Origin of the sequence: Micromonospora sp. NPDC048843, assembly GCF_040649965.1 — a bacterium.
GTDB lineage: Bacteria > Actinomycetota > Actinomycetes > Mycobacteriales > Micromonosporaceae > Micromonospora > Micromonospora hortensis.
In genome coordinates this window covers 1-53,502 of the sequence record NZ_JBEZGJ010000029.1, presented here as the reverse complement: position 1 = coordinate 53,502, position 53,502 = coordinate 1, and the positions used below count along the sequence as shown (strand labels likewise).

The window sequence follows — 53,502 nt, the reverse complement described above, 5'->3', positions numbered from 1 at the left end:
ATCGGCAGCGCCCGGATGCGGGCGAAGGCAGCCGAGTTGATCGCGGCGAGGGCGTCCGTACGGCCCCGTTCGCGGAGCTGGCCGATGTCGGCGCCGCACCTGGCCACTAGCCTGCACTGATGCGACACACCCTCACCCCCGGGGACGACAGCCTGCACGGCCACTTCTCCCCCGACTTCCCGCCGGTACTCACCATCGACCCCGGCGACACCGTCACCTATCGCACCCTGGACTGCTGGTGGTCGGCCGGCCCGTACCCCGGCGGGCCGAACCGGGACCGGCCCCGGGTCGCGCAGCACCGGCCCGACCACGGGCATGCGTTGATCGGTCCGGTCGCGGTCCGCGGTGCGCGCGCTGACCAGACCCTCGCGGTACGCATCGACGCGGTCGTCCCGGGCCGTTGGGGAACCACTGTGGCCGGCGGCTGGCCGAGTGGGTTCAACCAGCGCTACGGCGTACAGGACCAACAGGTGGTGCACGCCTGGGCGCTGGACCCGGTGACGATGACCGGCCGCAACCAGCACGGCCACACGATCGCGCTGCGGCCCTTCATGGGAGTGCTCGGCATGCCACCCGCGGAGCCGGGGCTTCACTCGACGATCCCACCGCGCCCCTGGGGCGGCAATCTGGACTGCCGGGACCTCACCGCCGGCAGCACCCTCCTGCTGCCGATCCCGGTGGACGGCGCGCTGTTCTCCGTCGGGGACGGGCACGCCGCACAGGGTGACGGCGAGGTCGGCGGCACCGCGATCGAGTGCCCGATGGACGAGGTGACGTTGACCTTCGACGTACGCGACGACTTTCCGGTCACCGGCCCGGTGGCCCGTACCCCCGACGCATGGCTGACCCTGGGTGTCGGCGCCTCCCTCGACGACGCCACGTTCACCGCCCTGGACTCGATGCTGACCCTCATGCAGCGGCTGCACGGCCTCAGCCGCGCGGACGCGGTGGCGCTGGCCAGCATCGCTGTCGACGTGCGGGTGACGCAGATCGTCAACCAGAGCGTCGGCGCGCACGCGGTGCTCCGCGACGACGCGCTGCGCTGGCCAGGTCAGTGACCAGAATCGCGACGCCGAAGCCACCGGGGCGGGCCAGTTCCACCGCCAAAGGCGAGCGTGTCGGCTAACGGTCAATGTGGACCGCTCTCACGTTGTGGCCTCTAATCTGACTCCGGTTTTCCACAACCAACAGGAGGCACAGTGCCGGTCACGATCGAGTCAAAGGATGATGCCGGGGCCGCGCTGGAGCGGGTGGGATTCCTTCAGCAGCAGGTGGATGCCGGACAGATCGACCCCGCAACGGCCGGGCCGGAAATCGTCGAGACCCTCAACGCCGTCGTCAGCTTCTTCGTCCTCATCGGAGCTACTGGCAATCTCTACACGGCGCTCGTCGAGCCACTGATGCAGTGGAACATCTATTCTGTGTCGCTGAAATTCCTCCGGGGGCCGGAAAGTCCCGAGACGCAGAGCGCTCGGGAGCTGTCCGAGATGATTTCCGCCTTCTACCACAAGTGGGAGGTCCTCAAAACAGAGTAACGGCCGCCCAACACCTCAACCCTCGGCGACAACCGTCCGGGTCAGGTCGACCACCTCATCGACTCGATGGTGCGGCGGCATCGAGGACCTCTCGTCGAAAAGTGTCCGCAACAGTGGCACCTCCGACAGTGGCCACTTGCAGGCCATCAACAGGTCGTGATCACCTGGATGGCGGTCCAGATGGTTCGTGACCTCGATGAAGCCGCCAAGGTAGATGTGGTCCTTGATGTAGCCGCCAGGCGCGGACGTATCGAGCAGGCCCCGCTTCACACGGAGCGCGAGGTCGAAGGCCTCGTCGGCAGTGGTATGCGGAAGGACAGCGTCGAAAACGGCTCGAAAGCCTGCCCGCAGCGCCGTATCGCAGGCAATTACCCGTAGCGCGTACCGTCGCATGACATCGGGATCGATCATCCCCGCCTGCTGCTCGTGCCAGACCGCGAGACCCTCCTCGGTCCCCAGGTAGCCGGGGATTCCGTGCGCCAGCAGATGCAGTGGCTGCCGCATCCCGTTGGCCGTGCGCAGCACGTGGGTACCGACCTCGTGCACGATCAGTCGCCGTACCGTCGCGCCGGTGAAAGTGACGCCACGCTTGACTCGCACCTGACGCCGCCGGCCGACCACACTCATCCGCGCTGCCATGCGGTCACTGTGATCGATGGTCCACTCGTCCAGGCCCAGCTCGGCCAGGACCCGACCCATGGCGGCTGCCACCCGATCGGAGCTCCACGTCGCCTCGGTGTCAGCGGTCGGCGCCTGCTCTCCCAGGCGCCGGTGCGCGCCCGCCACCGCAGCGGTGGCAACCTCGCCGAACTGGCTCCGCGAGTAGCTCGTCATCGCCTCCGGGTCACGAGAATGCAGTGCCGCGAGCCCTGCCCGCGCGTATGCCAGCTCTCGGTCAAGGGCCTCTCGCCACGGCCCCGCCCCCGTCGACGCGGCCCGCGCCGCGTCGAGCGCGGCCGCGAGCTCGCCGGGAATCGGCGGGTATTCGAATCGTGGGTCCATGGCACGGCCGGCGTTGTGCGCGTCCAGAAACTCCATGCGCACCCGCGTCAGGTTGGTGGGCGTGATGTAGTGGGCGTAGCGAACAGGGTGAACGGCGTCGAGCACCACCCGGGTGGCGTGGTTGACAGCATCCAGGTCGACGCCCATTGTCTGATCCCTTCGCGGCATGACGGCTGCATGAGATGCTCTCACAGAGTCGAGCCGGACGGACGTTCGGCGACAGCAACCGGACGATCAGCCACGGTTGAGACATTGATGGGTCATTGCCGTCTCATGTCGCCGTCACAAGAATGCTGGGAATGGATGTGCCACAGCCACGTTCCACAAGTGACGGACCGGACGCCGACGTTTTTCCAATGGAGCGGCTGATACTGGCCGTCTGCACGAGCCGAACGCCCGCCGACGCGAGGTCGATCGCCGATAAAAGGGTCCGCGCGGATTTTCTGGAGCGGCTCGTCACCGGTCAGGTCAAGGGATTGGCCGGCGAGATCCGTACGATCCACCTCATCGGAGCGTCCATCGTCGGTGAGTTGGTCCTGACCGGCCGCGACATCGGCTATCCACTGACTTTCGACGGGTGCGATTTCGACCAGGCTCCCCGGCTCTGCGATGCCAACCTGCTGAGCCTGTCCCTCACTGAATCGACGATCCCCGGGCTCGACGCCACCGGCATGAGGGTCCGAGGCTCGGTCAGCATGCTTCGGGTCATCAGCACCGAGACCATCGATCTGCGCTACGCCCAGATCGACGGCGTGCTCCACTTCCGAGAGTGCGATCTCCGTAGCTCCTCACACGCGGTCCGCGCGAGCCAGATGGCCGTCGGAAGTAACGTGTCCTTCGCCAAGACGGTCGTCACCGGTCAGATTCGCATGATCGGCGCCCAGATCGGCGGGGCCGCCATCTTTCGCGGTGCGGAGCTGCACAATCCAGACAATGTGTGTCTGCAGGCCGAGCGTACGGAAATTGATGAGGGGCTCTGGTTTGACGCGGACGCCACACGACAGGCCGCCACCGTCGAGGGACGGATCATTCTCGACAACGCAAAGGTCGGTGGGTCCATCCTGTTGAGTGGCGTCGCACTGACCCGACCGCATCGGGGGTCGACGCGCAAGCGGCTGAAGGGCCGCCCCACCAGCCTGCAGGCGTACGGGCTCAAGGTGACCAGGGACATCAGGTGTGACCAGGCGTTTCGTTCGGACGGGGCGATCGGTCTGTGTTACGCCAGCGTCGAGGGGACGGTCTCGTTCGACACGGCGACGTTCGCTCCCGGTGCGGCTGACTCAGCGGCAGACCCGAGCCTTGTCGACCTGTCCGGGACGTCTGCCGGGATGGTCGACCTCGACTTCGCACAACCCCCGGCGACGCTCGACATGACGAACGTGTCTGCCCGGGTGGTGACGGACAACCCGAGCACCTGGCCCGCGGTCATCGTGCTCGACGGCTTCGCGTACGACCGGTTGAGCTCGCCCCAACCGGTCACCGTCCACGAGAGGATCAGGTGGCTCACCAGGGGCGACACCAGTTACCGCCCGCAGCCGTACGAACAACTGATCGCGGCGTACCGGCAAGCCGGCCAGGAGCACGAGGCACGCGTCGTCGGTTACCGGAAGCAACACGCCCGCGCGAAGGAGATCAGAGGGATCTCAAGGATATGGTCGGGGATCCTGTGGGCCACCGTGGGCTACGGCTATCGCACATGGCTCGCTTCGATCTGGCTGATCGGGCTGACGGCTCTGGGGTGGTCCATCTTCACGCCGATCGGTGACAGCGCCATCGCCGCCGTGGAGAAGCCGCCGCAGTTCCACTCACTCGTCTACTCGGTGGACCTCCTGATTCCGGTGGTGAGCCTCGGGCAGGACTCGACCTGGCGCTTCGACAGCGGCGCCCGATGGGTGGCCTGGGGCCTGATCCTGTCGGGATGGGTATTGACCACAGCCGTCGCGACCGCCATCGCGCGCGTCCTACGCCAGGGCTGACCCGGGGCGGGCTGGGCCCGCCGTTGACGGGCACGGCAGGGGTCGCGGACCGGACCGACGCGTCACACCGGGTCCAGCCGTCAGCGGCAGCCGATTCTGTCGGGGGGCACCGATAGCGTGTGGTCACTGTCGCCGCGCCGGCCGGATCGCGCCGCTCGCTGACCCTCGGAGGCCCCCCATGTCCCAGGAGACGACCTACCTCGAACTGTCCGAAGTGGACGGTGCGCACAAGTTCTACGAGGTCATCGTCGACAACGCCACGCTGACGGTGCGCTACGGCCGGATCGGCGACCAGGGGCAGGTGAAGGCCAGCGCCTATCCGGACAACGTCCGGGCCCGCGCCGCCGCGGCGAAGAAGATCGGGGAGAAGGTCCGCAAGGGCTACGCGCCGGCGGTCCCCGGCGTCCGCCAGAAGCGCACCGTGTCGCGGCGGCAGATCGTGAGCACCCGCTCCACCGCCCACACTGCCCCGGTGCTCTGGCGCTACGACTCCGGCGCCCCCGCCTTCGGCATCTTCGTCGACGGGCAGCACTGCATGGTCGGCAACGAGCACGGGGTCATCACCACGCTCGACCACGACGCTCAGGTGCGCAGCCAGGTCCGCCTGCCCGACGGGGTGAAGTGCATAGTCGCCGACGACGCCTGGATCTACGCCGGCTGCGACGACGGCAACGTCTACGACCTGTCCGGCAAGGTGCCCCGCGTGGCGTACGCGATCGCCCCGGAGATCGACATCTACTGGCTGGACATCCACGACGGCGTCCTCGGTGTCTCCGACGCCGACGGCGGGATCACCGCCGTCGACCACGAGGACGAGTTCCTGTGGCGTCGCCCCGGGCGGGGGCGTTCGGCCTGGATGGTGCGGTGCGACGACGACGCCATCTACCACGGCCACTCGCGGGGGGTGACCGGCTACGAGTGGCGGACCGGCAGCGAACTGTGGCACACCACTACCGGTTCAGTGCTCTTCGGCTGGCAGGAGCACGGCAGTGTGTTCGCCGGCACCAGCAACCGCGAGGTGGTCCGGCTGTCCAAGGAGGGTCGCCACGAACGCACCTACCTGTGCGACGCCCCGGTCTTCTCCTGTGCCACCGCCGAGGGCGGCGAGTACGTCTTCGCCGGTGACAGCCAGTCCTCGATCTACTGCTTCGACGCGGCGGGCACCCGGCTGTGGAAGCTCGGCACCGGCTGCGGCTCGGCGTACTCGATGCAGTACCACGACGACCGGCTCTACGTCGTCACCACCGGCGGCCACCTGGCCTGCATCGACGCGAGCGAGCCGGCGATCCGCGCGGCGCAGGCCGGGAACGTCCCTCAGGTACGCGACATCAAGGCCCCCCGCCAGGCACCCCAGCCGGTGCAGCCGACGATCGTCGAGGTGACCAGCGACTCGGGCGCGGGCGTGGTCGTGCAGTGCCTGGACGATCGGGGGCGGCTGCGGGTTCAGGTGCTCTCCGGCGGTTACCGGCGCGACTGGTCGGTGCAGTTCCCCAAGGGGATCCGCGAGCCGGGCGCCCGCTACCTGGTGACCGAGGTGCGCGAGTCCAGCCGCGGCGGTTACTACCGCGCGTACGGCGACATCCGCCGGCTGCGCTGAGCGGCGAGCGCTCCGCCCCCCTACCAAGGGGTCCCCGGTCGCGCCCGTCCGTGTCGTAGGGTGCCGCCATGGCGCACCCCGTCCGGGCCAACGGCGACGCCAGCAGGGCCTGGTGGGCTGCCCCGCCGGCACTGCGAGTCAGTCACCTGCCGGGCATCGACCCGGAGCTGCTACGGGTGGCACTCGACCCGCTGCCACCGGCAGCACCAGCGATCGTGCACTACCGGCCCACCGTGACGCGTCCTCTCGGTGACCTCGTGGACACAGTGCTCGACCAACTGGACACCGCTGCCCTCGCGATGTTCCCCCGCTGGCTGACGGGGGCCGACCAGTTCGACAGCCAGGGCACGCTCGGCGTGGCGGCGGTGCGGGCACTCGCGGCCCGTACCGCCGCCCGCTCCCGGCACTTCGGTCCGTTCCTGGCCGACCTCGCCGAGCGAGGGCTGCGCGACCCGCACCGCCCCGGCGGCCGGTCCCGCTTCGCTCCTGGAGTACGCGCCGCCGGGCTCGCCCGGGTGATCGCCGACGCCTACGACCGGGAGAACTGCGTACTCGTCGTGGCCCTGCCCGACCTGGACGCCGAAGCCGAGCGGACGCTGGTGGCCGCCGCCGAGTGGCTCGTGCGGTACGGCGGCTTCACCGTGTGGTTGGCCGGCGGCCCGCTGCGCCACGCCGACCGGGTGCGCTCGGTGTCACTGCCGGTGCCGGGTCGATTCGCCGAGCTGGCCAGCATGACCGAACGGATTCCGGCCCTCGCCGCCGAGCCGGAGCCGACGGTGCTGGCCTGGCCGCCGATCGCGGGCGTGCCCCGCTGTGACAGCGCCGCCGAACAGGCGTTGGAACGCGCGCTCGCGCCGCACGACTGGGCGCGGGGCCGGCGGTGGAACCAGACCTACGAGTGGCACGTCCTGGCCGCGGCGTACCGTCTGGATTTGTTTTGGCCCACGGAGGGTCTTGCGGTCGAGGTGGACGGCCCGGAGCATCGTGGGCGAATCGCTTTCGCCAACGATCGGCGGAGAGACGTACAGCTGCAACTCCTCGGGCTGGACGTGCTCCGCTTCACCAACGAGCAGGTGCTCACCGACGCGCCGGCGGTGGTCGACGGGATCCGTCGGCTGCTGGCCCGGCGACGCGCGGGCGGCACGCACCCCCACGGAGATGAGACATCATGACGAGCCCGGCGGACGTCCCGCGCCTGACGCCGAACCAGATCAACGCCCTCGTGGTGCTGATGGTCGAGGCACGCCGACTCACCAACGTCGAGCTGAAAGAGCTCGCCGGTTTCACGCTGACCGGCAAGGACAACACGAAGCTCGTCGACCTGGGCCTGGTGGACACCGATCGGACGCACCGGCCCTTCGCCCACGAGCTGACCGAGGAGGGTTGGCGGGTGGCGCGTCAGCTGCACACCGCCGCGCCGCCGAAGCAGGGTGGCTCGACGACCCGGTCCCTGTTCGTCGTCCTGTCCAACCTGCACCGTTCGCTGGACCGGCTCCGGGTCAGCCACGGCGATTTCTTCAAGCAGACCGAGGCAACGGCCGCCCCGGCGACCGGCGAGCCGCGACACGAAGCACCGGCACCCACTGTGACAGCGACGACGGCGCCGCCGGCATCGGCGGCATCGGCGGCATCGGTGTCCGCGGCGGACGTGGAGGCACTGGTTCGCTCGGCGTACCGGGATCTGGCCACCGCGCCGGGCGCCTGGGTCGGCCTCGCCGACGTCCGCGACCGGCTCGCCGACACCGACCGGGCCGCCCTCGACGCGGCGTTGCGGGCGATGGTCGGCCGGGAGGACGTCCGCATCATCCCGGTGGCGAACACCAAGTCACTGACCACACGGGACCGGGCCGCTGCCGTGCGCATCGGGAACGAGGACAACCACGCCCTGGCGATCGGCCCGGCATGATCTCGGACGACCAGCGGGCCGCGCTGGAAGCGGTCAGCCTCAACCCGGCGGTCACCCCGGACGACGTCTGGCGACCCAGCCCGCACAACGTGCCGGAGCTGCACGAGAAGGTGGCCGCGGAGATCCTGCGCGGGGTGGCACGGGCCCGTACCGACGACACGAGCATGCCGCTCGGCGTGGCCATGCAGGGCCGCGCGGGCGCCGGCAAGACGCACCTGCTCGGGGCGGTCCGCGAACGGATCCAGGGCGACGGCGGCTACTTCTTCCTTGTCGACATGGTCAGTGGCAAGACGTTCTGGGAGAGCGTGGCCCTGGCCCTGGTGGAGGGGATGGGCCGCCCCCACGTCGGCTGGGGCACTCAGTTGAAGACCTTCCTGCGTCGACTCACCCCCCAGCTCGGCCTGCCGGTGGAGGTCCGCGACGCGGTCGCCGGCGCCCGACCGGTGACCCGTGCGCAGCTCGACACCTTCATCTGGGCGCTGCGCGAGCGCGATCGGGAGGTCGGGCGGGACGCCCAGGACACCGCTCGGGCGCTCGTCCTGCACGGCGCCATCGATTTCGAGGCACAGGACGTCGGTTACGCCCACCTGATCTCCGAACCGGGCGACCCGGCCGCGCGGGCGGCGTGGGGTTTGAGCACCGCGATCCGCACCCCCCAGCAGGTCGTGCAGGACATCTCCCGGCTGATGGCCCTGACCCTGGATCCCACCGTCATCGCCGTGGACCAGCTCGACACGCTGTTCGCCCAGACCAGCACCTCATTGCTCAACCAGCATCAGGGTCTGGAGGACGGCCAGGCCAAGGTGCTCGGCCCGATCGCCGACGGCCTGCTCAAGCTCCGCGACATCACCCGCCGCACGCTGGTCGTCGTCTCGTGCCTGCCGGACACCTGGGTGCTGCTGACCCGCACCGCGCCCACCCCGGTCGCTGACCGCTTCCGTACAGCCGCCCTGCCGGACCGGATCCCCACTCCGGAGATCGGGCAGGCGATCGTGGCGAAGCGCCTCTCCGCCGCGTTCGCGGGGATGTTCTTCGGGCCACCGCACCCCACCTGGCCGATCGCCCCCGCCGCCTTCGCCGACGCGCCCACCCTGACGCCACGCGCCCTGCTCCGCCGGGTGGACCGCCACATCGCCTGGTGCCGTGATCGCGACGACGTGGTGGAGCTGGACCGGCTCATCGACGGCGCCGACTCGACGCCGCCGGTCAGCGCCGCCCGTGCCGCTGCCGCCGATCCGACGACCGACGAGCGCCGCCTGCACGAGTTGGACGTGCGGTTCGCCGAACTGGTCGAGGCCGCGGACGTGTCGGCCGCCGTCCACCCGACGGGCGAGGACGAGCACATGCCGCCGCTGCTCGCCGCCGGCCTGGCCGCCTGGATCGCCGAGCAGGCGCCGACCGGGGCCACCTACAAGTACGATCCGCCGCCCGGGCGCAAGCCCGCGCTGCACGGGCGGCTCATCGAGGTGCTCGACGAGGCCACCGAGAACGAGGCGCACTGGTGCTTCCGGGCCGTCGCGCACCCCAATGCCATCGCCGTCACCGCCCGGGTGAAGGCCGCCTGCACCCTCGCCGGGTTGGACCGGGACCTGCCACAGCGGCGGCTGATCCTGCTGCGCAACGGTCCGTGGCCGACCGGGAAGCGTACGACCGAGGTGTTGACCGGCTTCGACGCGGCCGGCGGCCTGCGGTGTGCCGTGCCGGAGGCGGACCTGCGGGTCTTCGCGGCGCTGCGGGTGATGGCGGCCGAACCGTCCACGGCCCTACAGGAGTGGCTGGTGGCCCGCCGTCCGGCCAGCGGCACCGAGCTGTTCCGCACGGTCCTGCCCGGGCCCGACGGGACGCGCGGCGGTGCCCAGCCGCCGACGCCCGACGACGACGAGCCACCGTCGGGTGGCCCCGAATCCGACCCGACGGACGCGCCGGCCGCCGACGTCCCCGCCGACGTGTCGACCGGTGCGGCGGCCGGGCCCGTGCCCGCTGACCAGGCCGACCCCGTGGTCGGCGGAGGCGGTCGGGCCGTCGGGCTGGGGCGGACCGTCGACGGCGGTCACCCGTTCACCGTTCCCCTGGAGTCGCTGCGCCGCCACGCGGTCGTGTTCGCCGGGTCCGGCTCGGGCAAGACCGTGCTGATCCGCCGGCTGGTCGAGGAGTGCGCCCGCGAGGGGGTCTCCGCGATCGTGCTCGACCCCAACAACGACCTGGCCCGGCTCGGCGACCCGTGGCCCGACCCGCCGGACGGCTGGGGCCCCGGCGACGCCGAACGCGCCGCCGACTACCTCGCACACACCGAGGTGGTGGTGTGGACGCCCCGGGTCACCGCCGGTCGGCCGCTGAGCTTCCAGCCGCTGCCCGACTTCACCTCCCTGCGGGACTGGCCCGACGAGTTCGACCAGGCCGTCCGCTCCGCCGTGGAGGCGCTCGCGCCACGGGCGGGGGTGGACCGCTCCAGCCGGCTCGCCCAGCAGGGCAAGGCCGTCCTCACCGAGGCCCTTCAGGCGTACGCGCGCAGCGGGATGGTGGGCCTGCCCGGCTTCACCGAGTTCCTCAGCGATCTGCCCGAGGGCGTCAGCCGGCTGGCCCGCGCCGGGAAGCTCGCCGAGGAGTTGGCCGAGGCGCTCAAGGCGGCGATGGTCACCGATCCGCTCTTCGGCGGGGTCGGCGCACCGGCCGACCCGGGGCTGCTGCTGACGCCGTCGGCGGGGCGACGGGCCCGGGTGTCGGTGATCAGCTTCGTCGGCCTCACCTCCGATCAGGAGCGGCAGAGCTTCGTCAACCAGTTGCAGATGGCGCTCTTCGCCTGGATCAAGCGGCACCCCGCCGGTGACCGACCGCTGGGCGGGCTGTTCGTGATGGACGAGGCGCAGACGCTCGCGCCGTCGACCGGCACCACTGCCTGCACCGCCAGCTCGATCGCGCTGGCCTCACAGGCCCGCAAGTACGGCCTCGGGCTGGTCTTCGCCACCCAGGCGCCCAAGGGCCTGCACAACCAGATCTCCGGCAACGCGACGACGCAGTTCTTCGGGCTGCTCAACGCGCCGGCGCAGATCGACGCGGCCCGGCAGCTCGCCGAGGCCAAGGGCGGGCGGCTGCCCGACATCGGCCTGCTCAACAGCGGTGAGTTCTACGCGGCCGGAGAGGGGTTCTCGTTCGTGAAGGTCCGTACCCCGCTGTGCCTGACGCACCACCCGAAAGCGCCGCTGACCCCTGAGGAGGTCGTCGCCCGCGCCAGACCGGCTGGGTAGCCTGGGGCCATGATCTTCATTACCGCCAAGTTCCGGGTCCTGGCCGAGCACGCCGACCGGTGGCCGCAGATCACCGCCGACTTCACCGAGGCAACCCGGGCGGAGCCGGGCTGCCTGTGGTTCGACTGGTCCCGCAGCATCGACGATCCCACCGAGTACGTGCTGGTCGAGGCGTTCCGCGACGACCAGGCCGGCGGGGCCCACGTCCAGTCAACGCATTTCCGCACGGCCCAGGAGACCCTGCCGCCGTACCTGGCCCAGACGCCGCGGATCGTGAACGCCACGGTGCCGCAGGAGGACTGGTCGCTGCTCGGCGAGATGGCCGTGCCCGAGGGGCGCTGACCGCCACCGGCCCGCGGTACGCGACCGTCGTCAGCGCAGCCGGTCCGCGACCCGCCGTCAGCGCAGCTGGCGGGCGGTGAATCGGGCCGGCGGGTCGGCGATCACGTCCTGCGCCGCGATCAGCTGGATCTCCCGGGTGCCCGCCGCGAGAGTGGCCTCGAGCACGGCGTAGACGGAGGCGATGGTGCGCTCCAGCGCGGTCGCGGGTGAGCCAGTCGTCCACAGGTGGGCGAGGTACAGCGCCGCCGTGACGTCGCCCCCACCGTTCGGGTTGATCGGCAGCAGCGGCGTGGTCACCGCCCAGGCGCCCTCGTCGGAGACCGCCACCACCTCCAGCGAGTCCGCCGGCAGGTCACCGTGGAGCACGCTGGTCACCAGGACGTGCCGTGGCCCTGTCGCGCGCACCACGTCGACAGCGTCGAGCACCTCGGCCAGCGAATTCGTTGTGCGACCGGCGAGGAAGTCCAACTCGAAGTGGTTCGGCGTGATGATGTCCGCACGGGGAACGACGGTGTCCCGTAGGTATTCCGGAATCCCCGGCCGGACGAACATGCCTCGCCCGGCGTCGCCCATCACCGGGTCGCAGCAGTACACAGCGGCCGGGTTTGTCGCCTTCACCGTCGCTACGGCGTCCAGGATCACCGCGCCCATGGCCGGGTCACCCTGGTAGCCGGAGAGCACCGCGTCGGCGCTGCCAAGGACCCCGCGATCCTCGATGCCCGCGATCACCTCCGCCACGTCCGCCGCCGGGAGCATCGGTCCCCGCCATGCGCCGTACCCGGTGTGGTTGGAGAAGTGCACGGTCACTACCGGCCAGACCTCGTGCCCGAGGCGTTGCAGCGGAAAGGCCGCCGCCGAGTTGCCGACGTGACCGTAGGCGACCGACGACTGGATGGACAGGATCTTCACCGGCCCATCATCGCCGCTGCGGCCGGAGGCGCACTGACGGCCCGCCGTTTCTGTCGGGTGGCCCACTCGCCGCTCACTCGACGGGACGGCACGAACGGGCGACCCGGACCGTGTCGTCCGGGCCGCCCGAGCGGTGGCAGGGCGACCAACACGCTGACTGGCCGTCCCGTCGTACGGTCAGCCGCCGAGGCTCGCCGCGGCCGAGGCGATCGACGAGGCGAAGTAGCTCACCTGGGTGTAGACACCCGGGTAGTTGGGCCGGGCGCAGCCGTTTCCCCAGCTGACGATGCCGACCTGGATCCAGGCGTTGGAGGCGTCGCGGCGGAACATCGGGCCGCCCGAGTCACCCTGGCAGGTGTCGGTGCCGCCGCTGGCGTAGCCGGCGCAGATCTCCTGGGCGGGGATGAGATCCCCGCCGTAGTTGGCGTTGCAGGTGGAGTCGCTGACGAACGGCACTGTCGCCTTGAGCAGGTACCGCTGCTGGCCGCCGCCCTCGCGTGCGGCGCCCCAACCGGCCACGGTGAAGGTGCCGCTGTCGTACGCGGTGGTGCTCGCGATCGGCAGCGTGCTCAGCCCGGTGACGGGACTGGCCAGCCGGATCAGCGCCCAGTCGCGGCCGGCGCCGTTGTAGCCGGGGGCGCGGTAGACGTAGTTGGACCGGACGGTGATCCGGCTGGACGACTGGAGGTCGACAGTTCCGAGCGTGGCGGTGATGCTGGTGTTGGTGCCGGTCGCGCCCACGCAGTGCGCCGCGGTGAGCACCAGCCGGGCGCTGTACAGCGCCCCGCCGCAGCCCATCGAGAGACGGACCATGAACGGGAACTCGCCCTGAGCGGCGCGGGTGCCGCCGACGACGTTCGGCGTCACGGGGCTGTCGGCCGCGGCGGCCGGCGCGGTGAGGGTGAGGCTGGCCGCGGTCACCGCAGCCAACGCGGTGGCCAACAGGCCAGTGAGGGTACGCCAGCGAACCATGCATTCCTCCGCATCAGGATGGCACGCCTCGTGAGCGCACCGCAGTCGAGATAGCGGTCATCATATTGAGCATTACGAATATCGCGGGTCATCCTCTCTGGGTCGTACCACCGGCGGTATGGATCACGCGGCGCGGGGCTTGTCGGCGACCGATGGTCAGGCGTCCGCCGTGCCGGTGCTCTCCCGGCGGAGAAGCCGGAACGGCGTCTGCACGGTCAGCGGCCACGCGACCTCCGCGCCCTCGATGCGGGCGACGAGGCGGCGCACCGCGAGACGGCCGATCTCCCTCTTGTCCGGGGCGATCGTGGTGAGGGTCGGCGCGGTGAACCGCCCCTCCTCGATGTCGTCGATCCCGACCACAGCGACGTCCTCGGGCACCCGGTGACCGGCCTCGGCCAGCGCCCGCAGCGCGCCGATGGCGACCAGGTCGTTGTAGCCGAACACCGCGTCCGGCGGGTCACCGAGGGCGAGCAGGTCACGCATGGCGCGCATGCCGTCGAGCCGACCGAACGCGTCGGTGCCGGCGACCAACCGTGGTCGGTACGGCAGGCCGGCGGCCACCAGGGCCTCCCGGTATCCCCGGACCCGCAGGTGGGCCGACTGCCGGTCACCGCCCGGGGTGGCGCCGATGAAGGCTATCCGGCGGCGGCCGATGGCCACGAGATGCCGGATCGCCGCGTGGCTGGCGGCGACGTTGTCGATGGCGATGTGGTCGTGTGGCACGTCGTAGACGCCCTCGCCGATCAGCACGAGTGGGCTGTCGGCCGTCCGAGCCAGCACCTCCTCCCGGCCGATGCGCACCGGGCTGAGGATCAGGCCGTCGATGATGCGCTGCCGCGAGCCGTCGAGGAGTGCCAGCTCCGCCTCCCGGTCCGCTGCGGTGTTCTCCATGACGAGCGTGTATCCGAGCGCGGCGGCCTCGGAGATGGCGATCTCGGCGAGTTCGGCGAAGTACGGGTTGGTCAGTTCCGGGACGGCCAGGGCGATCAGGCCGGTACGGCCCCGACGGAGGTGCCGGGCACCGAGGTTGGGGCTGTAGCCGAGTTCGTCGATCGCCTGCTGCACCCGCTGCCGGGTCCGCTCCCCCACCGGCCGGTACCCGTTCACCACATTCGAGACCGTGGCCAGGGAGACACCGGCGCGCTGGGCGATGTCCTTCAGGTTGACGCCCATCCCCGACCTTTCGCGAATTCGACCGGCGGGCCGACCGGACATTGATGAACAAGCATTGACGGGAGGGTCGGCGCGGCTCTATAACGTTATACAGGTGATGATGGATGTCAATATGCCGGCCACCGTTGGCGCGTGGAGATCCCACCGACATCCGTCGCTGACGCCCGTCCCCCGTCAATGACCACCCGATGCCCACCACCCACGCGCTTCGGGCCTGGCTGCACCGCCCGCGGCGACTCGTCCCCCGGAGACGGCATGACACGTCACGTCCCCATCCGCCCCGCCCTCCCACTGCTGCTCGCCATCGCCCTGGTCGCCGGCGTTCTCGCCGCGCCCGCCTCGTCGGCGTACGCCGCACCGGCCAAGACACCGCCGCTCACCACCCCCTGGACCAGCCAGGCGCTGGTCGGCACACCACTGCCCGAGTACCCGCGCCCGCAGATGACCCGGCCGGACTGGCTGAACCTCAACGGCGAGTGGCAGCTACGCCAGTCGACGACCGACGACGCCCCGCAGTTCGGCACCAACCTGCCCGAGCGGGTCAACGTGCCCTTCCCGGTGGAGAGCGCCCTGTCCGGCATCCAGCGGGCCGCCAACGACAACCGCAACTACCTGTTCTACCGACGTACCGTCACCGTCCCGGCGAACTGGTCGGGTCGGCGGACCCTGCTGCACTTCGGCGCCGTCGACTGGCAGAGCACCGTCTGGGTCAACGGTGTGCGGGTCGGCGCGCACACCGGCGGCTACGACGCCTTCACCTTCGACGTGACGCCCCAGCTCACCACCGGGACTAACGAGATCGTCGTCAAGGTCTGGGATCCCACCGACACCCGGCAGAACGGCAGCCTGCCCGCCATCGGCAAGCAGACCAAGACACCTGGCGGGATCTTCTACACCCCCAGCTCCGGCATCTGGCAGACGGTCTGGATGGAGCCGGTGCCCGCCGCCTCGATCAGCAGCGTCGACGTCTACCCGAACCTGAGCAACAACACACTGCGGGTCCGGGTCTTCACCCGGGGCGACGTGAGTGGCCACAGTGTGCTCGCCGAGGCGTTGAACGGCGCGACGGCGGTCGGCTCGGCCACCGGCGGCTTCACCGACTTCAGCGTGCCGGTGCCCAACGCCCGCCGCTGGTCACCCGACGACCCGTTCCTCTACAACCTCCGCGTGAGCCTGCGCGGCGCCGGCGGCGCCGCAGTGGACCGGACAACGCACTACTTCGGCATGCGGGAGATCACCACCGGCCTGGTCAACGGGGTGTTGCGCCCCAAGCTCAACGGCCAGTTCGTGTTCCAGGTCGGCACCCTCGACCAGGGCTACTGGCCGGACGGGCTCTACACCGCACCGACCGACGCCGCCCTCGCCTTCGACCTGCAGAAGCACAAGGACCTGGGCTTCAACATGGTGCGCAAGCACATCAAGGTCGAGCCGCAACGCTGGTTCTACCACGCCGACCGGCTCGGCCTGCTGGTCTGGCAGGACATCCCGTCGCTGACCGCCCAGAACGTCGACCCCACCGACGCCCAGCAGGCGCAGTTCGAGGCCGAGGCACGCGAGATCGTCGACGAGCACCGCAGCTCACCGGCCGTGATCGCGTACACGCCCTACAACGAGGGCTGGGGCGAGCGGTCCCTCGCCGACACCAGGCGGGTCGCGCAGAACCTCAAGAACCAGGACCCGACACGTCTGGTCAACCCGCACAGCGGCCACAACTGCTGCCAGTCCCTCGGCAACCCCGGCAACGGCGACATCGACGACTGGCACGTCTACCTCGGCCCGGATTCCCCCGTACCGTCGAGCAGCCGGATCGCGGTGCTCGGTGAGTTCGGCGGCCTGGGGCTGCACACGCCGGGCCACGAGTACAGCCCGAGCGGCAGCTTCTTCGCGTACGAGTGGCAGTCCAGTTCGAGCGCCCTCACCGACCGGTACGTGGGGCTGGTGCAGGGCACCCAGAACCTGATGCTCGGCAAGGGGCTCAGCGCCTCGATCTACACCGAGATCACCGACCTGGAGGGTGAGCTGAACGGCTTCGTCACCTACGACCGACATGTGATCAAAATGGACCAGGCGCGGGTACGCGCCGCCAACACCGCCCTGATCAACGCCTCGAAGACCATCGGCAGTTCGACACCCGTCGCCCTGCCGACCAACACCCGCCGGTCGTTGCAGGTGACCACGCCCGGCTTCACCAACCGTTACCTACGCCACCAGGACAGCCTGGCCTACACGGAGGTGGTCGACGCCGCGAGTTCCAGCCTGCTCAAGGCCGACGCCACGTACACCATCCGGCCCGGTCTGGCCGGTGCCGGTTGCTACTCGTTCGAGTCGGTCAACTTTCCTGGGCAGTACCTGCGTCACCAGAACTCCCGGGTCCGCAACTCGCCGGACGACGGCTCCGCGCTGCTGCGCGCCGACGCCACCTGGTGCGCCCGTACCGGGCTGACCGGCACCGGCGTGTCGCTGGAGTCGTACAACTTCCGAGGTAGGTACCTGCGGCACTACAACGCGGAGGTCTGGCTCAGCAACGGCGCTGGCGGCGATGCGTACAACACGCCGACGTCGTGGACCGCCGACAGCACCTGGACCATCGCCGCCCCGTGGACGCCCTGACCGCTGCGCCCTGACCGGGCCGTTCCGAGAAGAAGTAGGCGCGGGGGTTCCGGCGTGGGCCGGAACCCCCGCGACGCGTGGACGGTGTCGCGGGGTCGGCTCCGCCCGCCCGGGGCTCGGTCCTCTCGTCAGCGCCGACGCCTTCCGTCGCGGTCGGTGACCGGACTCCGGCGTCACTCGTCGTCCCGGAGGTCGTTTCCCCGGTCATGAGCGAAAGCGGCGAGTCGATTGCACGGTTCGGCAGGGCCGGCTTCAGGGCAAGGACCTCGCCGCAACTTGCACATGGCCAGATTCGCTCCGCTGTTGCAACACGCAATCATGCCGGCCAATAAATAGACAAGAACCAATCTTGACTTGTACGGCCGGCCAGCGCACCGTAAAGAGCCAGAGGCAGATGCACGCCATTATCGGCCCGGCTGGAGTGGATCGCCAAATGGGGGCGCTGCCGGTTTCGCGCCGCGTGCATCAGGAGGCTTTCCATGCGGTTGAATCCGTTCAGCGGTGTTTATCTCACCGATCCGGCAAGCATGTGGCGGCGCATTCTCGATGATCCCGACGGGGTGCACTACGCCGAGGATCTGGGCCTGTGGTTGATCAGCAGGCACGCGGACGTCCGGCGGGCCCTCGCTGACGCCACGACATTCGCCAACGCCCTCACCCTCGCCCCGGTCTACGAGGTGTGTCCACCGGCGCTGAACGTCATCATGCAGATCGACGCGCCACCCACGACGGCGGCCGCGGACCCACCGGCGCACCCACGTACCCGGCGGGCCCTACGGGCGACCTTCGCGAACACCGCCGAGCGGGTCGAGGCCGAGTACGGGGCGATCATCCGACGCCGGGTCGACCAGTTGGTGTCCCGTCTCGCCGCCCGACAGGGCGATCAGGTCGACCTGATCCCGGAGTTCGCGACCGAACTTCCCCTGCTGGTGGTCCTGGACATTCTCGGGGTGCCCGACGCCGACATCGGGCGGATCCGGAGTTGGGCGGACGGGCAGATAGCCCTCATCTGGGGGCAGCCGGACCCGGCCGAGCAGGTACGCCTGGCCCAGGGCCTGCTGGAGTTCTGGCACTACTGCGAGGACCTGGTCCGCCAGCGGATGGACAGTGGACACCGGGGCGAGGACTTCATCAGCCGTGCCCTGGACTACCGGGACGACGACGACAGCGTGCTGACGGTGCCCGAGGTGGCGAGCCTCGCCTTCAATCTCCTGGTCGCGGGTCACGAGACCACGGCCGGGTTGCTCGCGCACGCCCTCGACCAGGCCCTGTCCGCTCCCCAGCGCTGGTCGGCGATCACCGCGGACCCGGGGCTCGTCCCCGCCTTCGTGGGCGAGACGCTCCGGTTCTCGCCCGCCATCGACGGCTGGCTGCGGGTGACCACCCGGGATGTCACGGTGGGTGCGGTGACGATCCCCGCCGGGGCGCGTTGCCTGCTGTTGATCGGAGCGGCGAACCGGGACCCGGCGGCGTTCCACGACCCGGACCGGTTCGACCCACACCGGGCCGATGTGGGCAATCACCTGTCGTTCGGCCACGGTCCACATTTCTGCATCGGTGCGGGATTGGCGCGACTTGAAGCCGCAATCGCCCTCAGCCGGCTCACCGAAGCCATTCCCGGGTTGAGATTGTCACCGGAGCAACATCGCACGTACAAACCCAATGTCGCGTTCCGCGCGCACCGCACACTGCTCGCGATAATCGACGGTCCGGCAGCCGCGGACGTGCCGGCGGCACGGGATGGCGCGACAGCCGAAGTGCACGCCGCCTGAGCGGGCACTGGCGCCAGCGGCGCTGACCTGCGGACGAGCCGAGGGTGGGGTGGGCCGGCGTCGACCGTTGCACCCGGGCACGTCGGTGCCGGCACCGGGTCGAGGGTGCACCTTTCCCACCTTTCCCGACGATCCATACCGGTGAACGTCTTCACACCCATCGCTTCCTGGGTTAAGAATTGCCCTCTGTGAATGTTCGGCTCATCGGTCAATCTCGATCTGGCGTCCGCTGCTGAATATCCGTTCCACGAAGGTGAGCGCATGGAGCACACGTCCCCGTCGAGCTCGGCTCACTCTGCGGCCAGTCAGCGGTTCCGACGGGAGTTGCGCGACTGCCGCGTCCAACAGGGCCTGACCCAACGAGCCCTTGCGGACCTGGTGCGGTTCAGCCGCGAGACGGTCGCGGCGGTCGAGTCAGGTCGCCGGTTCGGCAGCCACGAGTTCGCACTGCGCTGCGATGACGTGCTCGACACCGGCGGCCGGCTGGCCGCACTGTGGCCGCAGGTCGCGGCCGAGCAGTTGGCGGCCGACGGTCGCCGAGGCCCTCGCGCGCCGGAGCCGCCTCGACTGGATCGGCAGGTGCCGCGTCAGCGTGGGCGGCGTGACGCGCGCGACCCGGGCGCCGTGGTGGACGCCATCGACGAGTTGCGGGAGCTGATCGGCCAGGTGCTCAACGGCCAACCCGAACCGGATGAACCGGAGCGACGGCACCCGTCGGCCGAACCCCTCGACAACCAGCGCTGACCCGACGAATCCGCCCCGACCTCGCGGCGTCACCGGCCGCTGACGTTGGGTACAGATGCTGGTACGGGCAGTTTGTACCACGGCCAGGTCTGGTCTACGAGCGCGGCTTCCGGCCGAATGGGACTTGCATTCGGCAACGTGCGTATAGACCGTCATCGACGAGTCGTGGGAGTCAATCTTGGCGTCGAGCACCCGGTCCCACGCGGCCAGACCCTACCCGACCCGCCGACGCGGTTGGAAGATAGCCGGCCGGATGCGCCTCATCGTCGCGGCCCCGCTCGTCGCCGTGATCGGCTTCGCCGGTCTCGCACTGACCGAGAGCGCACGCCAGACGGCTCGCGCCAGCGACCTGCAGATCCTGGCGCGGGTCGGTGCCGAGGCCGGCGACCTGGCCTACCGCCTGCAACGCGAACGCATCGCCGCCGCCGACCTGCTCACCTATGCCCGGCCCGAGCAGCAGGACGCCTTCGGCGTGGAGATGGCCGCCACCGATGGCGCCGTCGCCCGCTACCGCGGGCAGCGTGACCGACTGTCCACCGACAACGGCACCAGCTCGGCTCTCCTGCGGCGCATCGATGCCGCTCTGGACGGCCTCGCCCCGCTGCGTACCCAGGTGCGCACCGCCACGCACGCGTCGGTGTCGGCGATGACCTTCAGCTACCGCATCGCGATCGCCGACCTCATCAGCTTCCGGGAAAACGTCTCACACGGCGTGGTGGACGCCCCACTCGCCGACGGGATCCGGGCCTCGGCGGCGCTGTCGAAGACGGCCGAGGCCATCGGTCAGCAACAGGTCGCCGTGCTGCGTGCCGTAGCGGGCGGGGAACTGACCCCTGCCATGCAGCAGGACATCACTGCCGCCCGCACCAGCTACACCGAATCGAGCCTGTCGTTCCTGGCCCTGGCCCCACCCGAGTGGAGCAACTGGTGGGAGCAGGCCGGCACCGGCAAGGAGGCGCTGGCCCTGCAACGGATGCAGGACGAGGTGTCCCGGGCCCAGCCGGGGTCGCAGCTGAAACTCGAGACCGACGCCTGGGTGTCCACCACCCAGACGCGCGCCGCCCGGCTGGCCGACCTGCGCGCCCGGGTCGACGGGGCGGTCCGCGACGACGTTCGGACCGCGCACGCCGACCAGCGCCGCCGGGCCGTGGCCGAGGCGGCCAGCGTCCTCCTGGCCCTGATCCTGACCGCGTTGGTGACCTGGGCCGTCGCACGGCAGATCACCCGACGGCTGCGCCGGTTGCGGGACGCTGCCAACGCCGTCGCCTTCGAACAGCTCCCCGCCGTGGTGGCCCAGCTCCAACAGCCCGGCAGCGCCGCCGTCGACCCACAGAAGCTGGCCAACCAGCAGTCCAGTGCCGCCCTCGAACCGTCCAGCGACGACGAGATCGGCGAACTGGGTCAGGCGTTCACCGCTGTGCACCAGGCCGCCGTGCGGACCGCCGCCGAGCAGGCCGTCATGCGCGCCAACACCGCCGACATCTTCATCCACCTCAGCCGCCGCGAACAGCGACTGGTCGACGCCGTCCTGGCCCAGGTCGACCTGGTCGAGCGGGACGAGACCGACCCCGACCGGCTCGACCAGCTGTACACACTGGACAACCTGGCGACCCGGATGGGCCGGATCAACGCCAGCCTGCTGGTGCTCGGCGGCGTCGGCGTGGGTCGCGTACGCCAGCGCGACGTTCCGCTGCAACAGGTGCTCCAGGCGGCGCTGTCCCAGATCGAGCACTACGCGCGGGTCCGGCTCGGCATGATCGACGGGGACGTCGCGGTGGCTGCCAAGACCGTCGACGAGGTCGTGCACCTGCTCGCCGAACTCATGGACAACGCAACGACGTACTCGCCGCCGGGCAGCGAGACCTGGGTGAGCGGCCGGAGCCTGGGAGACCGTGTCATCGTCCAGATCAGCGACGAGGGTGTGGGGCTGTCCACGCAAAGGATGCAGCAGCTCAACGAGCTGCTGGCCCGCCCACCGGCCATCGACGTGGCCGCCGTACGAGCGATGGGGCTGGTCGTCGTGGGCCAGCTCGCGGCCCGGCTGGACGCCACCGTCCAACTGCGACGCGGCCCCCGACGCGGCATCCTCGCCGAGGCGACACTGCCCGCGGCGATCATCCGGTCGCTGCCACCGGAGGAGTACCTGCTCGCACCCGGCCGGTTGTCGCGGCGGGCGGCGCGGACGCCCAGCCCTCCGCCGCCGTACCAGCCGCGCCCCGAACCCACGGCCGGACGCCCTCCGACCGAACGGACACTGCCGGCCGCGCCGGTCTTCCGACCGGCTCCCCCACCCCCGGACCGGGGTGACGCGCCCACCGAGGAGCTGCTCATCTTCGAACAGGTCAACCACTGGTTCCAGAACGACGTCGTCGACGGCCAGGACGGCCAGAACGGCCAGCAGTGGTCCAGCCCCGCCGACGACGCCTGGCGTACGGCCGCCCAGGCGCACACCCCCGAGGTCGCCACGACCACCAACTCCGGCCTGCCCAAACGACAGCCGCAACGGCACCTCGTGCCCGGCGGCGTGACGGTGCCCCAGCAGCAGCAACGGTCCGAGTACCGCGACCCGGCGCAGGTGGCAACGGCGATGGCCGCGTACGCGCGGGGCGTGGCGAACCGACGGCGCACCCCGATCAACCTCGGTAACAAATGACGCGACAGGAGAGCACGTGACCGACCAACAGGATCTCGGCTGGCTGCTGGACAACTTCGCGGCCCGCGCGACCGAGGTCAGCCACGCGATCGCCATTTCCAGCGACGGCCTGATGGTGGCCGCCACCCGCGACCTGCCACCGGACCGGGCCGACCAGTTGGCCGCCACGGGTAGCGGGCTGGTCAGCCTGCTGCGGGGGGCGGCGGCCTTCTTCGACGCCGGCGCGGTGATCTCCAACGTCACCCAGCTCGAGGGCGGGTTCATGTTCTCCATGGCCTTCAACGACGGCGCCTCGCTGCTGGTGCTCGCCGCGCCCGAGTGCGACGTGGGCAAGGTCTCCTACGAGATGACCGAGCTGGCCAACCGCATCGGGGACGCGCTGACCCCCGCTGCCCGAGCGGCGCTCGCCCGCAGCCGCTGACCACCCCGGCGCCCCCACGCCGGAGACCCCTTCCCCTTCCTCTGGAGTTAGACATGCCTCTCACCACGCCTTGGCGCAGCCGTGCCCTCACCGCCGCGCTGCTCGCCGCCGTGCTGACCACCAGCACGGCCTGCGGCGACGACGCACCGGGCACGAGCGCCGGCGGCTCGATAAAGATCGGCCTGCTCGCGTCACTGTCCGGGACGTACCAGGCTGTCGGTACGGAGATCCGCGACGGCTTCCAGCTCTACCTGGACACCCACGACGGAAAGTTGGGCGGCCGGCAGGTCGACCTCATCGTCGCGGACGAGGGCAACGGCGCCCAGACCGCTGTCCCGGCGGCGACCAAGCTGCTCAAGCAGGACCGGGTGTCCGCGCTCACCGGCATCGTCGGTGGCGGCTCGGTCGCCGGAGTCACCCCCGTGCTCAACGAGACCAAGGTGCCACTGGTCGGCTCCAACGGCCGGCCGGAGCTCAAGGACGTCTCCCGGGTCTGGCACACCTCGTACCTCTCCGACGAGCCCGGGGCGGCGATCGCCCAGCACGTCCGTGACAACGTGAAGGGCTCCGTGTACGCGATCGGCCCGGACTACCAGGGCGGTTGGGACGAGCTGCGCGGCTTCACCGACGCGTTCGGCAAGATCGGCGGGAAGCTCGCGAACGACGACGGCAAGACGACCTTCACGCCGTTCCCGGCAACCACCAACTTCCTCCCGTACTTCGCCCGCATCAAGGCCTCCGGCGCGGCCGCCGTCTACACCTTCTACGCCGGCAGCGCCGCCGTCGACTTCGTGAAGCAGTACGCCCAGTCCGAGATCAAGGACATCCCGTTGTACGCGGCCGGGTTCCTCACCGAGGGCGGTGTGCTCAACGCGCAGGGCGAGGCCGCCCGGGACATCTACTCGGTGCTCAACTACTCGCCCGACCTCGACAACGCGGAGAACCGCGCCTTCGTCGCCGCGTGGAAGGCGAAGCACGACGGTTCGCCGACCACCTACGCGCTCGCCTCGTACGACGCGGCGGCGGTGCTGGACCGGGCGATCGGCGCCGCCGGAAGCAACCCGACCCCCGAGGCCATCAACACCGCCATCGGCCAACTCGGCCAGATCGCCAGCCCGCGCGGCACCTGGCAGTTCTCCACCACCACGCACTCCCCCGTGCAGAAGTGGTACCTGCGGCAGGTCCGCCAGGACGGCCGGGCACTGTCCAACACCGTCGTGGGCGACCTCGCGACCGTCGGCCGGTGATAGCGGTGGCGGCCGGCACGAACCGGATCGACCCGTACCTGATCCCGGCGTTGGACGGAGTCGCCTACGGGCTGCTCGTCTTCGTCGCCGCGTCGGGCCTGGTCTTCTGTTTCGGCGTCGCCAACATCCTCAACCTGGCGCACGGCCTGCTCTACGCGATCGGCGGGTACACCGCCGCGGCGCTGCTCGACGGCGGCTGGGCGAGCCTGGCGTTGGCCCTCGCCGTCGGTGTGCTGGCCGCCGCCGCGACGGGGGTGCTCCTGGCCGGCCTGCTCACACCGGTCGCCACCGGCAATCACCTGAGCCAGGCGCTGCTGACGTTCGGGGTGGCGCTGGCCGGCGGCAGCCTGCTCGTCGCCGGCTTCGGGCCCGACAACCCTCAGGTCCGAGTGCCCGCAGCCCTGGAGGGGTCGGTGATGGTCGCCGGTCACCGCTACGCCGCGTACCGGTTGGTCTTCATCGTCGTCGCGGCGGTGCTCGCCGGCGCCCTCTACCTGGTGGTGCGACACACCAGGGCCGGGATGCTGGTCCGGGCGGCCGTCGACGACCCGGAGATGGTCGCCTGTCTGGGAGTGAGTCCGGCATGGATCCGGGCCGGTGTGCTCGCCGCCGCCGGTGCGCTGGCCGGTGCGGCCGGTGTCCTGGGCGCGCCCATCATCGGCCCCGGCACGGGCACCGCCGACACGGTGCTGCTGCTCTCCCTGGTGGTGGTCGTCCTCGGTGGTCTCGGGTCGATGGCGGGCACCCTGCTGGCCGCGCTCGCGATCGGCGAGATCCAGACGCTGGGGGTGGCGCTGCTGCCCTCCGCCGCGCCGTTCCTGCTGTTCGCCGCCATGGCGGCAGTGCTGGCCGTGCGGGCGCGTGGCCTGGCCGGCAGGTGGAGGGCGGCATGAGGGGCGAGGTGATCCGGCGATTTCGGGGCGGCATCGCGGCGCTGGTCCTGGTCGGCCTGGTCGTGGCGCCCTGGGTGGTCGACGACTACACAACGGCGATCCTGGCCCGGACGCTGGCGCTGGCACTGGTCGGAGTGAGCGTGGCGCTGCTCACCGGCGTCGCCGGCATGCCCACCCTCGGCCAGACCGCACCGTACGCGGCCGGCGCCTACGCCTGCGCCGTGGTCGGCAGCCGAGTCTCCGACATCGGCGTCGTGCAGCTCGTCGTCGCTGCGGCAGCCGGGGCGCTGCTGGCCGCGCTCACCGTGCCGCTCGTCGTGCACGCCCGAGGGGTGATCGTCCTGATGATCACCCTGGCCATCGGTGAACTCGTCGTCATCGTCCTCGGGCGGTGGCGGTCGGTGACCGGTGGCACGGACGGGCTGGCCGGCATCCCGGCGGTCCGCCCGTTCTGGGGGCTCCCGGCCCTGGCCAGCGATCAGGCCCGTTACCTGTACGCCCTGGTCGTCGTGGCCACGCTGGTCGGCGCGGTGCTGGTGCTGCTGCGTACCCGGGCCGGGCTGGTGCTGCGTGCCGGCCGCGACGACGAGACGCGGCTGCGGGCCAGCGGACACCGGGTGGCGTTGCACCTGTCCGGCGCGCACATCGCCGCCGGGGCGATCGCCGGTGCCGCCGGCTCGCTGCTGGTCGTCGCCCAGCAGTACATCTCCCCCGCCGACTTCGGTTTCGACACGTCCGCGCTGCTGCTGCTCGGCGTCGTCATCGGAGGCACCGCCTCGGTGGGTGGCGCCCTGGTGGGTGCGGCGTTGGTCATCGCCGTCCGGGACTGGCTGTTCGGGGTGCTGCCCGGCCACGCGCCACTGGTGCTGGGCGCGCTGTTCGTGGCGACTGTCTACCTGTTGCCCACCGGCGTCAACCGGGCCCGGGGTCGGCTCCGCCTCCCGGGCGTCCCGGCGCGACAGCCGGAGCAGCCAGCCGCCCATGACCAGGCCAGCGTTGCGGAGCTGCACCGATGACCGGCCTGCTGGAAGCCCAGGGGATCAGCGTGCGGTACGGCTCGCTCGCCGCACTCGACGGCGTGGACCTGCGCATCCACGACGGCCAGCGGCACGCGCTGATCGGCCCGAACGGGGCCGGCAAGACGACGCTGCTCAACGTGCTCGGCGGGTCCACCAAGCCGCAACGCGGCACGGTGCGGTTCGACGGACGGGACGTCGGTCGGCTCGGCCCGCCAGCCCGGGCCCGGCGGGGCATCAACCGCATCCACCAACGACCCGCGGTCTTTCCGACGCTCACCGCGACGGAGAACGTCGTGGTGGCCGCCCTGCCACGGGTCATCCCCGGCCGCCGGTGGTGGCCGGGCGGACGCCGCCGCGCCGCACAGCGCCTGGCCGGCCCGCTGCTGGACCAGATGGGGCTCACCGCCGTCGCGGCGGTGCCCGCCGGGCACCTCGCACACGGGCAACGCCGCCAGTTGGAGATCGCGATGGCCCTGGCCGGCCGCCCTCGCCTGCTGCTCCTCGACGAACCGGCGGCCGGGCTGTCCGCCATCGAGGTCGGCCGGCTGGTCGAGGTGCTCCAGGCGCTGCCCAGGGCGGTCGCCGTGTTGCTTGTCGAACACCGACTGGACCTGGTGTACGCCCTCTCCGACACGGTCACGGTGCTGCGCGACGGTCAGACGCTGGCCGCCGGCACACCGGACGAGATCCGTACCTCGCCGCTGGTGCGGCAGGCCTACGCCGACGGGGTGGCCTGATGCTCACTGTGGATCGTCTTTGCGCCGGCTACGGCGGGGGCATCGTCCTGCACGAGGTCAGCCTGCGGGTACGCCCGGGCAGCATCCAGGCCGTGGTGGGTCGCAACGGGGCGGGCAAGAGCACGCTCGTGCACACCATCGCCGGGCTGGTGCGGGCGACCAGCGGTCGCATCGAGATCGGCGGCGTGCACGTCGCCGGCCGACAACCGCATCGCATCGCCCAGTCCGGCGTCGGTCTCGTCCCGCAGGGCCGACGGGTCTTCTCCCGGTTGACAGTGGCCGAGCATCTGCACCTGGCGGCCGCGCCGTGGCGGGCCCCCACCTCCGGCGGCGAGGGCTGGACGGTCGCCCGGACCCTGGAACTGCTGCCGAGGCTGGCGGTGCGGCTGCGACACCGCGGCTGCGAACTCTCCGGCGGCGAGCAGCAGATGCTGGCGATAGCCCGTGCGCTGCTCGGCCAACCTCGGGTGCTGCTGCTCGACGAACCATGTGAGGGGCTCTCGCCCGATCTGGCCGCACGGGTTCGTGAACTCGTCAACGGTCTCGCCGCCGACGGCCTGACCGTGCTGCTCGTGGAGCAGCAACTCCAACACGCCATCGAGCTCGCGGACCGGGTGGCGGTGCTGGAGTACGGCCGAGTGGTCTACGACCGGCCGACCGCGGAGGCCCGCCGCGATCCGGCCCCACTGGTGGCGATGTTGAGCGTTGCCGCCGTTGCGCCGCCCCCGGCCAACCGATCGACCCCTCGGCTCTGGGCCGACACCCCGTAGTCACCCGACCCTTCTCGAGTCACCCGACCCTTCACGGAGAGGTAGACACCGATGACAACCGCTACGAGCGATGACACGTACACGTTCGACAACGGCGCACCGGACGCCGTTCCCCAGATGCACGCGCTGGAGTCCTTCCTGGATCCGATCACGACGCGTCGGCTGGCCCGCCCGGTGCTGGAGCCGGGTGCGACCTGCTGGGAGGTCGGGGCCGGTGGCGGCTCGATGGCCCGCCGGATGGCCCGCGCGGTCGGCGACGACGGGCACGTGCTGGCCACCGACATCGACCCCACCCACCTCGTGGCCGAGGGCAATCTGCACGTACGCCAGCACGACGTGCGTACCGAACCGCCACCCGGGGACGCGTTCGACCTGATCCACGCCCGGCTGGTGCTGCTGCACCTCCCCGATCGACGACGGGTCCTGCGCACGCTCACCGGCGCGCTGGCCCCGGGCGGGTGGCTGGTGGTCGAGGAGTTCGACTGCACCGCACCTCAGCGGGTGCTGACCGCGCCCAGCGACGACGCCGCGAAGCTCTTCGCGCAGGTCATGGACGCCATGATGGGTGTCCTGGAGGACCACGGCGCTGACCTGGGCTGGGCGCAGGACGTACACACCGAGATGGCCCTCGCCGGTCTGACCGACCTGGACACCATCACCCACTCGCAGAGCTGGGCCGGCGGGTCGACCGGAACGTCGCTCTACGAGACCAACTCCCGCCAGTTGGAACCGGACCTGCTGGCGGCCGGGCTGTCGCCCAACCAACTGAACGCCTTCCGGCGGCTGCTCCGTGACCCCGGATTCGCCGTCATGTCGTACCACTTCGTCTCCACGCGGGGCCGCCTACCGAGCTGAGCAGGTGGACCACCGCGCGGAGCGCGGTCACGCCGTCCGTACCTCTCCCGCCGCAGCACCTCCCCCCGCTGCGCTCCGGACAGCTCTACGACGGCGTCGACCGCACCGGCCGGGCTCCCCGCAAGAGAGCCCGGCCGGCCCATGTCCCGCGCCCGCACCCGCACCCCGCCGATCTTGCACTTTCGGTTGCCCATACGTGTGGAATGCCCCCTATGTCGGGACAGAAAGTGCAAGATCGCGGCATGGCGGGCGGGCTGGCCTCGTGGATCATGGAGTTGTGGTGCCTGGATTAGGGTTATTCAGGGCTTTGTTGCCCACCACAACTCCACGATCGACGAGGTGGTGCGGCCCCGGCTCAGCGCGGAGTGGTCTCCTGGTCGGCCAGGACAATCAGGTCCTCGGGGCGTGCCGGCAGCGGTGCCGTCGCCCCGTCGAGCCACACGAGATAGCCCACCGGCGGACCTGACCGACCCCACCGGGCGCCGACGATCGTGGCCGACTTCGCCTGGTGCGGCTGCCTGAGCAGGCGTACCCGGGTGCCCGGCGCATGTCCGTCGTCGGCGACGATCAGCAGCGCGTCAAGGATCTGCCGGCCACCAGCGACGGGCAGCCCCGACACGTACGGCTCGCCCGCGTATCCCAGACGCGGCGTCATCATCGTCCTCAAGAGCGCGGTCTGCCGGATCGCCTCCTGTCGGACCTGCCCGTCCACGCTGCGTTCGACAGTGGTCAGCGCCTGCTCGATGCGCGACCAGAGGGCCAGTGGCTCCTGGTCGAGCAGGCGGCGGGCCTCGCGGTCGACGTCGGCGCAGGCCGTGTCGAGCGCGGTGTCCTCGCCGAGTTCCGCGATCCAGGCGAGGTCCCCCACCTCGGGCAGCAACCCCGGCGACTCGGCCACGATCACGATGTACAGCATCGCGAGCAGTTCCTCGCGGCCCTCGCCGTGATAGAGCGAGCCGACCCCGCTGCCGGTACGCCCACGGCTGGGCGGAAACCGCTCGACGAGGTGCCGCGCGCGGCCATGGGGCAGGATCGCGGCCCGCCTGGTGTCCGACACCCGCTCCTCGAACGACCGCCGCTCACGACGTTCGACGAGCAGTTGGCGATGCGGGTCGAACCCGATCGGATAGATCGTCCGCCCGTACCGGGAAAGGGTTTCGCCGGGCCGGAGGCCGACCGCCTCAAGCTGCCGGGCCGCCTCGGAGTAGGCGACGCCGGCCCGGGCTGCATGCTCCCGGATGGCGCGCTTGCGGGCGCGTCCCGGGGTCGGGGTCCGTCGGGGGGTGGGATCAGACATGACGCCTCCGGTGCAGCCCCACGCACTCCACCGAACGGGCGGCGTGGCCGGCACGCCGAGAGTCGACAGATCGGCGCGGAGTCGGAGACTCTTGGCCCCAATCATGCGGTCAGGCGTGGGCCACCACATCGGGCGCGGGCAGGCGCTCTGCCGTGGCCAGCATATCGTGACGCCGACCGTCGGTGTGGATGTGCACACCCTGGCCGCCCTTCCCTCTCGGCCCCCGTGTCAGCCGGTGTCGGTGGCGTGTCGGGGCGGTGTCAGCGGGCCCGCGCAGACTGGGCGCATGACAGCTGACCTGGTGATCGAGGCCGAGGGCCTCGTGAAGACGTTTGGGAAGACGAGGGCGCTACAGGGCGTGGATCTCGCCGTTCCCCGTGGGACGGTGCTCGGGGTGCTCGGGCCCAACGGCGCCGGCAAGACCACCGCGGTGCGCATCCTCTCCACCCTGCTCACCCCGGACGGCGGGACCGCCCGAATCAGCGGTTTCGACGTGGTACGGGACGCCGAGCGCGTTCGGCAGAGTATCGGACTCACCGGCCAGTACGCCTCGGTCGACGAGGACCTGACCGGACGGCAGAACCTGGAGCTGTTCGGCACCCTGCTGGAGCTGGGGCGCGCCGGCGCCCGGCGACGGGCCGCCGAGCTGCTCGACTGGTTCGACCTGACCGATGCCGCGAACCGTCAGGCCAAGACCTACTCCGGGGGCATGCGGCGACGGCTGGACCTGGCCGCCAGCCTGGTCGGCTCCCCCGACGTGATCTTCCTGGACGAGCCGACGACCGGCCTCGACCCGGCCAAGCGCGAGGACATGTGGGACGTGGTCCGAACGCTTGTCAACAACGGTTCGACGGTGCTGCTCACCACCCAGTACCTGGAGGAGGCCGACGCGCTCGCCGACGCGATCACGGTGATCGACCACGGTCGGGTCATCGCGCACGACACCCCCGAAGGGCTCAAGCGGGTGGTCGGCGGGCAGACCCTGGAGGTCCGGCCGTCCGATCCGGCTCAGCTGCCCCGCACCGCGGAGATCCTGACCCAGGTCGGCTCCGGCGCGCAGGCCGACGAGATCCGCAAGGGCGTGCTCGCGGTGCCGGTCACCGACGACGCGGCCCTGACCGAGAGCGTGGCGCGGTTCGCCACGGCCGGCATCGCGGTCACTGAACTCTCCCTGCACCTGCCGAGCCTCGACGAGGTGTTCTTCACCCTCACCGGGCGTACGGCATCAGAAGACGACACCACCCGCCCCACGGAGGTCGCGGCATGAGCACTCTGACCGACACCGCGCCCACGAGAAGCCGCGCACTCTCGACGACCGCGCCGAACCCTCGGCCGTTCCGGCTGGTCCGGCACTCGTTGGCGCTCGCCAAGCGCAGCCTCATCAAGACCTGGCGTACGCCCGAGGCGCTCATCGACGTCACACTGCAACCGGTGCTGTTCCTCATCATCTTCGTGTACGTCTTCGGCGGCGCCGTCGCCGGATCGACCCACGACTACCTTCAGTTCCTGCTGCCCGGCATCCTGGCGCAGACGATCGCGACCGGCGCCATCGCGATCGGCGTCAACCTCAACACCGACATCGCCAAGGGCATCTTCGACAGGTTCCGGTCGTTGCCGATCCCCCGCTCCGCACCACTGGTCGGCGCGGTCCTCGGCGACGTCGTCCGGTACGTCATCGTCACCGTGTCGACCCTCGCGATCGGCTACGTGATGGGTTTCCGGATCGACACCGACCCGTTCCGGGCGATCGCCGGGTGTCTGCTCGCTGTGCTGTTCGCGCTCTGCCTGAGCTGGCTGCCGGTGCTGGTGTCGATGAAGGTGCGGACCGCGGGTGCCGTACAGGGCGTGATGTTCGCGTTGATCATGCCGCTGAGCTTCGCGTCCAACGTGTTCGTCGGCGCCGACACCCTGCCGGGCTGGATGCAGGCGTTCGTGGACGTCAACCCGATGACCCACCTGGTGGCGTCGGTACGCGGGCTGTTCCTCGGCACCCCACTGGGCAACCACGTGTGGTGGACGCTCGCCTGGTGCGCCGGCTTCGTCGCGGTGTTCATGCCGCTGGCGCTGCGGGCGTACCGCAAGAAGATCTGACCTACGCGAGCAGGTCGTCCATCAGCTCACGGATCCGGCTGACGGCCGCGGCGGGTGGCCGCTCACGCCACGCGGCAAGCAACGGCTCACGCTGCTCCTCGTTTCCGAGGATGGCGTTGAGCCGTTCGCCGTTCTCGAAGGGGAAGAACATCTCGATCTGGGTACCGATCCGCTTCGCGAGTACTGCCAGTTCGCGGGCGGCGTCGACGTCACCCCGGTACGCCGCGAACTCCGCGCCGCCCGACGCCCACGCCCCGATCACCGGCAGGTCCCGGGAGGTCAGCGCGTCGTCGCGGGCGAGCGCCAGCATCGCGGCCGCCTGAACGGTGGCGTCGGTGCCCGACACCCGACCAACCTGCGCGACCCGCAAATAGATGATCGCCGCCGTGGCCCGGAGCATCACGCGCGGCTGTGGCTGCGGCCCGACCCAGCCGGCGAGGACCCGCGTCACCTCGTCGGCGTGGGCGAGCGCCTCGTCGTACCGCTCACGTTGCCAGGCGAGGTGCGCCAGGCCGAGCAGCGCCTGCGCGGCGTCGACCTGCTCGGCCTGGCCCAGCGCGGCCGTCTCGCCCAGTCGCCGCTCCGCCTCCGCATCGCCGGTCAGGGCGAGCTGCACGTCCAGCCGTACCCGAATCGACCGCGCGTCCTGCGTGGCGCCGACCAACTCCATGTGCCGGACGCTGCGGGTCAACCACTCGGCCGACCGGGCGTCCCCGCCCGGGACCAGGAACTGCCCGACCGCACCCGCCGCCATCGCCATGCCCCAGTGGTCGCCGGCGGCCTCGAAGCGGTGGTACGCCTGCTCGGCGTCGCTGATCGACGCGTCCGGCAGGCCGCCGTTCTCCCGTACCGCAGCGCGTGCGAACAGCCCCAGCCCCTGCACGTACGGGTCTGGGTGCGCGACCATCTCGGTGGCGCTCTTCAGGCTCTGCTCCACGTCGGCGGCGTCGAAGCCGGGCAGTGCCGACGCGAGAGCGGTCAACCGGGACGACACCTCGGCGGGACGTTCGGTCAGGAGCGTCCGCAGCGCCCGCCGGGCGAGCACGGCGGGCCGCAGGTCGGCGCTGACGCCGGCGTTCACGCTGATCACCACGCAGGTCCAGGCCAGCCGGTCGGCGTTGGGAAGTGGCCGGCCACTGGCTGCCCCGCGCAGGGTCGCCGACCGCAGCCGCCGCTGCGGGTCGTCGATGTGCAGCAGCCCGCGCGCCCAGGCGAGGACCTCCAGGTGCAGGCCCCGCACCGACCAGAGGTGGAACAGCGCGGTGGCGACGTCGACGGAGGCGGGCTCGTCGTCCGCTGCCATTGCCCATCGCAGGCCCGCGACCAGGTTGTCCTGCTCGGCGGCGCAACGGTGCAGCGCCTCGACCTGGCCGGGGCCGATGAAGCGGGCGGCCAGCGCGACGGCCTGCTCCCGCGCCCACCTGACCAGGCCGGCCATGGCCTGATCCCGGGCACCGGCCGCGTCCAGCCGGGCCTCGCCGTACTCACGGACCGTTTCGAGCATGCGGTAACGCGGCGGACCGTCCCCCTCGACCAGCGTCAACAGGGACTGTTCGACGAGGGTCGCCAGGCCGCGACGGACGTCCGGGGCCTGCGCGACGGCGGCGGCGAGGTCCGCGGTGAACGGTGCGGGAATGACAGCGACCCGCTGGAGCAGGTCGCGGTCGGCCTCGTCGAGCAGTTCCCTGCTCCAGTCGACAAGCGCCCACAGGCTCGCGTGCCGCTCGGGCAGGCCGCGCAGGGCGTCGTCGAGCAGCGCGAACCGGTCGGTCAGCCCGGCGAGCACGTCGTCGATCGGCATGTGCCGCAGTCGCGCGGCGGCCAGTTCGAGGGCCAACGGCAGGTTGTCGAGCCGGTGGCACAAGGCGAGCGCTCGCTCGGTGTCCCAGGTCGGTACGGCGCCACCGGCCCGTGCTCGGGACTCGACCAGCGCGAGCGCGTCGGCGTCCGGCAACGCGGTCAGCCGGTACACCAACTCGCCGACCAGGCCCAGTGGGGCGCGGCTCGTCGCGAGCACCGCGACCTCCGACGAGGCCGCCGCGACCAGGTCCGCGACGACGACGGCCACCGCGTCGAGCACGTGCTCGCAGTTGTCCAGCACCACCAGACCGTCGAGGTCCGGCGCCACGGCGCGCAGCCGATCCTCGGGGCTGAGGATCCGCCGCTCCAGGCCCAGGTTGCCGCCGGTCGACGTGGTGTCCGCACCGCCGAGCGCGGCGAGCACAGTGGGCAGCACCTCGTCGGGCGAGCGCAGACCAGCGAGTTCGATCACGCGGACCGCCCGTCCACCCGCTGCCGTCCGCCTGGCCACCTCGGCGGCGAGCCGGGTCTTGCCCGCCCCGCCGGTCGCCACGATCGTCACGACGGGTGTCTCGGCTAGCGCGTCGGTGACTGCCTTGACGTCCCGCTCCCGCCCGACGAGGGCGGCCATGGGGCGGCGCCACGCGGCGGGCAGCGTGATCCGGGCCTGTTGCCGGGGCGGCGCCGCGACGGGCGGTGCGGTGAGTTCACCGCGCAGCAGCGCCAGGTGGACGCTCGTGATCACGGGCGACGGGTCGGTGCCGTAGCGGTCGGCCAGCTCGGCGCGCAGTCGCTCGACCACCTCCAGCGCCTCCGCCTCCCGTCCCTGTGCCGCGAGCACCCGGACGAGCAGGGCGGCGGACGGCTCGTCCGGCGGTGTCCGCGCGACGAGTCGGCCCAGGTCCACCTCGTCGAACGGGCCCGCGCCGGCGAGTGCCGCCTGCGCGCGCAGCGCGGCGACCTCCGCGAACAGGCGGCTGTCCTCGGCGCTGACCAACTCCGGCACCTCGGGGAACAGGGCCCGCGCCTGGTCGGCCAGGCCGCGGGCGGCACTGACGTCACCGCACCGGAGCACGGCGCCGGCCTGATCGACGAGCGCGCGCGCCTCGACCGCGTCGACGGTGATCTCCTCGGCGGGCAGCCGGTATCCGCCCGGCACCGCGACCACGGGCAGCCCGAGACGACGCACCCGGGACACGAGCGCCTGGACGGCGCCGGTCGCGTCGTCCGGTGGAGCACCGTCCCAGACGGCGTCCACGAGCAGGCTCACGGAGACCGCCCGCCCCCGCGCGTCGACGAGCGCGCGGAGCACCGCCGCGAGCCGTTCACCCCGAACGGGCTGGCCGTCGACGGCGAGTGGGCCGAGGGTCGCGATGTGCACGGACCCAGCATCCCCCACGCACGCACGGGCCCGACGACCACCGGTCCGCCGGGCCGGTCACTGCCCCACGACCAGCTTGACAGGCCGTCATTCGGTTAGGTTAGCCTAACCTCATGCAGAACGAGTTGGCGTCGGTCAACGGGGAGCGCAGCCTGTCCGGCGTCGACCTTCGTCTGGGCTATCACGGTGTGCCGGTGGTGCACGGTGCCGTGATCGACCTGCGCGCGGGCGCCGTCACCGCACTGGTGGGACCCAACGGCAGCGGCAAGTCCACACTGCTGCGGGCCCTGGCCCGGCTGCACCCGATCGAGGCCGGAATCGTGCACCTCGCCGACGGCGTCACGGCCGCCAGCCTCGCGGCCCGGGAGTTCGCCCGGCGGGTCACCCTGCTCGCCCAGAGCCGGCCGGTGCCCAGCGGCGTCACCGTCCGCGACGTCGTCGGCTACGGCCGCCACCCCTACCGGGGGCGCTGGCGCACCGAGGACCCGGACGGTCCCGCCGCCATCGCACGCGCCATGGACGTCACCGGCGTCGCCGCGATGGCCGACCGTCCGGTCGACGAACTCTCCGGAGGCGAGTTGCAGCGGGTCTGGTTGGCCACCTGCCTCGCCCAGGACACCCCGGTTCTACTCCTCGACGAGCCCACCACATTTCTCGACCTGCGCTACCAGGTGGAGATCCTCGACCTGGTCCGTGACCTCGCGGACGATCACGGCGTCGCCGTCGGCGTCGTGCTGCACGACCTCAACCAGGCGGCCGCAGTGGCGGACGAGGTGGTCCTGTTGCAGCAGGGCCGGGTCCGCGCCACCGGCACCCCGGCAACGGTGTTCACCGAGAACGCCCTCACCGAGACCTACGGGATCCGCATCGAGGTGACCACCGACCCGGTCAGCGGATTGGTCACCACCCGCCCGGTCGGGCGGCACCAGATCCGCGCCCTGGTCTGAACACCCCCATCCACAGCAGAGAAAGACCGTCATGACCCGTACCCGTTTCACCGCCCTCATCGCCGTCGTGGCCGCGCTGACGCTCGGCGCCTGCGGCACCACCGAGAACGCCGCGGCCCCCGACACCTCCGCCTCGGCGTCCGGCGGCCCGGTCACCGTCACCGACAGCCGGGGCAAGGAGATCACCCTCAAGGCGCCGGCGACCAAGGTCGTCGGGCTTGAGTGGGGCGAGGTCGAGCTGCTGGTCAGCCTGGGCGTCATGCCCGTCGGCGTCGCCGACCCCAAGGGCTACGGCACCTGGGTCACCTCCGCGAAGCTCGATCCCGGCGTCAAGGACGTCGGGGTCCGCGGGGAGCCCAGCGTCGACGCGATCGTCGCCCTCCAGCCCGACCTCGTCGTGATGGAGGACGACCGGGGCGCCAACATCGTCACTCAGCTGGAGAAGTTCGTGCCCGTGGTGGTCGCCAAGGGCAGTGACGCCACCGACAACCTCGGCCGGATGCGCACCGACCTCAACATGATCGCGAAGGCGGTCGGCAAGACCACCGAGGCGGAGAAGCTGCTCACCGACTTCGACGCGGCCATCGCCGACGGCAAGAAGAAGATCGCCGACGCCGGTGCCGCCGGCCGACCGTTCGCCATCGCCGACGGCTGGAAGGAGGGCAGCACCGTCAGCATCCGGATGTTCGGCACTGGCGCGCTGGTCTCCCAGATCGGCATCCAACTCGGCCTCACCAACGCCTGGACCGGCAAGACCGATGACGTGTGGGGCCTGGGCCAGACCGACGTCGAGGGCATGACGGTCCTCAAGGACCCGAACATGCACCTCTTCTACAACGCCTCCGACGGCGACGACGTGTTCGCCGACGGTCTCGCCGGCAACGCCATCTGGAAGTCGCTGCCCTTCGTGCAGAAGGGCAACCTGCACAAGATGCCCAACGGTATCTGGACCTTCGGCGGCCCGCTCTCCGGCAAGCAGTACATCGACGAACTCGTCAAGACGTACACGGTGTGAGCGTGCTGAACGCGCCCCCACGCCCGGAGCCGGCCACCCGGCCGGCTCCGGGCGGACGCCCGACCATGCCCCGCATCGCCGTCGTCTTCGTCGCCGCGATCCTGCTGCTGCTCGTGGTCGGCGCGGTGCACCTCACCCAGGGCACCTCGAACGTCGGCGCCCTCGACCTCCTGCGGCTCGCGACCGGCGCCGACGACGAGGCGGCCCGCGTCCTGATCGCGTCCCGGCTGCCCCGGCTGCTCGCCGGGCTCGCCATCGGCGTGGCGCTCGGATTCGCCGGGGCGGCGTTGCAGTCGATCGCCCGCAACCCGCTCGCCTCCCCCGACACACTCGCTGTCAACGCGGGCGCCCACCTGGCGATCGTGGCCGTCGCCGCATTCGGCGTCTCGCTGCCCGCGCTGCCCGCCGGCGGCCTCGCCTTCTGCGGCGGGCTGGCCGCCGCCGGCCTGGTGATGGCGATGTCCTCCGGTGGGCAGGCCGGCACCACCCGGCTGATCCTCGCCGGCTCGGCGACCGCGTTGGCGCTCGGGTCGGTGACCACACTGCTGCTGCTCCTGTTCGAGCAGGCCACCATCGGGCTGTTCGCCTGGGGGAACGGCTCGCTGGTGCAGAGCGACCTGACCGCGCTGACCCAACTCGCTCCGGTGATCGTCGGCGCCGCCATCGTGCTCGTGCTGCTCGGGCACCGCCTCGACATCCTCGCCCTCGGCGACGACACCGCCACAGTGCTCGGCCTCGACGTGCGGCGCACCCGGCTCACCGTCATGGTGCTGGCCGTGCTGCTCTCCGCCGCGGCAGTCACCCTCACCGGCCCGGTCGGCTTCGTCGGCCTGTGCGCACCGGTGATCGTCAGGCTGCTCGCCCCCGTGGTGCCGGGGGTGCACCGGCACCGCGTCCTGCTGCCGTTGTCCGGCATCGCCGGGGTCATCATCGTGCTCGGCTCCGACGTGCTGCTGCGGGCCGTGATGGGCGGGCAGGCCGGTGTCGACATCCCCACCGGCGTGGTCACCACACTGTTCGGCGCGGCGATCCTCATCTGGCTGGCCCGCCGGCACCGCGACGCCGGCCCCACCCGTCGTCCGCCCGGCGGGCACGCGGCCGTCCGCTCCGCGGCCTTCCACCGCGGCGTCGTCGCCGTCACCGCCGCCCTGACCGTCTGCGCAGTGGCGGTCGGCATGCTCGCCGGTGACACCTGGGTGCTGCTCGGTGACGTGGTCAACTGGGTCGACGGCACCACCGGGCCCGCGTACACCTTTGTGCTGGACCAGCGGTGGCCGCGCGTCGCCGCGGCGGTCCTGGCCGGCGCGGCGCTCGCTGTCGCCGGCACCACGGTGCAGGCGGTCTGCCGCAATCCGCTGGCCGAACCCGGCATCCTCGGCATCACCGCCGGCGCCGGGCTCGGCGCGGTCTCCCTGCTCACCTTCGTGCCGCTGGCCGGGGTGTGGGCCGTCTCCGGCGTTGCCGGTCTCGGCGCGATGCTGGCGTTCGCCCTTGTCTACGGCCTGGCCTGGCGCGGCGGACTGAGCTCCGACCGACTGGTGCTGATCGGTTTCGGGGCCTGGCAGGGCGGCATGGCGGTCATCACCTACCTGGTCGTGGCCTTCGACCCGTGGAACACCGGGAAGGCGTTGACCTGGCTGTCCGGCTCCACCTACGGTCGGATGCCCACCCAGGTGCTGCCGGTCCTGATCGCCCTGCTGGTGCTCACACCGGCCGTGGTCGCCGCCCGCCGGGAGCTCGACCTGATGGCGCTGGACGACGACACCCCCCGCGTGCTCGGCGTCCGGCTGGAACGCACCCGGTTGGTCGCGCTCGGCGCGGCGGCGCTGCTCACCTCCACCGCCGTCTCGGCCGTCGGGGTCATCGGTTTCGTCGGTCTGGTCGCCCCGCACGCCGCGCGGGCGCTCGTCGGCGGCCGGCACTCCCGGGTGCTCCCGGTGGCCGCCCTGCTCGGCGCGGCGCTGGTCAGCATCGCCGACACCTTCGGTCGGACGGTCATCGCGCCGGCCCAGATCCCCGCCGGCCTGGTCACCGCCATGATCGGCACCCCGTACTTCGTCTGGCTGCTGTGGCGCTCCCGCGCCGTGGCGAGCACCACCCGGTAGAGCCGCCCGAGTCGAGAGAGGCACCATGACCGAGACCCTGCCCATCGCCCCGTGGCGCGTGTTCGCCGTCACCGTCAGGGCGGTGCGCCGCCTGAGCCCGTCCTTCACCCGGGTGACCTTCACCGGGGTGAACCTGGACCGCTTCGCCGACAACGGCTACGACCAGCGGATCAAGCTGGCTCTGCCGCTGCCCGGTCAGGACCGGGCGACCCTGCCGGACGGCGCGGACTGGTACGCGACGTGGCGGGCCCTGCCCGAGCACCTGCGCAACCCGATCCGCACCTACACGGTGCGGGCGGTTCGGCCGCACCTGGCCGAGGTCGACGTCGACATGGTGCTGCACGGCGACAGTGGCCCGGCGACGCGCTGGGCTCGGCGGGCCAGCGTCGGCGACGAGATCGCCCTGGTCGGGCCGGACGCCGGCTTCGACGGCAACCACGGCGGGGTCGAGTTTCGACAGGCGACCGGCGGCACCGTGCTGCTGGCCGGGGATGAGACAGCGGTGCCGGCGATCAGCAGCATCTGCGAGCGGCTCCCGCTCGACGCCCGGGGCACTGTCGTGCTGGAGGTGCCCGACGCCGCCGACGTGTTGCCGCTGGTAGCGCCGCCTGGCGTCGAGGTCCGCTGGCTGGCCCGGGGCGCCGACGGGTACGGCAGCCGGCTGGTGCCCGCCGTCGTCGCGGCGGCCGGGGAACTGCTGACCCCCGGCGCGTCGACGGCCGCCCAACCCGTTGCGGACGTCGACGTGGACACCGAGATCCTGTGGGAGGTGCCCGAACAGGTGGCCTCGGCGCCGCTCTACGCGTGGCTGGCCGGGGAGGCCGGTGTCATCCGTAACCTGCGCCGGCACCTCGTCGCCGAGCGGGGCCTGGACCGGCGGGCGGTGGCCTTCATGGGCTACTGGCGTCTCGGTCACGTCGACGCCGACTGACAGCGCCGCGAGGCGCACCACGCCGGACGGCCGCGAGGTGCGTCGGAGGCCGTGAGGCGCGTACCGTTTCGGGTCGGACTTGGGGCGGGTCGGCTGGAGCCGGCACGGGATACGGGACGAGACAACGACGCATGACGGTGGACAACATTACCGAAAACGGTCAAGAGGGTATTGACCGAAGCCGGCTGGAGGCCTGCCTCAGCGTCTTCGAGGCGTTGGAGGCGCTGCCCTCCGACCATCCCGACGTGGTGCAGGTGCAGCGGGCCACCGCCCGGCTCTACAAGGTGATCAAGCAGCGGCGGCGGGAGGAGCGGCGGGACGCCATCCTCGCCGCCGACCGGGCGGTGACGGAAGCCACCGCCACCGGCGCTCCGGGGCGGATCGACGACGAGACGCAGGGCATTCCGCTCGCGTCCTCCGTCCCGGGCGAGACGGCCGGCTTCCTGCACAATCCGCGCGGCTGCTACGTCTGCAAGCAGCGCTACCGCGAGGTGGACGCCTTCTACCACCAACTCTGCCCGTCCTGCGCCGCGCTGAACCGGGAGCGCCGCGACGCCCGCACCGACTTGACGGGCCGGCGTGCGCTGCTCACCGGCGGCCGGGCCAAGATCGGCATGTACATCGCGCTGCGGCTGCTGCGCGACGGCGCGCACACGACGGTGACGACCCGGTTCCCGCACGACGCGGTCCGCCGCTTCGCCGCGATGCCCGACAGCGCGGACTGGCTGCACCGGCTGCGGATCGTCGGGATCGACCTGCGCGACCCCGCCCAGGTGATCGCCCTCGCTGACGACGTCAGCAGCCAGGGCCCCCTCGACATCCTGATCAACAACGCGGCGCAGACCGTCCGCCGGTCCCCCGGGGCGTACGCGCAGCTCATCGCCGCCGAGGCTGCGGCCCTGCCGGACGGCCCGCTGCCGGAGCTGATCACGTTCGCCAAGCCCGACGGGCAGGGCGGCCCGGTGGGCAGCCTGACCGCCGGGCCACAGTCGACGGCGCTCACCCCGCACGCGCTCACCGCGTTGGCGCTGACCAGTGGCTCGGCCTCGCCGGAACGGATCGCGGCGTCCACCGCCATCGACGCTGGCGGGCTCGTGCCCGACCTCGACTCGGTGAACAGCTGGGTCCAGCGGGTCCAGGAGGTGGACCCGGTCGAGTTGCTCGAAGTGCAGCTGTGCAACGTCACCGCACCATTCGTGCTGGTCAGCCGGTTGCGTCCGGTGATGGCCGCCGCGTCGGCGCGCCGCAAGTACGTGGTGAACGTGTCGGCGATGGAGGGCCAGTTCGGCCGCGGTTACAAGGGGCCGGGGCACCCGCACACCAACATGGCCAAGGCTGCGCTGAACATGCTGACCCGCACCAGCGCCGAGGAGATGTTGACCGACGGCATCCTGATGACCAGCGTCGACACCGGCTGGATCACCGACGAACGCCCCCACCCGACGAAGATGCGGCTGGCCGACGAGGGCTTCCACGCCCCACTGGACCTGGTCGACGGCGCGGCCCGGGTGTACGACCCGATCGTCCGCGGCGAGCAGGGCGAGGATCTGTACGGCTGTTTCCTGAAGGACTACGCGCCCTGCGCCTGGTGATCGCCCGCACGACGAGGATGATCGCCCGCACCAAGAAGGAGAAGAACATGTCAGCTGACCGTGAATCGTGGCCGACGCTGGACGAGCTGCTGCGCGAGGAGGACGAGCTGGAACTCGCGGGCCTGTCCGAGACCGACGCGTACGAGCTGGGGATTCTCGCCGTCACCGCCGCGACCGAGCAGCGGCTGCCGGTCTCGGTGGGCGTATGGCGGGCCGGACGGCAGCTGTTCCACTGTGGCCTGCCCGGGTCGACGGCGGACAACGACGCGTGGCTGCGCCGCAAGGGGCGAGTGGTGATGCGGTTCGAGCACTCCTCGCTCTACATGGCCCGGCTGTGCCAGGACAAGCAGGTGACGTTGGCCGAGCGGTTCGGCCTGCCAGCCTCGCGGTACGCGGCAGCCGGGGGCGCAGTACCCCTGCGCGTACGCGGCACCGGTGTGGTGGGCTGGGTCGGTGTCTCCGGGCTGCCGCAGCTGGACGACCACCGTTTCGTGGTCGACATCCTGCGCAAGCTCCCCCGCTAGTGCGTTCCCGGCGGCCTCGCCTGCGAGGAGGCCGCCGGGTCAATCGCTCAGCGGGCGCGCCGGTTGGCGCGCAGGGCGCCCAGGAGCACGCCGGGGCGGGCCAGCGAGTGCGGGTGTTCGCGCATGGAGACGACGTCGTTGAACCGCCGCGCGGTCGCCACGTCCGTGATGGTCGCGGCGATGACCTGGCTGCTGGCCCAGCGGGAGAAGCGGTAGCCGCGCGGGTAGGGGCCGTCGACGTGGGGCAACGCCAGGTCCGCCGAGGTGGAGAGCGACCAGGCGGCGTCCACCACGACCTTCTGGAGCGCGAGGTAGTGGCGCGCGGGCACCCGCAGGTCCGGATTGGACCGAAGGTACGTCGACAGGCAGGCCGCGTGCAGGGCCGCCGCCGTCATGCCCTGCCCGTACACCGGGTTGAACGACGCGACGGCGTCACCGACGCTGATCAGGCCGGCCGGGAACCGCTTGAGCGCGTGGAAGTCCCGTCGTCGACTGTCGGCATGGTGGTAGGTCTGGACGTCGCCGATCATCTCCTGGTCGGCGACCTCGGCGAACTCCGGTGGGAACTGCTCGCGCAGGCGTCGGACGAAGTCGTCAGCGGTACGCCCCGGACGGTCGTTGCCGTAACCGGCCATCATGGCCATCCACCGGCCGTCCTCGATGGCGAAGAACGCGGCCCCGGCCACGTCCATCGCCGTCCTCGGCGTGTTCAGGGCCAGGACGACAGTCGAGGCCGGGGTGACCTCCGGGCGGCGGAACAGGGCTGTCGCGTAGTTGAGGTGCACTGTCATCCGCCGGGTGACGGGCCGGTCCCAGTCGGCCTGCTCCAGCCAGTCCGAGAGTCGGCTGGACCGTCCCATGGCGTCCACCACGAGGTCAGCGCGTTCGACACCGGGCACCCCACCGACCTCGCAGTGGACCCCGGTGACAGCGGTGCCCTCGAACACGAGGCCGGTGGCGCGGGCGGTGATCGTCTTGACGTTGGGCAGTCGGAGCACCTGCTGGCGGATCAGGCCCTCCAGCAGCGGCCGACTGCCCGCCAGACTGTCGGCGTCGTCGGGAACGACGACCTTCGGACGCCCGTCGAGGTAGTTGCGCCGGGCCGCGGGCGGCGCCTCGACCGCTCCGCGTGCCAGTGCCTCGTCGCGGAATCCGGGAAACAGCCGCTCCAACTGGAAGAGGCCGCCGGGCAGCAGCGCGTGCAGCTGCGTCCCCTGGGGTACGCCGGGCCGCGCGCCGGTCACCTGCGGGTCGTCCCGGTCGATGATGAGGACGGTGTCGGCGTGGTCGGACAGCACCCGGGCGGCCAGTAGGCCGGCGACACTGCCGCCGACCACGACGGCCGTGCCCATGGTCGGGGCCGGCTGGTCAGGGGGTCGAGCCGCATTCAGCTCTGCGAAGACCCGGGACGGGGAGAGGGACATCGTGCTCTCCAAGGGGGTAACGGGGTGTGTGCCCTCCCCGGTCACTGTCCGCGACCGTGCGCGGACAGACCGGTGGACGGTCGTTCGACGTTTTGCCCGCCGATCGTCGCACAACCACCTGAACGGCAACCCACTGTGTCCGCCAGATGACCACCTGTTGACCGATGGGCCGGACGGGTCCGACATTCGGACGGGTCAGGTGGCGCGTCCTCTGGCCGGCTGTCACGATCTCCGGCATGCCCGTTGCACGCCGAACTCTGCTCGGGGCCGGCCTGGCCGCCGCGACCTCCGCCCTCACCGCTTGCGGTGCCACCGGCGCGCCGAACTCCGGTTCGGCCGGCCCTGGCGACGCGGCGACCGGGAAGGGCGCCCCCGGCAGCCGGGCCGGATTTGGCCCGGCGGGAGACGCAGGGCCGCCGCTGCGGGCACCGGACGCACCGGTCGGCGGCAACCCACCAGTCCGTCAGGCTCCCTACGCGCAGGACGTGACCGCCCTGCTCCGGCGACACCTGCCCGCGACCTCACAGACCCTGCAACACAAGGGTTTTCCCGGTGCTGTCGCTCTCGTCCTGGTCGGCGGGAAGGTGACGGTGCACAGCGCTGTCGGTGAGGCGCTGCGTTATTCGGCAGGCCCGAAGCTGCTCGCGGCGAACCAGCGCGTCGCGATGCGCCGGGACTCCATCTTCGACCTCGCCTCGGTCACGAAGGTGTACACGGCCATCCTGCTGTTGCAGCAGGTCGACAAGGGCCGTGTCGACCTCGGCGCTCCGGTGCGCGACTACCTGCCCGCCTTCACCGGCACTGGCAAGGAGCGGGTCACGGTCGAGATGCTGCTCACCCACACCAGCGGCCTTCCGGTCGGCGCCACTGTCACCGGCCTGCCCGACAATGCGGCCCGCTGGAACGCCGTGCTCGGCACGCCGCTGGTCTCCGGCGCCGTGCCGGGCAAGACGTTCCGCTATTCCAGCGTCGGGCTCATGGTCGCCGGCAAGATCGTCGAGAAGGTCACCGGCCAGCGGCTCGACCAGGCGCTCAAGACCAACCTGACCGACCCGCTCGGCCTGCGCGACACCGGCTTCAACCCGAACAGCTGGCTGTCGGCCGCCGCGAAGGCCAGCCGACTGGTCGCCACCGACGCCCGCTCGTCCCGGGGACTGCTCCGTGGCGTCGTCCACGACGACGTCGCCAACCACCTCGGTGGCATCGCCGGTCACGCCGGCATCTTCGCCTCCGCGACCGATCTGGCGGCCATCGGTCAGCTACTCCTCAACGAGGGGGCCCATCGGGGCGAGCGGATCCTCGCCGCGGCGACGGTGCGCCGGATGCTCACCAACCACAACGCCGGCAAACCCGCCATCGACCCCGAGCGCCCCAACCGGACCTCGGCGCACGGCCTCGGCGTCGTGCTCAACCAGAGCTGGTTCATGGGGAAGCTCACCTCCGCCCGGACCTTCGGCCACACCGGATTCGCCGGCCCCTCGCTCCTGGTCGCGCCCGACCGCAAGCTCGTCCTGGCGCTGCTCACCAACCGCGCGCACCCCAACTGGAGCTGGTCGAACCCCGACCCGGTCCGCGCCGCTGTCGGCGACCTGCTCGCCACAAAGGTCAACTGACCGGAGGGTGTGGACCATCGCGCCCCACCCTGACACGATACTTGCGCTAGTAGTGCAAATACTTCGTCCGTCCTGGTGGAGGATCGATGCACACATCTCGCCGGAGCCTGCTCTCCGTGCTGGCCGGGGTCGCCCTCGCGGCCAGCCTGTCCGCCGTCGCCGTTCCACGCGCCGCCGAAGCCGCCGCCCCACCGACGTACCGTCCAGTGATCTTCGTACACGGCAGCGCGGGATCGGCCGCGCAGTTCGAGACCCAGGCCAAACGGCTGGCCAGCAACGGGTACCCGATCGACATCATCGAAGCCCACGAGTACGACTCCCCGAGCATCGCGACGATCCTGCCCCAGGTTTACGCGGGACTCGACGCACGGATCTCCCGCCTGCTGGCGGCCACCGGCGCGGACCGGGTCGACCTCGTCGCGCACTCGCTGGGCACCTTCGTCTCACAGGGCTATCTCAACAGCTCGCCGGAGCGTGCCGGCCGGGTCGCGCACTACGTCAACCTGGACGGGCGCACCGCGACCTCCCCGCCGGGTGGTGTGCCCACCCTCGCCATCTGGGGCGAGGGTGACCCGGCCCGCACCGTCGTCGGCGCGACAAACGTGCACCTGCCGAACCAGTCGCACACCCAGACCGTGTCGTCGGCGGAGTCGTTCACCGAGATCTTCGGCTTCCTCCGGGGCCGCGCGCCCCACACGACGCGGATCGTTGCGCAACTCTTCGGCACCGCCCGGGTCTCCGGCCGCGCCGTGCTCTTTCCGAGCAACGTCGGTGTCACCGGTGCGACAGTCGAGGTCTACCTGGTCAGCCCGCTGACCGGCGGCCGACTGTCACACCGGCCCGCACACCGGCTGTCGCTCGGCGGCGACGGCTCGTTCGGGCCCCTCCCGGTGCTCGCCACGGCCCGCTACGAGTTCGCCATCGTGCGCCCGGGCGCCGCGACGCACCACTTCTACTTCCAGCCGTTCCTCCGCTCGGATTCGTTCGTGCGCCTGGCGACCAGCGAGCCGGGCGAGGGCCTCAGCGGCCTGGTCGAGACCAGCGACCGGCACACGGCGCTCACCATCCAACGGCAGAAGGAGTGGTGGGGCGACCAGGGCGACGCCGGCGACCACCTGTGGATCAACGGCAGGGATGTCCTGAACGCGGCGAACGCGCCCCGCGCCAAGCGGACGATCGGCATCTTCGCCTTCGACGACGGCAGCGACGGCGTCACCGACCTGACGGCCCCGTTGCCGGAGTTCTTCAGCCAGACCTTCATCACCGGCATGGACGTCTTCATCCCGGCGACACCGGCACACCTCGGCCTGGTACGGATCACCGTGGGCCAGCGCGGCGGCGGCCACGAGGTGATCAACGTGCCCAACTGGAGATCGAGCACCGACCGGGTGACGGTCAGCGTGGACGACTTCTGACCGCGTCTCGCGGACGGCCCGGCCACCTCAGGTCGAGACGGTGGCCGGGACCCCGCACTCGTCAGACGGTGGCCGGGACCCGCTCGCGCACTCGTCGCCCGACGGCGAAGCTGACCAGCCCCAGGATCAACCCGACCACCGCCAGAACGACGCCCACCCGGGCCGGCGCGAGGTAGCCGAATCCGGCGGCGATGGCGACGCTGCCGAGCGCGGCGCCCAGGCTGTTCGCGATGTTCATGGCCGACTGGTTGACCGCCGCACCCATCAGTTGTGCCCCCGGGGCGACGGTGATCAGTCGTGCCTGCAGGACCGGACCGAGATACAGGCTGGTCGCACCGACCAGGAACGCGCCGACGAACAGGCCGACGCGGGTCGACGCCACGAGGCTGAACACGGCGATACTCACGATCATCGCCACGAAGCCGATGACCATGCTCCGCTGGAGGTCGCGGTCCGCCAGCCAGCCGCCCAGGGCGTTGCCGACGGTCATGCCGAGGCCCACAGCGACCAACGTCCACGGCACCGTCGCGGCGGAGAGGCCGGTGACGTCGGTGGTGACCGGAGCGATGTAGGTGTTCACCGCGAAGAACCCGGCGAAACCCACCGCGCCGGTCGCGGCGACCAGCCAGACCTGCGAGGTCCGCAGCGCCCGCAACTCGGCGGCCGGCGAGCCGTCGACCGCCGCGGCGACCTCCGGAACGACCGCCAGCACCGCCAGCAGGGTGAGCACGAAGAAGCCGGCGATGACCAGGTACGCGACCCGCCAGTCGACAGCCTGCCCGAGCCGCGTGATGAGGGGAACGCCAACCAGGTTGCTCACTGTCAGACCGCCGAGCACCGTGGCGAAACCACGGGCCTCGTTGCCGGGGCCCATCAGGGTCGCCGCGAGCAGACCGGCCGCACCGAAGTACGCGCCGTGCGGCAGCGCCGCCGCGAACCGGGCCACCAGCACCAGCTCGAAGGTGGGAGCGAGCGCGGACGCGACAGTGCCGACGGCGAACAGCACGAGCAGCCCGAGGACGAGCTTCTTGCGGGGCAGGCGCGCGCTCAACGCGGCGATCAGCGGCGCGCCGACGACCACGCCGAGCGCGTAGGCGGTGATCATCCAGCCCGCTCGGGCGACGGCGTCCGACGACGACTGCGCGTACTCGTGCGGAAGCAGACCACGGGCGATGTCGGGCAGCAGCCCCATCGCCACGAACTCGGTAAGGCCGACAGCGACGCCGCCCAGTGCCAGGGCGGCCAGCGCCGCCAACCGTCGACCTCTACTCAACTCGATCACCGAAAAAATTTAGCAACAGCGTTGCGTAATAGGGTGGTGAGATGACTCGCGTCACTGCCGATGTCACCTTCCTCCGCGGCTACAACCAGGCACTGGTCATGGCGGTGGGGCGCACTGCTCGCACGTTCGAGCGCTCGACGGTGGTTCAGGCCACCGGCCTGACGCCACAGGCGGTCTCCAAGGTCATCGCCCGGCTGACCACTGACGGCCTGATCCGCCCCGCCGGCGTCCGGCGTCCGGGCATCGGCAAGCCCGCTGTCGTCTACGAACTCGTCCCGGACAGCCGGTACGCGATCGGCGCCCACGTGGCCCGACGCACGCTGCGGCTCGTCCTGGTCGACCTGGCCGGCACCGTGCACCACTCGGCGGTCAGGCCACTGCCCCGCGACTTCACCCCGGAGCAGCTCCTCGACGCCCTGAGCGCCGGCGTCGACACGATGGCCGGCACCGGCGACCTGCGGGGCCGGCTCACCGGTCTGGGCATCGGCATGATCGGCCCACTCGACCACGCCAACGGCCTGGTCCGGGACGCCCACGGCCTGCGGCACTGGCACGACGTACCGCTGCGCGAGATCGCCGAGAAACACCTCGGCCTCCCCGTCCACCTGGACAAGGACGTCACCGCGGGGATCACCGCGGAGGCCTGGCGGCACGGCGCGACGTTCGGCGACGCGGCCCTCATCATGGTCGAGTCCGGCATCGGCGGAGGCTTCTGGCTGGGCGGCGCGGCCCACCGGGGGGCGCACACCAACGCGGGCGAGTTCGGCCACACGGTCGTCGACCTGACCGGGCCGCGCTGCGTCTGCGGCCGGCACGGGTGCCTGGAGATCGTGCACCACCGGGCCGCCGAGGCCGGCGACATCGCCCACGCCGCCCGCGTGCTGGCCGTCGGCGTCGTCAACCTGCTCCAGACCCTCGACCTCGCCCACGTGGTGCTGGCGGGCGCGGACCTCCTCCGACACCCGCAGACCTATCTCGCGGCGGTCACCGAGGCCGTCGGGGCGGACACCCGGCGCGCGGACTGGCTCAGCACCACTGTGGCCCTGTCCACCCTCGGCGCGGACGTGATCGCCGCGGGCGCCGCCATGCAGGTCCTCGACCAGCACTACGGCATCCCGGAGCTGGCCCATTCCTTGATCGGTGGCAGCTGAGCAGCTCGACACGCCGAGCGACGCCCTGCTGAGCTGCCACCGATCGCCGCGAGGTCAGATGCCGGCGACGGGGGCTCGCCGCGTCGCTACGCCACCACGGCGTCGGTGTGCGTTCGAGTACAACCGCTGGCCGGGCTCTCGCTGAGCGCGATGACCTCGTCGAGCCGCTTGCGCGCCTGCCGGAGTTGGGTGATCTGCCGATCGATGCGGTCGCGTTCGGCGCGCAGCATGGCCCGCGACTGCGGTGTGTTGACCTTCGCGTCGACACAGGGCAGCAGATCCAGGATGGTTCGGCTGGACAGGCCGGCGGCGTACAGCATCTGGATCAGATACACCCGGTCGACCGCGTCGTCGAGGTAGTGGCGCTGGCCGCCATTGCTCCGTGCGGCCGAAAGGAGGCCCTGCTCCTCGTAGTAGCGCAGGGCTCGTACCGACACCCCGGTCTTCGTGGCGAGTTCCCCGATCCGCATGGACCCCTCCCCCAGGCTGGTGACGCCAGCCACACAGCCTTCTCCCTCACGTGCACGTCAGGTTTTACCGTAGCTCGCATACCGACTTCCCTGCGGCGACGGCGCTGTGACTCACTGGCAGACCCGCCAGTCGCCGTCTTCCTTGACCAGCGCCACCCCCTGCGTGAACCTCGCACCGGTGGCCGCCTGGACCGCCTCGACCTGGACGGTCCCGGTGACCCGCCCGTTGTAGTTGTTGACGTTCACGCCGGTGATCTCGTAACTGCTGATCTTCAATTGCGCGCCCTGGATCCGGGCGAAGTCCTCCTGCGGCATGGTGTCGCGCACCCGGTCGCACAGCCGCCCGTACGCGCCCGCGTAGTTGCCCGCCTGCACGTCGTCGAGGTAGGCCGTCGCCGCCGCCCGGACCGGTTCGACGGTGTCCTTGACCGAGCGGTAGAGCCATACGCCGACGCAGGTGCCAACCACGCAGCACAACGCCAGGAGGGCGCCGACGACGATCAGGACCGTACGAAGCGTCCGGTTGGGCCTCGGGCCGGGAACCATTATCGGCTCGTACGTCATGACCCGGAGGGTAGGACTGCCGGGCCAGCGGCGAGAGCCCGCCCGGGCGCCCGGTGGTTCAGCCTTCGGAGGCGGACGGCCCCGGCGTCGTCACGTCACCGGCGACCGCACGGGCGGGCGGCGCCTTCGCCGGGGCCGGTCGCAGATCAGCGGGTACGGGTAGCGCGCTGCCCTTGACGAACTGGCCCCAACTGGTGTTCCAGGCCGTCCAGCCGTTGCCCGACTGGAGCCGGACCTCGGTGCCGGTGAAGGTGACCAGGTCACCGACCCGGGTGACGCCCATCAACCAGTCGGCGTTGGCCGCCGAGATGTTCGTGCAGCCGTGCGAGACGTTGCGGTGTCCCTGATCCGACACCGACCAGGGTGCCCCGTGGATGAACTCGCCGCCCCAGGTGAGCCGTTGCGCGTCCTCGACGTTCACCACGTAGCCGCCGTTCGGCTCGCCGCGCGTGTCGAACGTGGTGTACTGGTGCTTCTCCATGATCACCATCTTGCCGCTGGACGTGGGGGTACTGCGCTTGCCCAGGCTGACCGGGATCCTGCGGATCAGCTTGCCGTCGCGCAGCACGCGCATCTGCTTGGTGGCGTTGTCGACTTCGAGCGCCACCTGCCGTCCGATCCGGGACGTCGCGGTGCGGTCGGCGTCACCGACGTGGTTCTTGCCGATCGGCAGCCCCGCCAGGCCAGCCCGGACACTGATGGTCGTGCCGGGCCGCCATAAGTCGGGAGCCCGGTAGTAGACCTGGCTGCCGTCGTCCACCCAGGACCAGGCACCCGGCTGCGGTGGGTTCGTGGTGACGAACAGCCGACGCTGCACGTCGGCGCGGGCCGCCCTGGCGATGGGCGGATCGAAACCGATGGTCACCGGCATCGCGGTGCCGTACGTCTGCTTGTCGGCGAAGTACAGGGTGCTGCTGACCTGCGGCTTCGTCGACGCCGCCGCGGTGGTGAAGGTGGTGGTGCGGGTGGTCGTCCGCCCGGAGTCGCCGGTGGCCGTCACCGCCACGGTGTAGGTCTGCTGCGGGCGCAACGGAGCGCTCGGCACCCAGGCCGAGCCGTCCTCGCGTGGCTCCGCCCGGACCAGCGCGCCGGTGTCGTCGACGATGCGCACGGCGGTGATCTTCCCGCCCGTGACGAGCGGAGCCACCTCGGCGCTGAGCGGCACGTCCCGGGAGAGATCGGCGGGCGTGAGGGTCAGTTCGGGCGAGGGCACCACCTGCTCGGCGGGACGCACGGCGGCCTTTCGCTCGGTGGTGCACCCACCGAGGACCAGCGGTGTCGCCGCGACGGTCACCGCAACGAGCGCCATACGCCTTCGTAAACCCATCGAACGTCCCCCGGCTTCCGCGTGCTCCGTGGCGGCAATTCTCTCCGCGCCGACGGCGCCCTGTGCTGTTTCCGGAAATCACGCAACGAAGGTGGGAGCGTTCGGACGCGGTACGCGGTCCGGTCCGTCGGTTGCGCTTCCCTTTCGTGATCCTCGGGGCATCGAAGCGTGATGCCGCCGTGGAATGCTGGCCGACATGCGCGGAAGACGACGTCAATGGATTCTGCTCCCGCTTCCCCTTCTTCTCCTGACGGCCTGCACCCCACCGGATGAGCCGATCCTCGCCCTCGCCGTCCAGGACGGCCAGCCGGTCGGCGTCCTGGTCACCTGCGAGGACAGGGTTGCGCGCCTCGCGGTATTCGAGAACAACCATCAGGGTGAACCGGGCAAACGAACCCTGATCAGGTGGAGCATCGACGGCCCGCCCGCGAGCGAGATCGTGGAGGTCACCCTGTTGGGTCAGCCGCCGGAGGGCTGGGAGGTCGCCGGCGTTGTCGGTACCCCAGCGGCCGAGGCGGGCATCGATCCGGACGTCGAGCCGCTCACCGAATTCCGGCCCGGGGTCACCTACACCGTCGTGGGGTCAAGCCGCCGTGACTCCATCCCGGTGGACTTCACCCTCGCGGACCTCCCACGGATCGGCCCGGACCAGGTGCTGGCGCCGCGCGGACAGGACTCGACGACTGTCGTGTCCCGGGAGACCTTCCTGCGCAAGGCACGGGACAAGTGTTGAGCAGGACGGCGGTCGCGGGGACCCAGCAGAGAAGCAGAGTGCCGCCGCAGCCGTCGATTACGGTTTTTAGAGGAAAATCAAAGAATTGAGATTGAGTCGACATCGCGGCGGCTCCGCAGAGCTGACCAGGCAATCGCTGAGCGCTATTTAAGGGAGAATTAATCGTTTCAGTGGGAAACGAGCAGGGGGCCGACTCGTATTCTTCGTGCTCGGAAGAAAGGTGCGCCCCCGTTGATAAATCTCCGATCCACCCCTCGACGCCGCCGTTCAGTCACCGCGCTGCTGCTGCTGAGCGTGGCGCTCGCCGGCGGATGCAAGGAGGCGCCGGGCACGCCCGGCGCGTCCGGCCCGTCCAGCGACACCGGCATCGGCTTGCCCGGCCCGGACGCGCCGGCGGCCACTACGCCGGGCGACCCGTCGGCCACGCCGAGCGCCCCGGGCACCTCGGCCACCCCGTCCGCGCCGGGCAAGCCGGGAACGCCGGCGACCAGCGCCGCCCCGCCCACCGCATCCGGAGGCTGGATCACCATCGACGCCGCCGCGCAGGCCGCCGCGACGAAGGCGTTCTTCGCGCGTAAGCCCAAGCCGGTGACCGGCAACCCCGTCAAGGTGCCCGAATTCAACGTCGGCTGTACGACCAGCCACCACAACAGCGACGACCCGATCGTGCTGCCGAAGCTGGTGGGCGGCTCGCACAACCACACGTTCTGGGGCAACAAGTCGACCGATGCCAACTCGACAGCCGAATCGCTGCGGGCGTCCAAGGCGACCACCTGCAACTCGCCGGACGACCAGTCCGCCTACTGGGTGCCGACGATGTACCAGAACGGCAAGGTCGTGGACCCGAAGGAGGTGACCGTCTACTACGGTTCCCGCCTGAAGGACCCGAGCAAGACCCAGCCCTTCCCGTTCGGCCTGCGAATGATCACCGGTAACGCCAAGAACCAGGTCGACACCCCCGACAAGCAGGGCAACCATTTCTGGTGCGCCGGCATCGGCGGCGAGATCGGCCGCAGCGCCGACAAGACGTTCCCGGTCTGCGCCAAGACCGCGAACATCGTCCGACAGATCACCTTCCCGGACTGCTGGGACGGCAAGCACCTGGACAGCCCCGACCACAAGGCGCACATGGCCAACGGGGACCACACCGGGGCCTGCCCCAAGAGCCACCCGGTGCCCGTTCCGTCGGTGTCCTTCGTGATCTCGTACCCGTTGAGCGCGAACACGGACGGCATCACGCTCGCGTCCGGCACCTCGTTCTCGATGCACGCGGACTTCTTCAACGCGTGGAAGGACGAGGCGCTCGCCGCACGGGTGCGCAACTGCCTCGACCAGGGCGTGAAGTGCAACTCGGCAGGTAACTTCTAGTCCACGCGGCACGACGGCGGCGGCCGGTCACCCCGAAACCCGACTCACCCCGGGCAGGCTGGTGACATCACTGGTCACCGGCGTGCGCGGCGTC

At 71.1% G+C, this 53,502-nt stretch carries 43 protein-coding genes and 1 pseudogene; 32 read left to right on the top strand and 12 right to left on the bottom strand.

What is annotated here, in order from left to right; all coding sequences use genetic code 11:
• Nucleotides 1–95 (bottom strand): annotated as a pseudogene (locus tag AB0C20_RS10220) (enoyl-CoA hydratase/isomerase family protein); the annotation flags it as partial.
• Between the two features lie 24 nt (nt 96–119).
• On the opposite strand from AB0C20_RS10220, the gene AB0C20_RS10215 reads away from it, so the two are divergent.
• Together AB0C20_RS10215 and AB0C20_RS10210 are read left to right on the top strand one after the other, a co-directional pair.
• Nucleotides 120–1,058: an acetamidase/formamidase family protein gene (locus AB0C20_RS10215; protein WP_357185744.1), complete on the top strand. Its 939-nt coding sequence runs from the start codon at nt 120–122 to the stop codon at nt 1,056–1,058.
• A gap of 141 nt (nt 1,059–1,199) precedes the next feature.
• The gene (locus AB0C20_RS10210) at nt 1,200–1,535 is read left to right on the top strand and encodes a hypothetical protein (RefSeq protein ID WP_357185741.1); all 336 of its coding nucleotides are present in this window, start codon (nt 1,200–1,202) and stop codon (nt 1,533–1,535) included.
• 15 nt (nt 1,536–1,550) lie between these two features.
• Here the strand turns inward: AB0C20_RS10210 and AB0C20_RS10205 are convergent, their stop codons facing one another.
• Nucleotides 1,551–2,684, bottom strand: coding sequence for a tyrosine/phenylalanine carboxypeptidase domain-containing protein (locus AB0C20_RS10205; protein ID WP_357185738.1), 1,134 nt, complete (start codon nt 2,682–2,684; stop codon nt 1,551–1,553).
• A 209-nt stretch (nt 2,685–2,893) separates the two neighbouring features.
• On the opposite strand from AB0C20_RS10205, the gene AB0C20_RS10200 reads away from it, so the two are divergent.
• The 6 genes from AB0C20_RS10200 (at nt 2,894) to AB0C20_RS10175 (ending at nt 11,603) form a co-directional block, all read left to right on the top strand.
• Nucleotides 2,894–4,513 (top strand): hypothetical protein, encoded by a 1,620-nt coding sequence (locus tag AB0C20_RS10200; RefSeq protein WP_357567747.1) that lies wholly within the window; start codon nt 2,894–2,896, stop codon nt 4,511–4,513.
• 178 nt (nt 4,514–4,691) lie between these two features.
• Complete coding sequence (locus tag AB0C20_RS10195) at nt 4,692–6,110, top strand: PQQ-binding-like beta-propeller repeat protein (protein WP_357185734.1); 1,419 nt, start codon at nt 4,692–4,694, stop codon at nt 6,108–6,110.
• 68 nt (nt 6,111–6,178) lie between these two features.
• Nucleotides 6,179–7,282 (top strand): DUF559 domain-containing protein, encoded by a 1,104-nt coding sequence (locus AB0C20_RS10190; protein ID WP_357185731.1) that lies wholly within the window; start codon nt 6,179–6,181, stop codon nt 7,280–7,282.
• Nucleotides 7,279–8,016, top strand: coding sequence for a hypothetical protein (locus AB0C20_RS10185; RefSeq protein WP_357185728.1), 738 nt, complete (start codon nt 7,279–7,281; stop codon nt 8,014–8,016). Before AB0C20_RS10190 ends, AB0C20_RS10185 begins: the two co-directional genes overlap by 4 nt.
• Nucleotides 8,013–11,261 carry an ATP-binding protein gene (locus AB0C20_RS10180; protein WP_357185725.1) on the top strand — a complete coding sequence of 1,083 codons (3,249 nt, stop codon included), beginning with the start codon at nt 8,013–8,015 and terminating at the stop codon, nt 11,259–11,261. Before AB0C20_RS10185 ends, AB0C20_RS10180 begins: the two co-directional genes overlap by 4 nt.
• Before the next feature lie 9 nt (nt 11,262–11,270).
• On the top strand, nt 11,271–11,603 hold the full coding sequence (locus AB0C20_RS10175; RefSeq protein ID WP_357567746.1) for a putative quinol monooxygenase: 333 nt from the start codon (nt 11,271–11,273) through the stop codon (nt 11,601–11,603).
• Between the two features lie 57 nt (nt 11,604–11,660).
• On the opposite strand, the gene pdxY is transcribed toward AB0C20_RS10175, so the two are convergent.
• The 3 genes from pdxY to AB0C20_RS10160 form a co-directional block, all read right to left on the bottom strand.
• Entirely contained in the window at nt 11,661–12,512 is an 852-nt protein-coding gene (pdxY, locus tag AB0C20_RS10170) for a pyridoxal kinase PdxY (protein ID WP_357185719.1), read from the bottom strand.
• 177 nt (nt 12,513–12,689) lie between these two features.
• The gene (locus tag AB0C20_RS10165) at nt 12,690–13,484 is read right to left on the bottom strand and encodes a serine protease (protein ID WP_238678438.1); all 795 of its coding nucleotides are present in this window, start codon (nt 13,482–13,484) and stop codon (nt 12,690–12,692) included.
• A gap of 156 nt (nt 13,485–13,640) precedes the next feature.
• On the bottom strand, nt 13,641–14,657 hold the full coding sequence (locus AB0C20_RS10160; RefSeq protein WP_357567745.1) for a LacI family DNA-binding transcriptional regulator: 1,017 nt from the start codon (nt 14,655–14,657) through the stop codon (nt 13,641–13,643).
• 255 nt (nt 14,658–14,912) lie between these two features.
• Between AB0C20_RS10160 and AB0C20_RS10155 the strand changes: the two genes are divergently transcribed.
• From AB0C20_RS10155 to AB0C20_RS10105, 11 genes are all read left to right on the top strand, one after another.
• Nucleotides 14,913–17,267, top strand: a complete 2,355-nt coding sequence (locus AB0C20_RS10155; protein WP_357567744.1) for an AbfB domain-containing protein — start codon at nt 14,913–14,915, stop codon at nt 17,265–17,267.
• A 479-nt stretch (nt 17,268–17,746) separates the two neighbouring features.
• Nucleotides 17,747–19,039, top strand: a complete 1,293-nt coding sequence (locus AB0C20_RS10150; RefSeq protein WP_357185710.1) for a cytochrome P450 — start codon at nt 17,747–17,749, stop codon at nt 19,037–19,039.
• Nucleotides 19,040–19,300: 261 nt separating this feature from the next.
• Nucleotides 19,301–19,783, top strand: coding sequence for a helix-turn-helix transcriptional regulator (locus tag AB0C20_RS10145; RefSeq protein ID WP_357185707.1), 483 nt, complete (start codon nt 19,301–19,303; stop codon nt 19,781–19,783).
• A gap of 253 nt (nt 19,784–20,036) precedes the next feature.
• Nucleotides 20,037–22,436 (top strand): nitrate- and nitrite sensing domain-containing protein, encoded by a 2,400-nt coding sequence (locus tag AB0C20_RS10140; RefSeq protein ID WP_357567743.1) that lies wholly within the window; start codon nt 20,037–20,039, stop codon nt 22,434–22,436.
• A gap of 16 nt (nt 22,437–22,452) precedes the next feature.
• On the top strand, nt 22,453–22,857 hold the full coding sequence (locus tag AB0C20_RS10135) for a roadblock/LC7 domain-containing protein (protein WP_030490280.1): 405 nt from the start codon (nt 22,453–22,455) through the stop codon (nt 22,855–22,857).
• A gap of 53 nt (nt 22,858–22,910) precedes the next feature.
• The gene (locus tag AB0C20_RS10130) at nt 22,911–24,104 is read left to right on the top strand and encodes an ABC transporter substrate-binding protein (protein WP_357185700.1); all 1,194 of its coding nucleotides are present in this window, start codon (nt 22,911–22,913) and stop codon (nt 24,102–24,104) included.
• Nucleotides 24,101–24,997 (top strand): branched-chain amino acid ABC transporter permease, encoded by an 897-nt coding sequence (locus tag AB0C20_RS10125; RefSeq protein ID WP_357185697.1) that lies wholly within the window; start codon nt 24,101–24,103, stop codon nt 24,995–24,997. The genes AB0C20_RS10130 and AB0C20_RS10125 overlap by 4 nt, the downstream gene beginning before the upstream one ends.
• A complete protein-coding gene (locus AB0C20_RS10120; RefSeq protein WP_357185694.1) occupies nt 24,994–26,013 on the top strand; it encodes a branched-chain amino acid ABC transporter permease in 1,020 nt (339 codons plus the stop codon). Before AB0C20_RS10125 ends, AB0C20_RS10120 begins: the two co-directional genes overlap by 4 nt.
• Entirely contained in the window at nt 26,010–26,753 is a 744-nt protein-coding gene (locus AB0C20_RS10115) for an ABC transporter ATP-binding protein (RefSeq protein ID WP_357185690.1), read from the top strand. The genes AB0C20_RS10120 and AB0C20_RS10115 overlap by 4 nt, the downstream gene beginning before the upstream one ends.
• Nucleotides 26,753–27,523 carry an ABC transporter ATP-binding protein gene (locus AB0C20_RS10110; protein ID WP_357185686.1) on the top strand — a complete coding sequence of 257 codons (771 nt, stop codon included), beginning with the start codon at nt 26,753–26,755 and terminating at the stop codon, nt 27,521–27,523. Before AB0C20_RS10115 ends, AB0C20_RS10110 begins: the two co-directional genes overlap by 1 nt.
• Before the next feature lie 51 nt (nt 27,524–27,574).
• The gene (locus tag AB0C20_RS10105) at nt 27,575–28,378 is read left to right on the top strand and encodes a methyltransferase domain-containing protein (RefSeq protein ID WP_357185683.1); all 804 of its coding nucleotides are present in this window, start codon (nt 27,575–27,577) and stop codon (nt 28,376–28,378) included.
• Nucleotides 28,379–28,733: 355 nt separating this feature from the next.
• Here AB0C20_RS10105 and AB0C20_RS10100 read toward each other — a convergent pair whose 3' ends face one another.
• Nucleotides 28,734–29,675 carry a hypothetical protein gene (locus AB0C20_RS10100; protein ID WP_357185680.1) on the bottom strand — a complete coding sequence of 314 codons (942 nt, stop codon included), beginning with the start codon at nt 29,673–29,675 and terminating at the stop codon, nt 28,734–28,736.
• Nucleotides 29,676–29,961: 286 nt separating this feature from the next.
• Between AB0C20_RS10100 and AB0C20_RS10095 the strand changes: the two genes are divergently transcribed.
• Together AB0C20_RS10095 and AB0C20_RS10090 are read left to right on the top strand one after the other, a co-directional pair.
• Entirely contained in the window at nt 29,962–30,942 is a 981-nt protein-coding gene (locus AB0C20_RS10095) for an ATP-binding cassette domain-containing protein (RefSeq protein ID WP_210781139.1), read from the top strand.
• Nucleotides 30,939–31,766, top strand: coding sequence for an ABC transporter permease (locus AB0C20_RS10090; protein ID WP_124822795.1), 828 nt, complete (start codon nt 30,939–30,941; stop codon nt 31,764–31,766). Before AB0C20_RS10095 ends, AB0C20_RS10090 begins: the two co-directional genes overlap by 4 nt.
• A gap of 1 nt (nt 31,767) precedes the next feature.
• Here the strand turns inward: AB0C20_RS10090 and AB0C20_RS10085 are convergent, their stop codons facing one another.
• A complete protein-coding gene (locus AB0C20_RS10085) occupies nt 31,768–34,947 on the bottom strand; it encodes a BTAD domain-containing putative transcriptional regulator (RefSeq protein WP_357567742.1) in 3,180 nt (1,059 codons plus the stop codon).
• A gap of 113 nt (nt 34,948–35,060) precedes the next feature.
• Here AB0C20_RS10085 and AB0C20_RS10080 point away from each other — a divergent pair, with 113 nt between their 5' ends.
• From AB0C20_RS10080 to AB0C20_RS10055, 6 genes are all read left to right on the top strand, one after another.
• The gene (locus AB0C20_RS10080; protein ID WP_357185673.1) at nt 35,061–35,894 is read left to right on the top strand and encodes an ABC transporter ATP-binding protein; all 834 of its coding nucleotides are present in this window, start codon (nt 35,061–35,063) and stop codon (nt 35,892–35,894) included.
• Nucleotides 35,895–35,925: 31 nt separating this feature from the next.
• Nucleotides 35,926–36,909, top strand: a complete 984-nt coding sequence (locus AB0C20_RS10075) for an iron-siderophore ABC transporter substrate-binding protein (RefSeq protein WP_357567741.1) — start codon at nt 35,926–35,928, stop codon at nt 36,907–36,909.
• A 5-nt stretch (nt 36,910–36,914) separates the two neighbouring features.
• Nucleotides 36,915–39,014, top strand: coding sequence for an iron ABC transporter permease (locus AB0C20_RS10070; protein WP_357567748.1), 2,100 nt, complete (start codon nt 36,915–36,917; stop codon nt 39,012–39,014).
• Between the two features lie 25 nt (nt 39,015–39,039).
• Nucleotides 39,040–39,945: a siderophore-interacting protein gene (locus AB0C20_RS10065; protein WP_357567740.1), complete on the top strand. Its 906-nt coding sequence runs from the start codon at nt 39,040–39,042 to the stop codon at nt 39,943–39,945.
• Nucleotides 39,946–40,076: 131 nt separating this feature from the next.
• A complete protein-coding gene (locus tag AB0C20_RS10060; protein WP_357185665.1) occupies nt 40,077–41,537 on the top strand; it encodes an SDR family NAD(P)-dependent oxidoreductase in 1,461 nt (486 codons plus the stop codon).
• 47 nt (nt 41,538–41,584) lie between these two features.
• A complete protein-coding gene (locus tag AB0C20_RS10055) occupies nt 41,585–42,061 on the top strand; it encodes a heme-degrading domain-containing protein (protein ID WP_357185662.1) in 477 nt (158 codons plus the stop codon).
• Between the two features lie 47 nt (nt 42,062–42,108).
• Here the strand turns inward: AB0C20_RS10055 and AB0C20_RS10050 are convergent, their stop codons facing one another.
• Nucleotides 42,109–43,485: an FAD-dependent oxidoreductase gene (locus AB0C20_RS10050; RefSeq protein WP_357185659.1), complete on the bottom strand. Its 1,377-nt coding sequence runs from the start codon at nt 43,483–43,485 to the stop codon at nt 42,109–42,111.
• A gap of 236 nt (nt 43,486–43,721) precedes the next feature.
• Between AB0C20_RS10050 and AB0C20_RS10045 the strand changes: the two genes are divergently transcribed.
• Both AB0C20_RS10045 and AB0C20_RS10040 read left to right on the top strand, forming a co-directional pair.
• Nucleotides 43,722–45,098, top strand: coding sequence for a serine hydrolase domain-containing protein (locus AB0C20_RS10045; RefSeq protein ID WP_357185656.1), 1,377 nt, complete (start codon nt 43,722–43,724; stop codon nt 45,096–45,098).
• Between the two features lie 86 nt (nt 45,099–45,184).
• Nucleotides 45,185–46,513: an alpha/beta fold hydrolase gene (locus AB0C20_RS10040; RefSeq protein WP_357185653.1), complete on the top strand. Its 1,329-nt coding sequence runs from the start codon at nt 45,185–45,187 to the stop codon at nt 46,511–46,513.
• 61 nt (nt 46,514–46,574) lie between these two features.
• On the opposite strand, the gene AB0C20_RS10035 is transcribed toward AB0C20_RS10040, so the two are convergent.
• The gene (locus tag AB0C20_RS10035) at nt 46,575–47,795 is read right to left on the bottom strand and encodes an MFS transporter (RefSeq protein ID WP_357185650.1); all 1,221 of its coding nucleotides are present in this window, start codon (nt 47,793–47,795) and stop codon (nt 46,575–46,577) included.
• 41 nt (nt 47,796–47,836) lie between these two features.
• Here AB0C20_RS10035 and AB0C20_RS10030 point away from each other — a divergent pair, with 41 nt between their 5' ends.
• A complete protein-coding gene (locus AB0C20_RS10030) occupies nt 47,837–48,946 on the top strand; it encodes an ROK family protein (protein WP_357567739.1) in 1,110 nt (369 codons plus the stop codon).
• A gap of 86 nt (nt 48,947–49,032) precedes the next feature.
• Here AB0C20_RS10030 and AB0C20_RS10025 read toward each other — a convergent pair whose 3' ends face one another.
• The 3 genes from AB0C20_RS10025 to AB0C20_RS10015 form a co-directional block, all read right to left on the bottom strand.
• On the bottom strand, nt 49,033–49,416 hold the full coding sequence (locus AB0C20_RS10025; RefSeq protein ID WP_357567738.1) for a MerR family transcriptional regulator: 384 nt from the start codon (nt 49,414–49,416) through the stop codon (nt 49,033–49,035).
• Between the two features lie 111 nt (nt 49,417–49,527).
• On the bottom strand, nt 49,528–49,980 hold the full coding sequence (locus AB0C20_RS10020; protein WP_357185642.1) for a hypothetical protein: 453 nt from the start codon (nt 49,978–49,980) through the stop codon (nt 49,528–49,530).
• A gap of 58 nt (nt 49,981–50,038) precedes the next feature.
• Complete coding sequence (locus AB0C20_RS10015; RefSeq protein WP_357567737.1) at nt 50,039–51,289, bottom strand: Ig-like domain-containing protein; 1,251 nt, start codon at nt 51,287–51,289, stop codon at nt 50,039–50,041.
• 214 nt (nt 51,290–51,503) lie between these two features.
• Here AB0C20_RS10015 and AB0C20_RS10010 point away from each other — a divergent pair, with 214 nt between their 5' ends.
• Nucleotides 51,504–52,040 carry a hypothetical protein gene (locus tag AB0C20_RS10010; protein WP_357185636.1) on the top strand — a complete coding sequence of 179 codons (537 nt, stop codon included), beginning with the start codon at nt 51,504–51,506 and terminating at the stop codon, nt 52,038–52,040.
• Nucleotides 52,041–52,271: 231 nt separating this feature from the next.
• Complete coding sequence (locus AB0C20_RS10005; protein WP_357185632.1) at nt 52,272–53,408, top strand: DUF1996 domain-containing protein; 1,137 nt, start codon at nt 52,272–52,274, stop codon at nt 53,406–53,408.
• The last annotated feature ends 94 nt before the right edge of the window (nt 53,409–53,502 follow it).

What these genes read in the sequence shown, in the direction of transcription:
- AB0C20_RS10130 (WP_357185700.1), top strand. Translation starts at nt 22,911, where the DNA reads ATGCCTCTCACCACGCCTTGGCGCAGCCGTGCCCTCACCGCCGCGCTG.
- AB0C20_RS10095 (WP_210781139.1), top strand. Translation starts at nt 29,962, where the DNA reads ATGACAGCTGACCTGGTGATCGAGGCCGAGGGCCTCGTGAAGACGTTT.
- AB0C20_RS10205 (WP_357185738.1), bottom strand. Translation starts at nt 2,684, where the DNA reads ATGGGCGTCGACCTGGATGCTGTCAACCACGCCACCCGGGTGGTGCTC.
- AB0C20_RS10175 (WP_357567746.1), top strand. Translation starts at nt 11,271, where the DNA reads ATGATCTTCATTACCGCCAAGTTCCGGGTCCTGGCCGAGCACGCCGAC.
- AB0C20_RS10195 (WP_357185734.1), top strand. Translation starts at nt 4,692, where the DNA reads ATGTCCCAGGAGACGACCTACCTCGAACTGTCCGAAGTGGACGGTGCG.
- AB0C20_RS10040 (WP_357185653.1), top strand. Translation starts at nt 45,185, where the DNA reads ATGCACACATCTCGCCGGAGCCTGCTCTCCGTGCTGGCCGGGGTCGCC.
- AB0C20_RS10115 (WP_357185690.1), top strand. Translation starts at nt 26,010, where the DNA reads ATGACCGGCCTGCTGGAAGCCCAGGGGATCAGCGTGCGGTACGGCTCG.
- AB0C20_RS10100 (WP_357185680.1), bottom strand. Translation starts at nt 29,675, where the DNA reads ATGTCTGATCCCACCCCCCGACGGACCCCGACCCCGGGACGCGCCCGC.
- AB0C20_RS10110 (WP_357185686.1), top strand. Translation starts at nt 26,753, where the DNA reads ATGCTCACTGTGGATCGTCTTTGCGCCGGCTACGGCGGGGGCATCGTC.
- AB0C20_RS10090 (WP_124822795.1), top strand. Translation starts at nt 30,939, where the DNA reads ATGAGCACTCTGACCGACACCGCGCCCACGAGAAGCCGCGCACTCTCG.
- AB0C20_RS10065 (WP_357567740.1), top strand. Translation starts at nt 39,040, where the DNA reads ATGACCGAGACCCTGCCCATCGCCCCGTGGCGCGTGTTCGCCGTCACC.
- AB0C20_RS10155 (WP_357567744.1), top strand. Translation starts at nt 14,913, where the DNA reads ATGACACGTCACGTCCCCATCCGCCCCGCCCTCCCACTGCTGCTCGCC.
- AB0C20_RS10120 (WP_357185694.1), top strand. Translation starts at nt 24,994, where the DNA reads ATGAGGGGCGAGGTGATCCGGCGATTTCGGGGCGGCATCGCGGCGCTG.
- AB0C20_RS10020 (WP_357185642.1), bottom strand. Translation starts at nt 49,980, where the DNA reads ATGACGTACGAGCCGATAATGGTTCCCGGCCCGAGGCCCAACCGGACG.
- AB0C20_RS10055 (WP_357185662.1), top strand. Translation starts at nt 41,585, where the DNA reads ATGTCAGCTGACCGTGAATCGTGGCCGACGCTGGACGAGCTGCTGCGC.
- AB0C20_RS10150 (WP_357185710.1), top strand. Translation starts at nt 17,747, where the DNA reads ATGCGGTTGAATCCGTTCAGCGGTGTTTATCTCACCGATCCGGCAAGC.
- AB0C20_RS10045 (WP_357185656.1), top strand. Translation starts at nt 43,722, where the DNA reads ATGCCCGTTGCACGCCGAACTCTGCTCGGGGCCGGCCTGGCCGCCGCG.
- AB0C20_RS10160 (WP_357567745.1), bottom strand. Translation starts at nt 14,657, where the DNA reads ATGGGCGTCAACCTGAAGGACATCGCCCAGCGCGCCGGTGTCTCCCTG.
- AB0C20_RS10140 (WP_357567743.1), top strand. Translation starts at nt 20,037, where the DNA reads ATGCGCCTCATCGTCGCGGCCCCGCTCGTCGCCGTGATCGGCTTCGCC.
- AB0C20_RS10050 (WP_357185659.1), bottom strand. Translation starts at nt 43,485, where the DNA reads ATGTCCCTCTCCCCGTCCCGGGTCTTCGCAGAGCTGAATGCGGCTCGA.
- AB0C20_RS10030 (WP_357567739.1), top strand. Translation starts at nt 47,837, where the DNA reads ATGACTCGCGTCACTGCCGATGTCACCTTCCTCCGCGGCTACAACCAG.
- AB0C20_RS10105 (WP_357185683.1), top strand. Translation starts at nt 27,575, where the DNA reads ATGACAACCGCTACGAGCGATGACACGTACACGTTCGACAACGGCGCA.
- AB0C20_RS10145 (WP_357185707.1), top strand. Translation starts at nt 19,301, where the DNA reads ATGGAGCACACGTCCCCGTCGAGCTCGGCTCACTCTGCGGCCAGTCAG.
- AB0C20_RS10010 (WP_357185636.1), top strand. Translation starts at nt 51,504, where the DNA reads ATGCGCGGAAGACGACGTCAATGGATTCTGCTCCCGCTTCCCCTTCTT.
- AB0C20_RS10060 (WP_357185665.1), top strand. Translation starts at nt 40,077, where the DNA reads ATGACGGTGGACAACATTACCGAAAACGGTCAAGAGGGTATTGACCGA.
- AB0C20_RS10190 (WP_357185731.1), top strand. Translation starts at nt 6,179, where the DNA reads ATGGCGCACCCCGTCCGGGCCAACGGCGACGCCAGCAGGGCCTGGTGG.
- AB0C20_RS10180 (WP_357185725.1), top strand. Translation starts at nt 8,013, where the DNA reads ATGATCTCGGACGACCAGCGGGCCGCGCTGGAAGCGGTCAGCCTCAAC.
- AB0C20_RS10075 (WP_357567741.1), top strand. Translation starts at nt 35,926, where the DNA reads ATGACCCGTACCCGTTTCACCGCCCTCATCGCCGTCGTGGCCGCGCTG.
- AB0C20_RS10025 (WP_357567738.1), bottom strand. Translation starts at nt 49,416, where the DNA reads ATGCGGATCGGGGAACTCGCCACGAAGACCGGGGTGTCGGTACGAGCC.
- AB0C20_RS10215 (WP_357185744.1), top strand. Translation starts at nt 120, where the DNA reads ATGCGACACACCCTCACCCCCGGGGACGACAGCCTGCACGGCCACTTC.
- AB0C20_RS10185 (WP_357185728.1), top strand. Translation starts at nt 7,279, where the DNA reads ATGACGAGCCCGGCGGACGTCCCGCGCCTGACGCCGAACCAGATCAAC.
- AB0C20_RS10015 (WP_357567737.1), bottom strand. Translation starts at nt 51,289, where the DNA reads ATGGCGCTCGTTGCGGTGACCGTCGCGGCGACACCGCTGGTCCTCGGT.
- AB0C20_RS10080 (WP_357185673.1), top strand. Translation starts at nt 35,061, where the DNA reads ATGCAGAACGAGTTGGCGTCGGTCAACGGGGAGCGCAGCCTGTCCGGC.
- AB0C20_RS10165 (WP_238678438.1), bottom strand. Translation starts at nt 13,484, where the DNA reads ATGGTTCGCTGGCGTACCCTCACTGGCCTGTTGGCCACCGCGTTGGCT.
- AB0C20_RS10200 (WP_357567747.1), top strand. Translation starts at nt 2,894, where the DNA reads ATGGAGCGGCTGATACTGGCCGTCTGCACGAGCCGAACGCCCGCCGAC.